Source organism: Blautia sp. St.27G3 (assembly GCF_059728505.1).
Genome location: NZ_BAAGFO010000003.1, coordinates 519043 through 576713, shown reverse-complemented (window position 1 = coordinate 576713; position 57671 = coordinate 519043). Strand labels below are relative to the sequence as shown.

Sequence of the window (57671 nt, the reverse complement as noted above, 5' to 3'; positions counted from 1 at the left end):
CCATACTGAACAGTCCTTCCTTTAGTAGTTTAAATAGCTGAATATTGATTAGTAGTAGTTTACGCCTGCTGTTTTGCTGTGTCAAGCAAAAACAGGGAAGTTATTTTTGATTTTCTGTAAAGGAGTCAGAGCCTTTCAAGTGATTTTTTTCAGAAGTGTTCCGCGTGTAACGGCATCGGCTCCATATCGTTTTCGAATCTGGTCAATTGCAATTTCCAGTCGCTTTTGCTTTTCTGCGTTGCATGTCTGTGTTGCGGAACTTTGCCTGTTTTTTGTATCCTTTTCCGGAAGGTTTGTTGCTGTGGACAAGCCAAAATCAAACAGCGAAAGCTGTACGGGAGCATCTTCCGGCAGCAGTTTGGAGGTGCGAAGGCCGAGGAGGCGGATTGGCGTTCCATCCCAGAGCTCATCGAAAAGACGGCAGGCATATTCGTACAGGATGCCGGAGGTTGCATCCGGAGAAAAGAGCTGTGTCTGTTTGGAATAAGACTGAAAGTTGTTATATTTAATTTCAATGGTTACTGTCCGGGCGAGCTGATGCGACTTACGAAGACGCGAGGAAACCTGTTCAGAAAGCGAGAGCAGGATTTTTTTTGCATCAGCCGCATTTTGAATATCTGAGGACAGGGTAGTGGAATTGCCGATGCCTTTCAGTTCATGATTGCCGGCATTCAGTGGTGTATTGTCGATACCGTTTGCATATTCCCACATGGTCTGCCCGTGACTTTTAAACTGAAGCTGTAAAAATGCAGGGTCCGTATGTGCAAGTTCGCCGATCGTACGGATTCCAAGCTCAAGAAGACGCTGTGCACTGCTGTTGCCGACCATAAACAGTTCGCTGACGGGGAGGGGCCACATTTTCTGCGGAATTTCCTCCGGAAACAGAGTATGGACTTTGTCTGGTTTTTCAAAATCACTGGCCATTTTGGCCAACAGTTTGTTCGGTGCGACACCGATATTTACAGTAAATCCGAGCTTGTTTTTAATATGATCGGCGATCTGGCGTGCAGCGGACTTTGGAGAGGAAAAACGCCGGCTGATAGGAGCATAATCCATATAACATTCGTCGATGGATACCTGTTCAAGATCAGAGGTGTAGGTATACAGCAATTCCATAAGTTCGTGGCTGCGCTGATTGTATAATCTGCGGTCCGGTGGAACGATTGTGAGCAGTGGATATTTGCGCAAGGCGGAAGCAACCGGCTCTCCGGTGCGAATGCCGTATTTTTTGGCCGGGATGGATTTCGCAAGGACGATGCCATGACGGGTTTTCTCATCTCCGCCGATAATTGCAGGGATTGTGCGCAGGTCAACAGCAGCAGGGTCTGCCTGCATACGGGAGAGGGCGGTCCAGCTCAGATAGGCGGAATTGACATCAATGTGGAAAATCATACGCATAACAGGACTCCTTTGTTTCCGGGGGAAATTGATTGCGAAGGGGTTATCCGGACGAAGCATGATAAAGTTTCGCAATTACTTATATTAGGAATGAATGATACTAGTTTAACATTTGAATGAGAACTTGTCATTATGGGAAATAAAGAGCATTTGGAATGGTCAGGGCTTTTGCGTAAAATGTTACAAAAGATGCTTGCAGTGACGATAGAAAGACGGTATGATGTGAGCAATCATGGTGATGAAATGTCGGACAGAAAGGAGATTTATGGAGAAAAATACATTTGAGCGAATTTATGAAATTGTTTGTAAAATACCGTATGGAAAGGTGGCGACCTATGGCCAGATTGCGGAGCTTGCAGGGAACAAAAGGCTTTCCCGGGTTGTAGGTTATGCCCTGCACGTGAATCCAGACCCAAAACGGATTCCCTGTCACCGGGTGGTGAACCGCTTAGGAGAGGTTTCACAGGCTTTTGCGTTTGGTGGAGGAAATCGCCAGGTGGAGCTTTTGCAGGGGGAAGGCGTTGCATTTCGGGGTGGCAGGGTGATTATGGAAACGTATCAGTGGGAAAAAAGACTTTTTTGAATCGCGGCGACCGCGTTTGACACCGTTTTGTGCCCGACGTTGACGGTAATATGTGCGTATTTTTCGTAGAGGGGCACACGGTGTTTATAGAGATCTGTCAAAGTCTGATCCGGTGAAAGGACGACACCGCGTCTGCTCAGATCACCCAACCGCTTCTCAAGGATGGAGCAGCTGACTTTCAGGTAGATGACGGTGCTGATTTCACGCAGATGTGCCATCGCTGTGGGGCAGTACACAACGCTGCCTCCGGTAGCAATGACACTTCGCCTGGCTTCGATTTGGCTGTTTACGCGATCCTCGATACGGGTGAATCCTTCGTTTCCGGCATCCTGCATAATTTCCCACAGCAGTTTGCCTTCCTCCTTTTGAATCAGAAGATCGGAATCAATAAAATCATATCCCAGTACCTTGGCCAGCACGATTCCGATCGTGCTTTTTCCGGCGCCGGGCATTCCAATAAGTGTGATATTATCATTTGACATAACAGAATTCCTAACCTAAAATTGCTCCCGCAGCGCCCAAAAGCCCTGCACTTGCGGCCCCCATAATCAGTCCGGCCAGAATGACTCCGAGCATAACTGCAATGATACTGGATTTGAAATCCATATCCAGCAGACTGGCAGCCAGTGTACCGGTCCAGGCGCCTGTTCCGGGAAGCGGGATACCGACAAAGAAGAGCAGGGCGACGAAAAGACCTTTTCCGGCTTTTTCCTGCAATTTTTTCCCTCCCTTTTCCCCTTTTTCAAGACAGAACGTGAAAAATTTTCCTATATAGGGTTTGTCCTTTCCCCAGACCAACACCTTGCGGGCAAAGAGATAGATGATCGGGACAGGAAGCATGTTTCCGACGATTGCTATAATATAGGAAGGAACAATTGGCAGTCCGAATGCAACGGCATAGGGAATTGCCCCGCGCAGCTCAATGAGCGGTACCATGGAAATCAGAAAAACGATTGCATAATTAAGCATAAATGCCTCCTTTTTAAGTGTACTGTTCCATAGTATACACGAAAATGTCGAATTCGAATAGCCCCTAAATCAGAGACTTTGCCGGTTTTGGAAAGAAAGAGTGTTAAGTGTTGCATTTTCCTTCTGTTTTTGATATTCTGGATTCATTATGAACAAAAGGAAAGGGGCAACAAACTATGATGAAACCGAAAATTCTCGTGGTGGGAAGCTTTGTGATGGATCAGATTGCCACTACGGAGATTTTTCCGCGTGAGGGGCAGACGGTACTTGGGAAAACATTTTCAAAAGCGCCCGGTGGAAAAGGGGCAAATCAGGCGGTACAGATGGCGCGTCTTGGCGCTGATGTTACGATGGTGGGAAAACTTGGTCATGACAGCAACGGCGAAGAAATGGTAAAAACCTGCAAAGAAGCCGGAATACATACAGAACATATCGTTTATGATGACAAACTGCCATCCGGGTGCAGTGTAATTATTCTGGAGGAAGCTCCAGGGAAGCAGACCGTAAACCGCATCATTGTACTTTCTGGTTCTAATATGAGTATTACGCCGGACGATGTCGCATTTTTGAAGGAAAAGATTGCAGAGTATGATCTGGTTGTATTGCAGCTAGAAATTCCGATGGAGATTAATGAGCTGGTTGCCCGGTATGCATATGAAAAGGGTGTTCCAGTTATGTTGAATTCTGCACCGAGCGCACCACTTTCTGATGAGTTACTGTCTCATTTGACATATATTTCTCCGAATGAACATGAAGCATACGATATGGTTGGCATTCGGATTTCACATGAAGATAAGGGCGTTAATATGGAGGAAGCAAAGGCAGCCACCGCAGCGCTGAAAGCCAAAGGAGTAAAAAATGTTCTGATTACACTTGGCGAAGCAGGAGCAATTTTAGATACGGAAAAAGACGGTGTATTTTACAGTCCATGTGCTGAGAATGTTATGGCTGTAGATCCGACAGCTGCGGGAGATTCCTTTGTGGGTGCTCTCTCGGTGGGGCTAAGTTGCGGCTGGGATTACGATGAGACGCTGAAGTTTGCGAACCATACCGCGGCGCTCACTGTATCTGGAATGGGTGCTATGCCGTCTCTTCCGACGCTTGAGCGTGTGGAAGCGTTTTTGATGGAACGTGTTGGCTGTGTGCCAGATACTTCAGCGCTGAAGGCTTGAAGAGTTTGATTACATTTCGGGCAGGTATTTCGTATGGAGGCAAAAGGGAAACAAGAGATTTTATTTTTTTTGACGCTGTGAAGAATGATCTGAGTGAATTTATTGATAGCATAGATTACGGACGACTCGAGGATGCCGCGTGAGTTGAGCATCGAGGTACAGAAAAACGGAAATTGTGTGCATGTTTCCGGAATCCGCAAGCTGGAACATATTGCAGGCTGACAAGGATGTAACGCCGCAGCAGTATGTGAAGTGGCATCCGGGCGGAGCGCTTGGAAAACTTCGGGATGATGAAAAATAAAAGGACTACAGAAAGAGAATATGTGCTTAGAATGAAGCGGAACATAAGGTTCTGCTTCATTTCATGTATTTTCGATCATTGCAGGCATTCTCGGATACTTGTAAAATCTTTCATAAATAAAAGGTGCGGAAAATTTACCTGTGAATGGTTCTTGCACAGGGAGTGATTTTCTGATAAATTAAAAAGCAGGTTTTTTGAAAGAGGGGCTGCAGCAAGATGACAATTAGTGAACGCATTTTTGATATTCTCAAGACAAAGGGTATTTCTCAGAAAACATTTTCAAAACAGACGGGAATTGCGGAAAGCACGATCAGTGATTGGAAACGGAAAAAGACGAATCCGGCAGCTGACAAGATTCTGGCAATCAGCAGGGCATTGGATGTCTCGGTATATGAATTGCTCGGAGAAACGATGTCAGACAAGACGTTTGGCGAAGAATGCATTGTGTTAGAAAGAAATTCTGAGGAATTTGCTTTTTTTACGCTGTACCGTTCCCTGCGGCCCGGAGATAAAGAACGAATGCTTGGATACGCAGAGGCGTTGCATAAACTGGGGCGTTGATTGTTTGCATATGATAAAAAAGAGTGTATGTCGCTTGACATACCTCTTTTTTTGTGATAGTATACGTATATACGAATTAAATATGCAAATACGTAAAGGAGGAGACGGGAAAAGCAGAGAAAAAACAAAAGATAAAATCGAAAGAGAACACATGAAAAGAAAAGTCGAAAAAACACCAGGTGCGTCGGCAGGGCACCTGGTGTTGATAAAAGTATACAAACTGATCTATGATATATCATTGCTGTCTGACAGATGGTTTGGAATGAATTCCAGCAGATCTTCGATTTTGCAGTCTAAAGTAGCGCAAATTCTTGCCAGGACTGCTGTATCGAGTCGAGTGACCTGATTATTACAGTATTGATTAATCTGCGTTCGTTGCATTTCTGCACGATGAGACAATTTGTTTTTGCTGATCCCGCGTTCTTCAATCAGCTCTGCCAATTTGATTTGAATAAATCCATAATTCTTTTCGTACATCCTATTACTACCCCTTCATACTTTTCATATAAACTGTCAAAATATGGAAAAATTTGACAATCATAGTGTATGAAATGTAGAATAGAAATATAAGTTCTGACAAATCTTGTCAGACTTCTTACACATGAGAAGGAAAACATTTACATCCGAAAAAATGTCAATAAAATAACATTAAGATACACAATGAGTTCCCGGGTATTTTAAACGAAGGGAAGAATCAGAATAAAGAGCCGTATGTTTGTTCATGCTGGGTGATCGCCTGGCGGATCAGATAAAGAATTTCTCCGTTGATGGAGCGGCCCTCAAATTCTGCAAGGCTTTTAAGCTTTTTATGAGTATCTGAATCAATCCGGAGACCTAAGTGTTTATCTTTTTCCATGACTATTCCTTTCAGCTTAAAATAAGTATATAATAAGTTATGTACCTCAGTACATTTTAAGTACAATTATGTAAATGTGTTTAAAATGAACTTGTTTTAAGTACGAAAAAAATCAAAGGAGGCAGCTGAGGATGTTTTGGCGGGATGTAAGAATTTTTTTTCAGGAGGACCTTGCAGAAGAAAGAGAATATACTCCACTATGGAAGTATATACTGGTTGCTACAGTAACCTCACTGATGAGCACTACTGTTCCGGATATGCTATGGAAGTGGCAGGAGAATCAGAAATATGTGACAGTTAAGTACAAAGAATTAGATTCAGAATTGCAGGAGCAGGAGGATTGTTTTCTTTGTGGATCACATAATCGGACTATGCTGAGTTACTATCGCCAGGTTGGCGGAATTGGGGTTATTTCTTTTAACGATTGGTATGTGACAGATTTTGACTTACAGTCCAGGAAGAAAAGCAATACAGATAGCGATGGTGGTTCTAATTCCAACGGTGTTTTGGGCGAAGAAAATGCATCAAGTGCCAGAACAATGTTTGGCTTTGTAAATAAGGGAGATATCAGAATTGAAAAGGAAAGTATGGCATCAGGACGACGAGCCTCCATTACTGTGCGATGGCCAGAGGGACTTTTGCCTGATCTTACACTGCTGAAAGAGAATCTTTGTCAGTCGTGTCTTGACAACGTACTAGAAAATCAGGTCATAAGAAAAAAGAAATACGACGATAAAATACCCGTACCGTTTTGCGTGGTGGATTTTGATACATTGGAACTGTACTCACTCCAGGATACACACACAACTTTTTCAACTGGAGATTATTGGATAGAAGTGCGCGAAGTAAGGGAGGGGCTGGAAATGAATGCATATTATTTGCCTATAATGGAAAAAAATGAGAAAGTTCTAGCAGATCAAGAATCTGTTGAGGAGGATACAGTTTCCGTGTCATAGCTTGTTCACAATATTTTATTTAATGAGGTTCTTGTTTTAATATTTGTAAATGTATAAATAAAATGCAAATATGTATTTAAGAGAACAGATAAATTTACCATATATATAAATAGAGTGTGCCACTTATGAGCAAAACAAATCGCACCAGGTGTAGATTGATCGTAACCTGGCGCTGGCATAGTGTTTGTTATTGAGTCTTCCGGGTGCTGACGTGGTATTCGTAGATCTACATTAGGTGTAGACAAGATGTTTGTTTCGTTCTTTGTTGAGTGGATATCAGGGGTCATTGTTGTTTGATATTTTACTTGGAACAAATTCCAGCAGCTCTTCGATTTTGCAGTCTAAAGTAGTGCAAATTCTTGCCAAGACTGCGGTATCCAGACGAGTGACCTGATTATTACAATACTGGTTAATTTGAGAACGTTGCATTTCCGCACGATGAGAGAGTTTGTTTTTGCTGATACCGCGTTGCTCGATTAATTCTGCCAATTTAATTTGGATGATGCCATAGTTTTGTTCGTACATTCTATTTCTACCTCTTTTTGTAAATTATCAAAGTATTTGGAATAAATTGACAATTATAGTGTATGGAAAGTAGAATAGAAAGATAAGTTCTGACTTCTTATGTTAGACTTCTTGCACATGTAGTGATATGTATATTTATGTGGAACAGACATACAAATGTAGCTTTAAATGATACGATAGAATCGCTTGGTTTTAAAACATGCGATAAAATGGGGATCAGAGGAGAGAACCGTGTTTTTTCTCATGTCGGGTGATTGCCTGACGAATCAGATACAGGATTTCACCATTAATAGAACGGCCCTCATATTCTGCAAGGCTTTTAAGTTTTTTATGAGTGTCAGAATCTATCCGTAGACCCAAGTGCTTATCTTTTTCCATAATCTTTCCTTTCAGTACAAAAATCAGTATAAAAATATGTAATATTTTTGCTTTAGTACATTTTAAGTACATGTAAAATGTTGTGTTAAAAATGAACTTGTTTTAAGTACGGAAAAATAAATTTGCACAGGAAAAGCCCCCTGTATTATGCTTGGGGTTGTTTTTGGTAGATATTTTTCTTGATAGTGTATACCTTTGCGCTTCTTCGCATACATTGTAAAAATGGTTTCTCGGGGGATTTTTCCTTGAAAGAATATATAGAAGAGCGGGTACTTGGAACAGCAAATTATATTATTGAGAGTAAAGCAACAGTAAGAGATGCGGCGAAGAAATTTGGAATTAGCAAGAGTACGGTACATAAAGATATCACAGAACGTCTGTCGCAGTTGAATCCTGCTCTTGCCAGCCAGGCGCGGGCCGTATTGGATGTAAATAAGTCGGAACGACATATCCGTGGAGGAATGGCAACAAAAGAAAAATATCTTCATATGTAACACTGACATAATAAAAGAGCTGTCGCTTTACGGTTTTTATCGTTCAAGCGACAGCTTTTCATCTTTCATGGCGTTTGGCGTTTGTGCACATGACAAAAGAGAATTCGGATATAATTGGTTGCATACGGTGTTACCTGAAGAAAAGACCGGGATTTTGTTATATTTATCTTAGAATTATTATATTTTCAAGGGAGAAAAGGTACTTTAAAATTAAGTTACGGCAGATCGTGTCAATAGACAGGAGAGATCAGAAATGAAATATTACAAAAGAAAGTTACTGCTTCTGCTGGCAGGATTATTTCTTATTCTTTGTGGGGTGATTGCAGCGGGATATCCGCTTGTTGCAGATTTGCTTTTTTCGCAGCAGGCAAAGGCAGAGATTCAAGATTACAGGCAGGCAGTGTCGCAGGAAGAAAGCGGGAAACTGCAGGACATGTATGCAGAGGCACAGCAGTACAATGAGGCCTTGTATAAAGGACAAGCAGTATCAGTAGCGGATTATGGAGACTTGCTGGCTGTAACGGATGCCATCGGCTATTTGGAAATACCGAAGCTGAATGTTTATCTTCCAATTTACCATGGGCTGGAGGAAGAAACACTGCAAAAGGGAATTGGTCATATTCCAGAGACGTCACTACCGGTAGGGGGAGCATCCACGCACTGTGTGTTATCCGGACACAGTGGTTTACCGGCTGCGAGGATTCTGACAGGGCTTGATGAGATGGAAAAGGGAGACCGATTTTATCTGCATGTACTGGATGAGACACTTGCTTATGAAGTGAATCAGGTTACGATCGTTCTGCCGGAGGAAACAGAGCAGATCCGGATTGCAGAGGGAAAGGACTATGTGACATTGCAGACCTGTACCCCATACGGCGTGAATACGCACCGTCTTTTGGTGCGGGGAGAACGGACGTCTTATAAGCCTCAAGCAGTAGGCGTGCGTGCGGTACAAGAAGAAAAAACAGAAGAAACCGGTATTCCAATTCAGATGGTATTATGGATTGTGACAGTAGCGGTTGCATTGCTCGTGCTGTTTGTGGGAGTTGTCATTTTCATCAAAGAGGTTATCACAAGGTGAAACATGGGGGGAATCAGGGCTCTGGTCACAGATAATCGTTTTTTTGTGTTTTGGAAAAAAATAACTATTATATAAGGAGAGAGGACCGTGAGAAGATCAGGATGGAAAGATGTGGCAGGCGGCATCTGGATGGCGTCGTTGCTGGCTTTGGGAGGGATATCGGTACAGGCACAGAACGAAGGCTCTGTTGTGCTTCAGATGCCGCAGGAAGCAGTTGGTGCGGAAGTGTCGCTGTATACGGTAGCAGACTATACGGATTCTGAGGGGTATGTATTTCAGGATACGTTTGCGGAGTGCGGGATCGTAATTACTGATTTGCGTGACAGCTCACAGATGCAGGGAGCGGCAGAGCGCCTGGCGACATACGTGGCTGAGCAGAACGTGGAGGGACAAAAAGGGCAGGTAAGTGAGCGTGCAGAGGTGCGTTTTGAAAAGCTTACGCCGGGACTTTATCTTAGTGCGCAGACGGATGGTTTTCAAAGTGTGGTATTACAGCCGGCGCTGATACCGGTGCCGTATCTGACAGAGGATGGGGGCGGTTCGGTCTATGATATCGTGATTTCACCGAAGTATTCTCTGCCGGGAGGTGCAGTGATTGCCACAAAGACGGATGAAAGCGGAACTGTGCTTGGACAGGCACATTTTGTACTGCAGAAAAAAACGTATCCGGCAGATGGGAATGTCCCGGATGATGCGGCGGCAGAATCTGATGAGGATGGTGTTTTTTATTGGAAAGATTTTGATGCAGATCTCGTGTCAAATGAAAGCGGACAGATTGTGTTAAGCGATCTGTCAATGGGGCTTTACCGCCTAGTGGAGACACAGGCACCATCCGGTTGTATTTTGAATACAACTCCGCATGAGTTTCTAATAGAAGAGCCGGGAACTGTGGTGGAGATAGAAGGAATATACCAGGAAGAATCAGGCGCAGTGGCAGCGGTACAGATTGTGAATCAGAGAACAACCCTGCGCGTTCATAAAGTAGATCGTGAGGGACAACCTGTTGCGGGAGCAAGACTGGTGGTGAAGGATGCAAACGGGCAGATTATTCTGGACGAAAATGGAAATGCAAAGTATTCTTTTGTGACTACCGATCAGCCGTATGAGCTGAAAGGCCTGGCAGCCGGTGAATATTATATCAGCGAGCTTGAAGCGCCGGACGGTTATGCAGTTGCGCAGGATGTAAAACTGACGCTCAGCGATGCAGCGGATACGGTCAATGAGGTTACGATGGTGGATGAACGCCAGGAAGAGACTTCAGGGCGCCTGATTGTGACCAAGGAATTGTACGATCTGAATGGAGATCGTCTGATGGTGGAAGATGCTCTGTTTTATGTAGCGTTGTTTGCAGATGCAGAAAGACAAAACCGAATTAGTGATGTAGAGCCGCTTCACTGTCAGCAAGGCAGCAGTACGTCTGCCATTTTTGAAAATCTTGAGATAGGAAGGACGTACTATGTGGGTGAGACGGATGCATTTGGAAACTTTATGGAAAGCGGCCTTTATGAAGACTGTCTGTTTGTTCCGGAATATCCGGACGGGCATGAGATCAGTCTGACACAAGGGCAGGAGGGAAGCATAGGCTTGCGGAATGTATTCCACGAGATTCCGCAGGGATATTATTACGAGGGTGAGCTGACTATCACGAAAAAGGTTCTGAAAGGCTCTGCGCCGTATGGTACTGATCAAGTCTTTTATGCGGCAGTCTATACAGACAAAAATTATACGGAGCAGTACGGGGACCTGATTACGCTGAATATGGATGGGGCAGAGACTTTGAGCGTAACGGTTCCGGTATCTCTCGGAGCTGATCCGGATGCGGAAATCGTTTACTATGTGGCCGAGACGGACAGAAACGGAAACGTGTATGACGGAGCTTCACGCCTGGAGTTTGCTGTGTCGCTGGATAAGACCAGTGTACGGATGTCCGCTGCAAATGCATCAGAAGAAGTAACCATTATCAATACATACCCGGAAGAGGTCAAAGAACGTGAATCGGAGAATCCTGTCGTGGATCAGAAAAATAATGGTTCTGCAGGTTCGTCTACTGTACGTACGGGGGATGATACGCCTGTTCTGGAATTTTTGTGTGTATTGGGAGGAGCCCTGGTCATGTTGCTGCTTCTGGTTATGTGGAAAATGGGCCGAAAAGCAAAAGAACAGTAATTGATTCTTGTGTTTTCTGTTTGACTGCAGTTTTGCAGGCAGCAGAAAACACAATTTTTTATTGTAATTTTGGTGTCACGGGAAGGTTACAAAAAATGTGACAAGAATTGAAAAAAATACCGAATTTCCGGAGGCGAGCTTGTAATATATAACGGAAACTTGTATAATATTGTAATAATATTCAAAAAAGAATCTGGAGAGAAGCACAGTGAGAACTATTTTGATTGCGGACGATGAGAGAATTGAAAGAAACGGAATAAAAACACTGCTGCGGCGTGAGGCCATGGAATTAAACCTGCTGGAAGCGTCAAATGGTAGAGAGGCACTTCAGATGGTACAGGAACATAAGCCGGATCTGTTGTTTTGTGATATCAAAATGCCGTTTATGACTGGCCTGGAAGTTGCGGAGCGAACAAAAGAGATTAGCCCGGACACAGCAATTATCATTATCAGCGGGTACAGTGACTTTGAATTTGCCAGAAGCGCAATGAAAAGCGGAGTAAAGGATTACGTACTCAAACCAATTGACCCGGCAGAGCTGCGCCGAGTTTTCCTCGAGGCAATGCAGTTGGCAGAGGAGCGGGAACATCGTACGGAGCTGCGCCGGAAAAATCAGGATTTTCTCGGTGAGTATTTTCTTCAGAAATTTATTTATACAGGACGGCCGGAGGTAATGGCTGAGGCGGCAGATGTGATTGATGTGAAATGGTGGCAGGGCGTCAGACAGATGCTTTTGATTGAGACAATAACAGATTTTTTTGAGACATGCGGCGATGACTTTCAAGGGAAGCTTTTAGAAGAGCTGAAGCTGCCGTTTCATTATCTGAATCTGGAGGCCAGCCGGACCATGCTGTTGTTTGACGGGCGTGTAAAGGCAGATTTTCGGGTTATGGCACAGCATATCCATGAGTATATGATGCGCCAGTTTCGGGTTGGATGCTATGTGGCTGTGAGCAGTCCGTTACAGCATGGTTTGAAGATGCCGGAAGCGTTTCAGGAAACAGAGTCTTTGATGGAGAATCGTTTTTATCGGCAGGATCTGTGGGTTTTTGTTCCGGCTATGGAGCTCAAAGATAAAGATAATTATGAGATTGTTGCTCAGTTGTTTGAGTGGATGGAGGAAGATATCCGGTTAAGAGATATCAAGCATCTGTGGGAACATTTTCAGAAGCTTTCGCAGCTATGGCAGAGTGTGGGGAGCTTTTCGCATATTTATGTAAAGTTTTCCTGCTCCAATGTGATTAAAGCATTGTACCGGGAGCTGCGTTTTTCAGCAGAAAAGTGTAATCAGACCATAGAGAAACTGTATATGTGTACCACGATACAGGAAATTTTGAAGATTCTTGAGGAAAATATTCATGACTATGAGCAAATCATGTTTGCAAACCAGAGCAGTGCGGGCAGCGATGTGGAGAAGGTGAAAAGCTATATCTACGAACATTATGCGGAGGAACTGAGTGTTGAGATTCTGAGTGAAGGGGTCTTCCTTTCACCAGGATATATGAGTTACATTTTTAAAAAGGAAACAGGAGAAGGACTGAGCCATTTTATTCGTGCCTATCGTCTGGAACGGGCCAGGGATCTTTTACAGAATACGAGTATGAAAGTGAACCAGATATGCCGGGAGGTCGGTTTTACGAACGCTTCTTATTTTGGAAAAAGTTTTCGGGAATATTATGGTTGTAGTCCGGAGCGGTTCCGAAAGGGCGTAAGTACAGATGAAGATCTTGGCTGAGCATGTGAAAAATCTCAGATATCAATACAAAGTATTTCTGGCAATGCTGGTTGTTTCAGCAGTTCCGTTGTTTTTGTGTGCGATTGTGTTTTATTCAGACTCTGAGCGATTTGTGTATACAAACATAGAGCTGTCAAAAGAGGCGCAGTTGCGCCAGATCAATCAGGAGCTGGACAGCCGGATTGAGCTGTACGAGCATGTCATTGATTATATGTTGTCCATTGAGGATCTGCAAAATGTTCTGGCGTTTGACGGGCGAAATCTGTATGAAGTGTACCGCGCCTGCCGCGATACGGTTGATCCGCTTTTGCAGACCAATATGTACTATCATCCGATGATACAAAGTATAACGATTTATCTGAAAAATTCAGATATAGAACACGGAGAGACAATCGCGCCTTTTTATCAGCTTGAAAAAGAGACGTGGTATCAGGAGTGCTTTGATGGGAAAGAGCCGGAAGAAACATGGCACGTATCTGTGGATGACTGTCTCGTTTATTATGTCCGGCCAGTGACTCGCTATATGGAAATGAAAGCAGTTCTGGTTACAAGTTTTGACTATGATACGTTTTTTGAACGTCTGGACGGGGTAGTAACTGTTCCGGGTGAAAGCGTCAGTCTTTTGGAGAATAGCGGAAGAATTTTGTATTCCAGCGACAAGAAACGGATCGGGGAAAAGTACGGACAGCCGGAAAAAGAAAGCCAGGATGCGGCGATTGTATCAGAGATAGAATATACGGGCTGGACACTGATCAGTAACCTCCCCAAGTATGCAATCAGCGACGCGCTTTTGGATACACTGAAATCCAGCAGCCTGATTCTGATCCTTTGCCTGGCTTATGCGGTGGTCATGTCAGCTCTGCTGGCAAAGTTGTTGGTGAAGCGGATCGGTCAGCTGACAAAGGCAGTCAGCCAGATCGGAGCCAATGAAGACAAGGGAAGAACGGTTCTGGAACAGTACAATGGCGCCATGGATGAGATCGGCGCTCTTGTGGAAAACATTCATCGAATGGTCCTTCGTCTTGATGAATTGAAGATTGCCGTATATAACGAGAAAATTGCAAGGCGGGATCTGGAGATGAAAGCGCTTCAGGCACAGATCAATCCGCATTTTCTGTATAATTCCCTGTCTATTATCAACTGGAAAGCGTTGGATGCAGGGGCGGATGAGGTTAGCAGCATTACGCTGCGTCTGGCGGAATTTTACAGAACCACACTGAACCGCGGTTCCAGCATTATTACAGTAGAAGGGGAACTCAGAAATATCCGTGCATATCTCGATATTCAGCTGATCATGCATGATTACTGTTTTAAGGTGGCGTGGGATCTGGATGAACAGATTATGAACTGGCAGATGCCCAAGCTGGTATTACAGCCGCTTGTGGAAAATGCGCTGGAACATGGCCTGGATTTGAAGGAGGAGGGAGACAAGCTTCTGTCTTTGTATGCCGGGAAAGAAGGGGATGCCATGGTACTTATTGTACGGGACAATGGTGTGGGCATGACACAGGAAAAGGCAGATGCACTTGTGCAGTACAACAGCAAGGGATATGGAATTAAAAATGTTGTAGAAAGAATTACACTTTTATATGGAAAGAATTATGTGTTCCGTGTTACAAGCCGTGAGGGAATAGGAACGGAGATTTACATAAAGATACCGGAAGAAAGGAGTGTGGGGCTATGCGCCATGACAGAAAAGTAAGTCTGGCAATGTGTCTTTTTCTGGTTGCAGGCTGTATTTTGCAGGGGATGCTGACGGAGCGGCAACAGGTTTTGGCAGCAGACACATGGGAAATGGCTGAGACAACTCCGTACGGCCGGTATCCGGAAACCGTGACGTATACACTGGGCAAACAGGTGAGCGCGTCTTCAGGTATGAAAGACGGAGATTCCTATGAAGATAATGTTTATACAAGGTATCTTCAGGAATTGCTGAATATAAAAACCGAATTGATTCTGAAAGGTGATGAGACGAATTACAGTGCGTTGGAGGCGCTTGCAGTATCGGGCGGAGAGCTTCCGGATGTAATGATGATCAACGATGCAGAGCTGCTTAGCACAATGGTAGCGTATGATATGGTGGAGGATTTGACGCCGTATTATGAAACCTGTTTCAGCAACAAAATACGGGAGATTTATGACAGTTATGGAGATGACCGTTTTGCAGCGGTGACTTTTGACGGCAAAATATACGGGATTCCCGAGACAGATATCTATTCCAGCGCGAACTTTATCTGGCTGCGCAAAGACTGGATGGATGAGCTTGGGCTGGAGGTGCCGGAAACAATCGACGACGTGGGCAGGATTGTCAAGGCTTTTGTAGAACAGGACCCGGGAAACAATGGCGAGGGGCAGACGGTTGGTCTTCTGTGTGACAGGCAGTTGATGGCTGATACGAGCAAATGTTACAATGTCGTTCCGCTGTTTGCAGCATTTGGCGCATATCCGGGCATCTGGATGGAAAAAGAGGACGGAACAATTGCGTATGGCAGTGTTTTGCCGGAGACGAAGGCTGCATTAGAGAAGCTGCGCGAATGGTATCAGAATGGTATTTTAGACCGGGAATTTCTGCTGCGCACCACAAATAACAATGCAAAACTGGTCAGCGAAGGAAAATGCGGTTCCTTTTTTGGATGGTGGTGGGCGCCGAACAATCCCCTGGAAGAGAGTGTGCGCAAGGACCCGGAGGCTGACTGGCAGCCGTATCTGCTGACTAACGATGAGGATGGAACGGTTCAAACGTATCTTCCATATGCGGCAGATAAATTTGTCGTTGTGCGCAAAGGATATGAACATCCGGAGATTGTTATGAAGATAATCAGCGCTCTGTATGATTATGCCAGGTATGAGGATTCGGATGCTGTGGCAATTCAGAATTATTTTGCAAATGGGATTGATCCGTCTGCGACGCCGCTTGTGATCAACTGTGATTACAGCGATGCCATTTTCCGGGTGACGGAGCAGCTCCAAAGTGTATTATGCGGAGAAAAGGATTCCTCGGAACTGAATACACTTGAAAAAGGCTATTATAATGCATGCAAGGGGTATCTTGACGGCGAAAAAAGTTCAACGAACTGGGCGGCTTATACGTCCCGTATTACAGCGGTGAGCCTGCTGATGGAGCATGAAATTGAGTATGTGAATGAGGGATATACGCAGGGATTTAAGGGAATTGTTTCAGATGAATGGAAAGAGTATGAGAATGAATACATGCTGAAAATTATTATAGGTGAATATTCTTCTTCTGCTTTTGAAGTAATGGTGGAACAGTGGTATGCACGCGGAGGGAAGCATGCGCAGCAGGAGGCGCAGAAAAAGTATGAGCGAATCCGGGATGGGCGGCAATAAATGGCGTGGCGATAGGATATACGTTTTTTGAAAAAGCAGAAACTCATAGGATCAATTGGATTGGAAGGAGATTGTCTGGAAAAAGGACAGTCTCCTTTTTTCTGTGATTTGTTATATATTTCTTGGAAAAGTCATATTTCGGGTAAAAATATTCCTGCCTATAATAAAAAGGACGACAGACTGTTGTGGGCCTGGTGCATGCGCATCAGAGCTTTGAACAGTGTAGATGAGGCCGATGAAAAGAGGAAAAAAGAAGAAAGCAGACGGGAAGGTGAGCGTATGAGAAACCGGAAATGGCAAAAGGTGATCGCATTTACGGCGAGTGCTGCAATGCTGATGAATACAGGCAGTATTTACCGTTTACCGGCCGGATTTCACGAATTTGCCAGTGCTGCGGAGGCAGATGGCATACTACTGGATGAAGAAATGCCGGAGATACAAACGGATGGGGAAAGAACCAATCCTGACGGAAACTTTTTAGAAAGCACAGACCTTTTGGATTTAGGTGGAGAAGGATTTCCTGAGATCACGATAGAGAGCAGTGAAATTGTGCCGGAGGCAGAGGCAGAGCGTGCGGCCGGAGGTGGCGGTGAGGTTACCTATCAAACGCAGCAGCGAACGGAAGAGGAACGAATGACGGTGGACATCCGCCTTACGCAGGAAAAAGATATGGTTCAGAACTGTATTTTTTCACCAGAGCAGAAAAATGTACAGTGGATGCATGTGTCGATCCGGGATATCAGCCAGAAGTCATCGGGCGAAGCGCAAGTAAAAATTTATCTCACAGATAAGAAAACAAAGCGTCCTCCAGAGTGTGTTACTGCGCTGCCGTTTGAAACATATGTGGAGCATTTGCCCAAGAAACAGGAACTTCCGTCGGTGAAGCTGAAAAAGGCACTAAATGGCACAGAAGATCTGGAAATCGTACGCGATCAGGAATACCAGAAAAATGAAAAGGGAGAATACATTCTTGACGAAAATAGCAAGAAGATCGTAGCAGAGGATTACCTTACATTTACACTTCCTGCAGCCGGCCAGGCAGAATTTTCAGTTGCCTTTGTGTATGGGATGTCCGGGGAAGAGACCTACAGTCTGGATGCAAAGGCAAAGGCTGTGCAGGAGATAGATGGAATTCCGCAGAATATTTTATACAGGGGTGATACAGACAAACAATCGGACCATGAAATGACTCTGGTCTGGGATTCCTATGTGCAGGAATTTTATGAAGCGGCAATGACCGCTGGCAGTGAATCCTGGATTGCAGGGGCCGAGGGGGAAGATCATTCCTGGGGCGTTCTGGAAAATGGGCCGATTACGATTATGGAGACAGATGGCGCGATTGTACGGCTGGAAGCAGGTGAAGCGGGAGAGGCATATCTGGCACACACTTATCAGGCAGATGATGCATACAAGATGGAAACGTTTCATGTAACTGTTTCCGGCGAAGCAGAATCGGAGCGAGAGACTTTTGCAGCGACAGAGACAGAAAACTTGGCTTTGCCAGAGCCAGAATCAGAGGCTACGACAGAGGAAAAAACGGAAACAACGACAGAGGAAGAAACGGAAACAACGACGGAGCCGGAAACAGAGACTTGGACAGAGGAAGAAACAGAAACAACGACGGAGTTGGAAACAGAGACTTCGACCGAAATAGAAACAGAAACAACGCTGGAGTCGGAAACAGAGACTTCGACCGAAATAGAAACAGAAACAACGACAGAGTCGGAAACGGAGACTTCAACTGAAACAGAGACCGAGTCAGAAAGCAGTTTGCTTGAGGAAACAGAAAGTGAGGCTGAGACAGAAACAGAGTCAGAAATAGAAACAGAGTCAGAAATAGAAACAGAGTCGGAGTCAGAAACGGAATCCGAAACAGAATCCGAAACAGCGGGAGAGCAGAGGGAAGAAAAACCAATAAGATCAAGCGTACGGATTACACTGACCAAGGAACTGGAAGAAACAGAAGCACTACAGGATGGACAGGAAGCAGATGATAGTCTTTGGCAGGAGGATGACGCTCCAGAGGACTATGAGGCAGAAATCCTTTTAGAGGATGAAGTACAGAACATTGCCGGAGCTTCACAATCAGAGGAGCCAGAAGAATCGGAGCCGTCTGCGGAGGAAGCGAAAGACACGGCAGTGTCCGGTCAGGCGTATCTCGTGCATGTTCGAGCAGAAGATATACAGCCGGATGCAGCGTATGACAGTGTTGTAAAACTTCGGTTAGTGGATATGGGAGTGAAGGTACCGGCAGCGGACGTGCAGACAGCGGTGTTCCGCTCAAAGGAAGAGGCAGAAGAAGCACAACCTTCGCAGAATGTCACGCTGGCCGATGCGGTGCAGACGCAGACTGGTACAGAACCTCTGGTTGTGTCCAGGGTACAGGAGACAGACAGCGATACAGAAGCGATTACGGATGATTATCTGCAATTCAATCTTCCGGCGGGGAGCAGCACAGATTTTTATGTTGGAGTTACGTATACAACGGGTGCGAATACATATGAAAAACAGGTCTTGATTGATGCGGAGGCGTTGCAGTATCTTCCGGTTTTATCCGAAGCGGCTGGAGATAAAGTTCAGCAAAAGGAATCGCAGACGGACTGGGAGAGTGAAGGCAAAAACCAGACAAAGGAGAATTTAGAGACTGTTACAGAGAATCAGGCTGAAGGTGAGCAGGAAGCCACAGCAGACATGATACCGGAGCATAAGGCAAGCATAATTTCCGAAAATGTACCTCAGTATGAGGCAGGTATTACTGCAGAAGCCACGTCTGGGTATGAAACAGGCACTCCTGCAGAAGCCGCTCCTGTATATGAAAATCCTGAAAACCCTCAGATGATGGCAGTCAATGTCCTTGCCGCACAGGCGCAGGAAACAATGACGTGGAGCGCTGCGAGAGCTCCGCAGGCGCAGGGAGGCAGCAGGTTTACTCCGCAGGAAACGAAGATCTTAAAACAGTTCCTGGAGGAACATCCGGGGTATGTGCTTTTGGATACGAAAGATTTTACCAAAAATAATACAGACTGGAACAGTAAAGCTGTTTTATATTGCAGTATTCATGAAAATCCGACATTGTGGCTGCAATCGTCCTCGGAGAATCCGGGAGTGGAGCAGGTTTATGCCTGGAATCTTGACGAGAAAGGAAACAAGGATTCGTGCAGTGCCAACTTCGGATATGCAGATAACTGGTCTGCAAACAATACGAATCACTTTTACAAGGCACAGTCAAAAACAGTTTCAGAACTGAAAGGCAAGCTGTTTACAGCTGCCGGGAGTTACTGGTCAGACAGTGGGGATGATAAAGGCAAAGAATACTATACGATCACGGAAGTACTGTTTGCGCAGTCACAGCTTTCCGGCAAGCGGGTCTATCTTGATACGACGGATATAGACGGAATAGATACACCGGTTGTGAAGATAACTGATCCGGACGGTGCAGTCAGATACCAGGAAATGATACTTTGCGCGGGAGAAACTAAGATTTATTCTTATAATTTTGACGCGTATGTGCTTCCTGATACTACGTTCCAGTTTGTGGACGCTTCAGAGGTCTCGAAAGAGGAACAGATGGCGATTCCGGCAGAACCGATATTGGATTTTTATACGTCAAAACCGTGCTATGACGGTGTGGAGTGGGTAGCGTACGTGCCGAAGATCCATGGGGCAAAGTTGTATGTACGCCATGACTTCAGCAAGGGTATACAAATCGTATATACCAAAAATGGAAGCGACACGGGCAGGATTTGGCCGATTGACGGTTCGCAGGATAATCCGTATATTTTTGAATTTGACTTATACAGTGAGGAATATGACGGGTTTTATATCTGTGAGCGCAATAGCACAAAAGAAGGAAACAAAACGATTCTGGTCAGCCGTGAGGATATTCAGGCTGCGGCCGCCATGTATGATACGGCAGAGCTGAATGCATGGGTAGGAGGTTGGATTGAAGAGCAGGTACGGCGCCACGTATCACTCACCAGGTACGGTTCAGACGGAGATTCCAGTTTGCATATACCGGTTGGCAGGTTTGAACGAGATCCCAATGTACTGTATATTACATCGACGTTTTACGATTATTACTCGGATGAGGAATTAAGTGGAAGAAATCGAAAAGACCTGAATGGCTTTGATCATGCGCCAGGGAGCAAAGATAAACTCCAGGCCAGAAACTTTAATGCAGCAATTTCTGATTACTTTGCAGGAACGGAGCTCGTGACCGGGAACGGCAGGCAGAGTCCACTTTATTTTGGCGAATTTACGCAGGCCGCGACTTCTGATTTGAATCGATTTATATGGGAGAATAACAACGGAGAACCAAATCGGGTAAATGGAAAAGCAGGTGCCCGACAGGGACTTGCCGATCAGTCGTTGGGTGCGGACGGCCAGCTTACCATCGGCGGGATTGCAGCTCCTTACTTTAACGAAAGCTTTCTGCGGGGTAATAATTTGCTCGGAACGAACATCGGATATGTTTTTCCGGAGGTTGCGTTTCCTTTTGTGAAAAACAGCAGCGGGTACTGGGAATTTAACAGTTATGATTCCTCGCAGACACTGCGCATGAAGCTTGACCCGAGCGGAAGTTATTTCCTGGACAGGGTCGGTGAAAAAAATGCAGTACATGGATATACGAGTACGTCAGTGACAGCGAACTCAAACTTCTTTCCGTTCAATGGAACGGCAGAATCCGGAAAAACGGAAAAGCTGAATTATGCGTTTGGCGCGCGTCTGGATATTCCGTTTTATATGACGTCTGACGGCCAGGTAGAAATGAACGGAAAGAAAGAGAATATCGTGTTCCAGTTTTCCGGTGATGATGATATCTGGATTTACATTGACGGACAGCTTGTACTTGATATTGGCGGCGATCACGGTGCAGTTGACGGAAAAATCGATTTTCATGAATGTAAGGCCACGACGACCACAAATGGCGGCTGGGACTGCCTTGGCGCAGACTATTCTTTCACGCCGCTAGACAGTTCCAAAGAGCATACGCTGACCATGTTTTATATGGAGCGGGGACTATGGGAATCAAACATGAAAATCACTTTCAATTTTCCGCAGTCAAATGAACTGGAGATTGAGAAAGAGGTTGTCATTCCGCGGGGAGTGAACGCCTGGTTCAGTTCCGCGGTACAGTCTTTGAATAACATAGAGTTTCCTGTTTCCGTAAAAAATCTTGTTGCAAGCGGGCCGGAGGTGGGAGTGGACAGCGTACAGCCTGCGGTCATGAGGGTGGCTGATTCGATTACGGGCAGTACAAGCGCCAGCCTGGCAAACGCAAAATGGTCGGCAGTATGCGCCGTAGGCTCAGGAGGCGGTCGAAGTGAAGTACTGCAATATTATTATCCGGGCCGGAAGAATTATTTGGATCCACAGAGCGTAACGGATGCAAGATCGATCTATATTGATGTGAATGTCAGCCTGACAGGCGTGGAAGAGCAGGTAAGCAAATACGGATATATACAGCTGGATACGTATGCGGAATCTTCCGCAACGGAACCATTTATCGCCCTGGTGGATGGAAACGGAAACCGGATTGGCGGATGGGCGTCCGGTTGTGCATATGACAGTGCAAGCCGTAGCATGGGAGACAGGACATGGAAAACGCTGAAGATTTCCATTGACAAACTGAGACAGGTCAGTGGCTCCTCTTTTGATTACGGAACTATCAGGAGGATTCAGTTCGCATACCATGACGCGGTGAAGATTTATCTGGATAATATTTACATCAAGGCTCCGGCACTATACGCAAAGAGTACTGGTTTTACAAAGGATGACAAGGTGATACCGGATTACGGTTCTGTCGCGTCGCGCAGTCCGATGGAGGCAAACGGAGCAGAGTATCTACGTGAGGGAGCAGACAGATCGTCACATATGACAGACGGTCATGTGTATCTGAAAAATGGAGACAAGGTGACATTCAGCGATCAGTTCAGACGAAAGAGTTATCTCTGTATTACAGAGGATGTGGATGCTTCCGTTTTTGACACTGCCTGGATTTTGTATGAGAATGGCCTGAAAGAAAAAAGCGGAACCGGTGTGTCTGTCGACGATGGAAGAACATCCTCCGGACCGTACGCATCAGCGCCGGAATTGCCGACAAGAAGGCCGGAACAGTCGATTTTATTTGGCAGCAGAGAAAATAGCCTGACAGACTACTTTGTTAAAACCGTAAAGTATATCAATACACTGAAGCTCGGAAATATCAGAATATGCAAGCTGTTGCAGGAGGGCCAGCAGGACGACGGCAGAGAATATACGTTTGAGATTGTCTTTTCCAATGTTGCAGGCATGAAACTGGAAGGGGATGTTCCGATTACAAAAAGGGTCCGTGTAAAAGCAGGCGCCGAATATGCGCTGTTACTGTCCGGAATTCCGGCGGGGACACAGTATACAATCCGCGAAATAAAAGAAGCGGAAGACAGTTTTACACTGATCGATGTGAAAACAGAAGGAAATGACCGGGCAATCGTGGACGCTGTGTCACAGGAGGTGACAGGAAGCATTGTGGCGGACGGCACGGAGGCAGATGCCTTTACATTTACGAATGATGTAAATGAATCAATAGAGATAGCCGGTACAAAATTTTGGAATGCTGTTCCAGAACAGGCGATTCCGTCAAATATTACACTTCGTCTGGAGCGAAAACTCGCGGGGACAGAAGACAGCACGTATGAACGTGCACGCGATATGCAGGATCGGGAGATCGCTGATCTGGTTGTGAGTAATGATACAGACTGGAAATTTCTGTTTCAGAATGTACCGAAATATAACGGAACAGGCAGCGGCCGGGAGGAGTACGTTTATCGCGTAGTGGAACTTATGGTAGATGGTACGGAAGTGGAGAATACCAGGTTCCTGTGGAGCGGCGGTTCAGCTGTGACAGAACAGGGACAGACAGAGCCAGTATACGATATCACGAATACGTACCGGCCACTTACGGATCTGAAAATACGAAAGACAGATTCCGCAGATCCTGATCGGGTACTGGGCGGAGTCGTATTTAAGCTGGAAAAAGCCTCTGAGGACGGAAAGATCTATACGCAAATCGGAACAGATCTGACAACCGGGGCGGATGGAATGGCAGTATTTTCCGGGCTCGAAGATGGTGTGTACCGTCTGACGGAAATAAAAACGGCAGCAGGCTACAGTCTTTTAAAAGCGCCGATTGCTATCGTACTTGACCGGACACCGGGAGGAACCTGTACGGTAGACGGAGTACCATTTGAGACAGATCAGGAAAATGTACTGACGATCACGGTGCAGAACCGCAGAAAATTTCAGATTCCGGCAACAGGAAGCTGGAGTCGCTACATTCTTATATTTGCAGGCCTGATTCTTTCAGGCACAGCCATTCTTATGTATCTGTTAAGACGGCGAAGAAAGGAGGGAACAGCCTCCTGACGCCAGGTTACAGATAGATCAGCTCAGATAAGGAAGAGCAAAAACAAGATATTTACACAGCGCCAGATGGTTGCTGTGTAAAAGAAAGAGAGGAATAAGTATGATAAAACTGAAAAAACTGCTGGCCGGAGTGATCGGTGCAGCTATGGTACTGTCATCGACGGGACTGACGTCTTTTGCAGCAGAACAGACGACACCGGCAACGATTGATACAACAAAAAAAGGTAGCCTGACCATTCACAAATATGAGTACAATGGCGAAGAAGTAATAAACGGAACAGGAGCTGCAAACGATGAGGTGCCAGAAGGCGCCAACCCTCTTGCCGGAGCAGGCTTTACGATCTACAAAGTGGCAGATGTCAGTGCATTTGAGACGTATTACGGGTCACAGAGCACAGAGCTTCCCAGTATCGGTACTTTCGTTGAAAATGGCGCAATCAAGTCAGAGTATGCTGCGACGGCACTTCCTGAGCAAGTAACAGGAGGGAATGGTATTGTTTCGTTTGAAAATCTCGAACTCGGATTTTATGTTGTGATCGAAACGACAAAACCGGCGGCTGTTACCTCTGTGATGGCTCCGTTTCTGGTGTCGATTCCGATGACGACGGTAGATGGCGCAGACTGGTTGTACGACGTGCACACGTTCCCGAAAAACGGCACGAAATACGGCGAAGTAAAGCTTGAAAAAACAGGTGTGAATAACGTGAAACTGGCAGGCGTTACCTTCGTACTTCAGAAACAGAATGCAGAAGGGCGTTGGGAAAATATCACGAAAAAAGGCGGCGCGGCAGGCGATAACACAGGAGATGCACTGAATCTGACGACTGCGGCAAACGGATTGCTTTCAGTGGACGGCCTGACACAGGGAACCTATCGCTTTATTGAGACGTCCCGCGGAAACAACGACGGCTATATTATGGATGGAGCAACTGCCTATGAATTTGAAATCACACAGGATGGTCAGGTATCTTATCTTGGAACGACCGCTGAGTCCATAACGATTCCGGTAAAAAATGAAAAGCCGGATCTGAAAAAAGAGGTGCAGGACAGAACAGAAGGAACGTGGAAACAGGATTCTGACTACAACGTTGGAGACAGTATTCCGTATCGTGTAACCGTGGATGTTCCGGCCAATATCGCAAAACTGAAAGAATTTACGGTGACCGATACTCCGACAAACTTAAAAGATAATACAGAAAGCATTGAAATCGTATCAGAGGGCACGGCAGTTTCTGAAACGGTTTATACAGTGAGTGAAAATGGAAATGGATTTGTGATCACATTCCATCCGGAGTCTATGGGAGCATATGCAGGCAAACAGCTTGCGATCACGTATCATGCAACACTGCTTGACACTGCAGTTACAACGACGGCAGGAAATCCGAACGAGGCAAAACTGGAGTATTCAAATGAGATTTTCCCGGACCAGGATGACGAGGACAATCCGAATACACCGGAGAATCCAGACGAAAAGCCAGGCAAAGATAAGATTGAAGATCACACCGTTGTATACACCTTCAAACTGAACATCAACAAAACAGGCGAGAACAATGTGCCTTTGGAAGGCGTTGTGTTTGATTTGTACCAGGAAGTAGAAGCAGGAACAGCAGATGCGGCAACTGCTGAGGAAGTAAAAAATGCCGGACTTGATGCGTCAAAAACATGGAAGAAACTGGATACACTTACGACAACGGAAGACGGAACGATTTCCAAAACCGGTCTTGCAAACGGAACGTATTATCTTGTGGAGACAAAGACAAACGAAGGGTATAATCTCCTCAATGCTCCGGTACAGGTGGAGCTGAAGGTGGCTTATACGACATCTATGACAGAGACTTGGGAATGGACGGTAAAAGATGGCGTAAAGACGCTTGTAAAGCATGAGATTCACGCAGAGCAGACCACCTTTACAGAAACGGATGATACAACAGGAAAAGACGGATATGAGACACAGACGGTTGTAAACCGGAAGGGCTTTATGCTTCCGACAACCGGTGGCATGGGTACCGTGATTTTTATGGTTGGCGGTATCGCACTTGCACTCGCAGGTCTGCTTCTGATTCTGGCTGCAAAAAAGAAAACTTCGAAATAAAAAAACGGAAGGAAGCCCTTTGAGGCATTTATACCAGGGGGGCTGCTGCAAGGCCGGGATGCTTTGCGACAGCCCCTTCCGTATAAATGCCTGAAACTGTTTTCAGAATATTTGGGAAACGAAAGGAGCCGGAGATGAGAAAGCTTATTCCTATTTTCAGTGGGATTTTGATTTTTTCGGGCGTGGGACTGGCAGCGTACCCGATGATCAGCAATATGCTGGCGCAGCGCAACGCTTCGGAAGCAATTGTGGATTACAGCGAGCAGGTCGAGGCCATGGAACAGGAGCAAATTGACGCTGCAAAAGAGGCGATGCGTCAGTACAATGAGCAGCTAGGGCATGCAGTCATACGTGAGACAGCCGGAGAAATACAGGAAAATGGAACGAGTTACGTTGATATGATTGATGCGGGAACAATCATCGGGTATCTGACCGTGCCGGTCATTGACGTGAATCTCCCGATTTATTACGGAACGAGCAATGAGGTTCTGGAAAAAGGGGTCGGATATATTGAAGAGACATCTTTTCCACTTGGCGGCGAGGGAACGCACAGCGTTTTGACAGGCCACCGGGGCCTTCCGAGTGCGGAACTTTTTACGCGGATGGGTGAGGTGAAGGAGCGGGATACCTTTTATCTGCATGTGCTGGATGAAGTACTTGCATATGAAGTGGATCAGATTCTTGTGGTGGACCCGGAGGATACGTCTGAGCTGGACATCGTAGAGGGGAAGGATTACGTAACACTGGTTACGTGTACCCCTTATTCGATCAATACGCACCGTCTGCTAGTGCGCGGCCACCGAATCGAATATACTGGAGAGGAAAACAGCAGAACCGTATCGCAGGTACAGCCTGCGGCGATGGCGCGCCGTTTGATTGATGTGTGGCCGTGGTTTTTGATTATGATGGCAGGCGTTGCCGGTGTGGAATTTCTTTTAATTTTGGTGCTGATCTGGAAAAAGCACCGTCGTAGAAAAAAGTGAGAAAGGGATAACGGAAGGTATGGGAAATAGAAAAACGGAAGAGGTTATGGAGCAGGTTCGTCGGGTGATTCTCGGAAAGGATGACTGCATCCGAAAAGTAATGATGGCGATTCTTGCCCAGGGACATATTTTGATCGAAGATATTCCGGGAGTTGGGAAAACATCAATGGCGCTTGCGTTTGCCAAGGCAATGAATTTACAACAAAATCGCGTGCAGTTTACTCCGGATGTACTTCCTTCAGATATCACCGGTTTTTCGATGTATGTAAAAGAGAAAGATCAGTTTGTATATCAGCAGGGAGCTGCTATGTGCAATCTGTTTCTTGGAGATGAGATCAATCGTACATCAGCCAAGACACAGTCTGCGCTTCTTGAGGTAATGGAGGAGGGAACTGTTACGGTAGACGGTGTGACAAGAGTAGTTCCGTCTCCGTTTATTGTAATTGCGACGGAAAACCCGATCGGTTCTGCCGGAACCCAGACTTTGCCGGAATCTCAGCTTGACCGGTTTATGATATGCATTGAAATGGGATATCCGTCTCCGGATGACGAGCTGGAAATTTTAATGACACAGTCGGAAACACGTCCGCTGGGACAGATTTCGCCGGTTATTGATGCGAAGGAATTGCAGCAGATGCAGAATGAGGCGGCTCAGATCTATATTCATCGATCTGTTTGCGAATACATCATACAGCTTGTGAATGCGACGAGGCGACATGAGATGCTTTCTCTTGGACTTAGCACGCGCGGCGCGCTGGCGGTTACAAGACTTGCAAAAGCGTCCGCCTATATGGAAGGCCGGGCGTTTGTATTGCCGCAGGATGTAAGGTCGGTTTTTCCGGATGCAGCCGCGCATCGTATGAGATGCAGTGCAAAAGCCAAACTGAACCACGGCAGTGTGCAGCAGATCATCGAAGAAATTCTGGAATCTGTCAAGGCGCCTCGCCCGGAGAAGCAATAAAAAGGAGAGAAAACATAACAAAATGAAGCGAAAAGTAGGGTATGGCCTGTTGGTTGCAGTGACTGCTGCATTGGCTGTGACACGCAAATCTCAGTTTTTATATTTTTTGCTCGCTTTTGAGTTTTTTTTTGCAGCAGCCATGGCACTCTGGGTGCATTCTGTTGTGAAAAAACTGAGTGTTTCGCTGTCACTGTCAGATTCTGTCATACAAAGAGGCAGTGAACTGCGGGTACAGCTGCAGGTGACAAATCCAACAAGATTTCCAGTGGGAGAACTGAAAGCCTGGCTGGTTTTGCGTGATATCCAAAATGAAAATCGGATGCCCATTCTGGTTAGAACCGGCGCAGCCGGCCGTGGCACAGATGCATGGCAGACGACACTTACACCGGAGCACTGCGGTGTACTGGAACTGTCTGTAACAGAAATCAGAATTTTTGATTATATCGGCCTGTGGTCAGCAAAGGGAACGCGGCTGCCTGGCAGCAGGCTTGTTTCTGTACTCCCGCGTATTTGCCCGGAAGCGCTTCCAGGGAAACGTTGTGTAACGGAAACGATGGCAAGCGCAGAAGAAAACGTGACGGGCTCAGAAAGGGACACACAGGAAGTCTGTGATACGCGTCTGTACCAAAGGGGAGACACACTGCGTATGGTGCACTGGAAGCTCAGTGCCAAGGAAAATGATCTGCTTGTAAAGGAGTTCAGCACAGCAGCCAAAACCGCGCAGATGATTGTCGCGGACAGTTCCTGCGAGCATCCGGAAGCAGTTACACTGGAAGCGCGCGATCTTTTTTATGAACGGATCGGAGCATTTGCGGCAGGTCTGCTCGAAAATAATCAGCCGTGCGAGATTTTGTGGTATTCCAGTGCAGAGCAGGCAGTGAATATGGAGCGCGTGGAGTCAGAGGAAAGTCTGTACCGTGCGCTGGAAGCGCTGCTGGGGGCAGTGCCACATCACGGTGCGGGTGAAATCAATGCCTGGCTGGAAGAATACGGGACTTTTCCGGAGGGAACGCCGTTCACCGTTGTGTTGGAAGGATCGGGAGAAGCAGAAGCTGAACACAGAAACCGGATGCAGATCGACATTGCGCAAGAAAGGTATATTCCGGACGAAAAACGCCCGAAAAGACGCAGGGAGTCTATTTTCATGTCGTTTTTTATGGTAGCATCCTTTAGTTTGCTTCTTCTGGGTATTTTTCTTTCTGCTTTCGAGGTGGAAGCTGTGCATACAGTTCTGATAACAGCAGTTCTGATTATGAGTACCTTTTTTACATGGTTCTTTCTGGAAGGACGTCTGGATGGATCTGTGCGTGTTTTAGTGTCTTTGTTTCTGCTTGTACTGTATGGGGCAGTCTGTTTTCTTTTTCAAAGCGAAATTGAGCGGGGATTTTACTGGGTGGCGGATACGGTAGTGCGCAGGATTAATTACGTGTATGACGGCAACCTGTCCATGTTTTACAGCGGGACAAAGCTAGATGGCACAGCATTTTTGCTTGCAGTTCTTTTTCCTGTGAACGGTATTTTAGCGGCCGGAATGGTAAGGCGGCCTTATTTTGCTTTGATTTTATCTGTTTTGTTTCCTGTTTTGGCTGTGTCGGTGGCGGCAGGAGGACAACCGGATTTTGTCTGGTTGTATTTTGTATGTATCGGAATGTTCGTTATTTTTGCAGCATCGCGCAGCCTTGTGCCGGGGTGGAGTGTGGCTGTTTTTGCAGGGATGCTTGCAATCGGTATTTCTTTGCCGTCTTGGGGTATGATGCAGGCAGCAGGTAAGATTCCGGAAAACGGATTTTCGAAAAGGGCAGCCAAGCTGGAGACAAAATTGCTTCAGTCTGTATGGCGCCTGCTTCCGCAAATATCCGGAGGAAGGCTTCAGATGTCTGTCGAAGGAATTGGAGGAGGCGTTGAAAACGGCGTACTTGGCGCAGTAGACGGTTATTTTTTCAGCGGAACAGAAGCTCTTCGTGTGACGAGCAGCCAGAAACCGAGGGAAACGGTCTATCTGAAGGGATATATAGGAGAACAGTATACGGGGAATCGTTTTGAAACCGGAAGCGCAGAACGTTTTCAGAATGCGTCCGTTTCATGGAATACAGAGGGGAATTCTTCTGTTTATGTGCAGAATCTGCCATTTTTGCGGATGATGTATTATGAGAATTTCGGAGAGACAGAGCCCGTGGAAAACAGCGCGGAAAAACAGAGCACATCGACAGATAATGGAAAGGAAGAGGGTTTGCAGACAACAGCAAACACAATTTCTGTCGAAAATCTGAACGCAAATACGGCATACACCTATGTGCCATATCTTTCTTTCCTGAATGACAACTATCAGATATACGGCGGCGATGGTTATACTGGCGGTCAGACTATTCAGGATGATGTATTTCCCTGTTATTGGAGAGAGAGTTATCGGGAAGCGATGGAGGCAAGGCGCGATGCGGGGAACGGAGACAGTGTTCTTGATCGTGTAGAAGCGCAGTACCGGGCCTATTGTGAACAGGGTGGTTTGGAGACCCCAGAGGAAGGGATCGACCGTCTGAAAGAAGCGTGTGAAAAAGCAGTAGAAGAGAATAAATGGGATCTAGAACAGTCTTTACAGCGTCCGGCCTGGGAAATTGCAGATGAAATTGCAGAAATCAGGCAGTACATTCTGAAAGTATTGATGACATCCTGTAATTTTGAGCTGGATGTGGATGCGCTTCCGGAGGGAGCAGATTTTGTGGAACATTTTTTGTATGAAACGGGCGAGGGGTATAGCATGCATTTTGCGGCAGCGGCAACAATCATGTTTCGTCTGTGCGGAGTACCTGCCAGGTATGTCGTTGGTTATGTGGCGCCCAAAGAGATTTTTACGGAAAATGAGGATGGATCTTGGTCGGCTGTCTTGCAGGATGACAATGCGCATGCGTGGACGGAAATTTACCAGCCGTTTCTTGGATGGATGCCTGTGGAGGTGACTCCGGGTATGGAGGCAGAGCTTTCGGAAGAATTTTATATGCAGGAAGAGGGTGTGCAGGAACCGACAGAGGGCTCGGAAGATGAAACAGAAAATGTACGAGCAGGGAAAGAAGCGTCGGCAGCAGGACAGATTGCAGAGTATATAGCAAAAAACTGGATCGGAATCGCGGCAGGAATACTGTCGGTTGCGCTAACGGCACTGGCAGGGTGGAGTATTTGCAGGCTGAGAAAGGCAAGGAAGCACAGGCTTGGCGTTGGGCTGGAGCCAAGGGAGCGTATTTTGGCCTTGTATCGCTCTTTATACAGACTTCTTGTGTATGCGGGAATGCCGGAGGAATATTCCATCATGGAAAACAAGATGCTACCGGAATATTTTGCGCAAATATATGAAGCTATGACAGAAAAAGAATTGGCAGCCTTTAAAATATTAATTTTGGAAGCCAGTTTCGGCGGACAGGAGCTGACACAGACTGATGCAGATCATATGCAGAACTTGTATCAGGCAAGTCAAAGAAAGCTGAGAAAGAAGTTGCCTGTCCGAAAAAGGATAAAATATTTCATGGAAGTATAAGTGGAAAACCCCCGGAAATACCGGGGTTTTTTCTGTAAAGCTGTCATAATACAGAAAAAAATAAAAAAAATTCCAAAAAGGTGTTGACAAAAGAGAAATAACATGATAGTTTATAGAAGCTGCTTCGATAAATCACTTCGAAACACAGCACAGGAAATAAAGAAGAAATATCAAAAAGAAGCACTTTGATAACTGAACAGTGAGACAACCTTGAAAAGATTCTAAGAGATTTTTTTCTAAGGAACTGACCTTTAAAAACAGTAAAAGGAAAGATAGCCAAGACGTTATCTGACCGGATTGAACAACACTTTATTAGAGAGTTTGATCCTGGCTCAGGATGAACGCTGGCGGCGTGCTTAACACATGCAAGTCGAACGAAGCATTTTAAATGAGACTTTCGGGTGGATTTTAAAATGACTGAGTGGCGGACGGGTGAGTAACGCGTGGGCAACCTGCCTTACACAGGGGGACAACAGTTAGAAATGACTGCTAATACCGCATAAGCGCACGGGAACGCATGTTTCTGTGTGAAAAACTCCGGTGGTGTAAGATGGGCCCGCGTTGGATTAGGTAGTTGGTGAGGTAACGGCTCACCAAGCCGACGATCCATAGCCGACCTGAGAGGGTGACCGGCCACATTGGGACTGAGACACGGCCCAAACTCCTACGGGAGGCAGCAGTGGGGAATATTGCACAATGGGCGCAAGCCTGATGCAGCGACGCCGCGTGAGCGAAGAAGTATTTCGGTATGTAAAGCTCTATCAGCAGGGAAGAAAATGACGGTACCTGACTAAGAAGCTCCGGCTAAATACGTGCCAGCAGCCGCGGTAATACGTATGGAGCAAGCGTTATCCGGAATTACTGGGTGTAAAGGGAGCGTAGACGGATGTGCAAGTCTGATGTGAAAGGCGGGGGCTCAACCCCTGGACTGCATTGGAAACTGTAAATCTTGAGTGCCGGAGAGGTAAGCGGAATTCCTAGTGTAGCGGTGAAATGCGTAGATATTAGGAGGAACACCAGTGGCGAAGGCGGCTTACTGGACGGTAACTGACGTTGAGGCTCGAAAGCGTGGGGAGCAAACAGGATTAGATACCCTGGTAGTCCACGCGGTAAACGATGAATACTAGGTGTTGGGGAGCAAAGCTCTTCGGTGCCGCAGCAAACGCAATAAGTATTCCACCTGGGGAGTACGTTCGCAAGAATGAAACTCAAAGGAATTGACGGGGACCCGCACAAGCGGTGGAGCATGTGGTTTAATTCGAAGCAACGCGAAGAACCTTACCAAGTCTTGACATCCCTCTGACAGACGAGTAACGTCGTCCTTCCTTCGGGACAGAGGAGACAGGTGGTGCATGGTTGTCGTCAGCTCGTGTCGTGAGATGTTGGGTTAAGTCCCGCAACGAGCGCAACCCTTATCTTCAGTAGCCAGCATTTAAGGTGGGCACTCTGGAGAGACTGCCAGGGATAACCTGGAGGAAGGTGGGGATGACGTCAAATCATCATGCCCCTTATGATTTGGGCTACACACGTGCTACAATGGCGTAAACAAAGGGAAGCAAGAGAGCGATCTGGAGCAAATCCCAAAAATAACGTCCCAGTTCGGACTGCAGTCTGCAACTCGACTGCACGAAGCTGGAATCGCTAGTAATCGCGAATCAGAATGTCGCGGTGAATACGTTCCCGGGTCTTGTACACACCGCCCGTCACACCATGGGAGTCGGTAACGCCCGAAGTCAGTGACCCAACCGCAAGGAGGGAGCTGCCGAAGGCGGGACTGGTAACTGGGGTGAAGTCGTAACAAGGTAGCCGTATCGGAAGGTGCGGCTGGATCACCTCCTTTCTAAGGAAGAATCGAGAAGTAAAGGTTGTATCACTGTTGAGTTATTAAGGGAGACAAGGAAGTTCGATTGTACTAGGCTCGAAAAGACCTCGCCAAGTTGCAACGAACAGCTTTCGCACTAAATTCGTGCGGCGCAAAACTTGCACTCAATAAGTGCTCAAAGCTTCTGGTGGCGATGCGCTTAGGGGAAACACCCGTACCCATCCCGAACACGATGGTTAAGACCTAAGCGGCCGATGGTACTGCACTGGAGACGGTGTGGGAGAGTAGGTGGCTGCCAGATTATAAAAAAGGGCTTATAGCTCAGCCGGTTAGAGCGCACGCCTGATAAGCGTGAGGTCGGTGGTTCGAGTCCACTTAAGCCCACTGGATTAAAGGTATAAAACCTTATAGTCCAAACAAGGAAAACAAAATAGAATTCCTTAAATGGGGGTGTAGCTCAGTTGGGAGAGCACCTGCCTTGCAAGCAGGGGGTCAAGAGTTCGAATCTCTCCATCTCCATTTGGTAATAAAAAGCATCTATACGGATAGTTTTTGTTACCAATAACGTACCTTGAAAACCGCATACAGAAAAAAATATCCGATGAATCTGATTGAACAAACATTTATAGATCATAAATGGATGGAACAAGAAAGAATTCATCACAAGACATCCGAGGATAAGTTCAGGGAAACCTGAGCTTAGAAACAAGCAAGTAAAGCAGCAGGAACCGAAAGGGGAAGGCTGCGGAGAGAAAACTCAGAAAAACAACCCAACCACACATATAACGCTATATATGTGAGAAAGTAGAAAGCGACGAAAACACCTCGAGAACTGTGTTTTCTCCGCGATTTACAGGTTAAGCGAATAAGAGCGCAGGGTGGATGCCTTGGCACTAAGAGCCGATGAAAGACGTGATAAGCTGCGAAAAGCTTCGGGGAGGAGCAAATATCCATAGATCCGGAGATATCTGAATGGGGAAACCCACTGGAGGAAAGCTCCAGTATCCATACGCCAATCCATAACGTATGGAGGGGAACCCGGTGAACTGAAACATCTAAGTAGCCGGAGGAAGAGAAAGAAACATCGATTCCGGGAGTAGCGGCGAGCGAAACCGGAAGAGCCCAAACCAGGGTGCGTGCACCCTGGGGTTCGGACCGCATAATTGATCTTCTGATTGTAGGGGAATGGTTTTGGGAAAGCCATCCAAAGAGGGTGAAAGACCCGTACCCGAAACGAAAGGAAGCATGGCGGGATCCAGAGTACCACGAGACACGTGGAACCTTGTGGGAACAAGCGGGGACCACCCCGTAAGGCTAAATACTACTTAGTGACCGATAGCGCATAGTACTGTGAAGGAAAGGTGAAAAGAACCCCGGGAGGGGAGTGAAAGAGAACCTGAAACCCTGTGTTTACAAGCTGTGGAACTACGTTAAGGTAGGACCGCGTACTTTTTGTAGAACGGTCCGGCGAGTTGCGATCACTGGCGAGGTTAATCACGGAAAGTGAGGAGCCGGAGGGAAACCAAGTCTTAATAGGGCGTAAAGTCAGTGGATGCAGACCCGAAACCGGGTGATCTACCCATGTCCAGGTTGAAGCTGCCGTAAGAGGTAGTGGAGGACCGAACGCACATCCGTTGAAAAGGGTGGCGATGAGGTGTGGGTAGGGGAGAAATTCCAATCGAACCCGGAGATAGCTGGTTCTCCTCGAAATAGCTTTAGGGCTAGCCTCGTATTAGTCTAGTGGAGGTAGAGCACTGAATTTCCTAGGGGGCGTCAAAGCTTACCGAAGAATATCAAACTCCGAATGCCATATAGATGATGTACGGGAGTCAGACTACACGAGATAAGTTGGGTAGTCAAAAGGGAAAGAGCCCAGACCTCCAGCTAAGGTCCCAAAGTGCGTGTTAAGTGGAAAAGGATGTGGGATTTCGAAGACAACCAGGATGTTGGCTCAGAAGCAGCCATACATTCAAAGAGTGCGTAATAGCTCACTGGTCGAGAGGTCCTGCGCCGAAAATGTCCGGGGCTAAAACACGACACCGAAGCTGAGGAATCCGCAAGGATTGGTAGAGGAGCATTGCATACACGAAGAAGCAGTACCGAAAGGAGCTGTGGAGCGTATGGAAGAGAGAATGCCGGAATGAGTAGCGAGAGGAAGGTGAGAATCCTTCCGGCCGAATATCCAAGGTTTCCAGAGTAAAGCTGATCTGCTCTGGGTAAGTCGGGACCTAAGGCGAGGCCGAAAGGCGTAGTCGATGGACAACAGGTTGAGATTCCTGTACTACGGTATAACAGAACTGTGGGGACGCATGTGGAGAGCATGGGCGCAGAATGGAAAGCTGCGTGCAAGCGAAGGAGCTGTGCGGGAGGAAAAACCCCCGCATAAGGCAAAGACGTGAGGCGGACCGAATAGAAGTAGGGAAGCATGTGAGCCATGTGCCAAGAAAAGCCGCTATTGCTTATATCGTACCCGTACCATAAACCGACACAGGTGGATGAGGAGAGAATCCTAAGGCCGACGGAAGAAGCATTGTTAAGGAACTCGGCAAAATGACCCCGTAACTTCGGGAGAAGGGGTGCCTGGGAGACCAGGCCGCAGAGAATTGGCCCAAGCAACTGTTTAGCAAAAACACAGGTCTATGCAAAACCGAAAGGTGAAGTATATGGGCTGACGCCTGCCCGGTGCTGGAAGGTTAAGAGGAGAGCTTAGCGCAAGCGAAGGTTTGAATTTAAGCCCCAGTAAACGGCGGCCGTAACTATAACGGTCCTAAGGTAGCGAAATTCCTTGTCGGGTAAGTTCCGACCCGCACGAAAGGCGTAATGATTTGGGCGCTGTCTCGACAATGCATCCGGTGAAATTGAAGTACCAGTGAAGATGCTGGTTACCTGCGCCAGGACGGAAAGACCCCATGGAGCTTTACTCCAGCTTGACACTGGGATCCGGTAATGCATGTACAGGATAGGTGGGAGGCGAAGAAGTGGGAACGCCAGTTTCCATGGAGCCGCTGTTGGGATACCACCCTTGCGTTATTGGGTTTCTAACCTGCAACCGTGAACCGGTTGGGGGACAATGTCTGGCGGGGAGTTTGACTGGGGCGGTCGCCTCCGAAAGGGTATCGGAGGCGCCCAAAGGTTCCCTCAGAATGGTTGGAAACCATTCGAAGAGTGCAAAGGCAGAAGGGAGCTTGACTGCGACACCGACGGGTGGAGCAGGTACGAAAGTAGGGCTTAGTGATCCGGTGGTATTAAGTGGGAATGCCATCGCTCAACGGATAAAAGCTACCCTGGGGATAACAGGCTTATCACTCCCAAGAGTTCACATCGACGGAGTGGTTTGGCACCTCGATGTCGGCTCATCGCATCCTGGGGCTGTAGTAGGTCCCAAGGGTTGGGCTGTTCGCCCATTAAAGCGGTACGCGAGCTGGGTTCAGAACGTCGTGAGACAGTTCGGTCCCTATCCGGCGCGGGCGTAGGATATTTGAGAGGAGCTGCCCTTAGTACGAGAGGACCGGGGTGGACTGACCTCTGGTGTACCGGTTGTTTTACCAAAGGCATGGCCGGGTAGCCAAGTCGGGAAGGGATAAACGCTGAAGGCATCTAAGCGTGAAGCCCCCCTCAAGATGAGATATCCCAAGACCCCTTGAAGAACACGAGGTAGATAGGGCAGAGGTGGAAGTGCAGTAATGCATGGAGCTGACTGCTACTAATAGGTCGCAAGCTTATCCAAGCGTGGAGAAAGGAAGAAGAAGACTTTCGAAGCGAAAACGGAAGGGTTAGAAAGAAAAGAGAAAAAAGGACTTGCAAAAAACGGAAAGATATAGTATCCTGTATGTGGTTTTGAAGGTATGTTAAGAACAGAATATACCTGAAGATATTCCTCGATAGCTCAATGGTAGAGCATTCGGCTGTTAACCGAAGGGTTGTTGGTTCGAGCCCAACTCGGGGAGTTTTGTAGTATCTAAGAAAAGATACAAAAACATGGCTCCTTGGTCAAGCGGTTAAGACATCGCCCTTTCACGGCGGTAACACGAGTTCGATTCTCGTAGGAGTCATTTAGTTATAATGCTGAAGCAGACGGCAGAAAATAGTTTGCCGATGTGGCTCAATTGGCAGAGCAGCTGATTTGTAATCAGCAGGTTATCGGTTCGAGTCCGATCATCGGCTTCTTGGACCTTTAGCTCAGTTGGTTAGAGCAACCGGCTCATAACCGGTCGGTCCTGGGTTCGAGTCCCCGAAGGTCCACTTTAAATTTAATAGTTTTGGCCCAGTGGCTCAGTTGGTTAGAGCGCCGCCCTGTCACGGCGGAGGTCGAGAGTTCGAGTCTCTTCTGGGTCGTTTTTTAGGGGCATAAAGCCCCGATTTCTATTTGAATATTTATTTAATATGTAAATTATTTGCCGCAGTGGCGGAACTGGCAGACGCCCGGGACTTAAAATCCCGTGGGTAGTGATACCCGTACCGGTTCGATCCCGGTCTGCGGCATAAAAAAAGGCTTAGACAATATAGTTGTTTAGGCCTTTTTTGCTTCTTAAAGTGGCCCTGGTTGCGTTTTTCTTTGACAAAATGAGGAAATTCATGTATAGTAGTAAAATAAAAACAGTATGATACCTAGAAAAAGCAACCAGAGAGGTGAGAAAAATTAAAAGAAAAGCTAAAAAACTTCTGTTTGTAGCCATAATGCTTTTGAGTATGCTTGTACTATCCGGGACGATACAGGTGTCAGCAGCAGGGACGAATGTGGTGAAATCAGCGCAGAAAGTATCTGGAGGCAAGTGGGTAGGAAAGAAATATAAGCTTTCAAATGGACGTTATGCGAAGAATAAGTGGTTGAAAATTGGGAGCAGTATTTACCGTTTTGACTCAAAAGGAAAACGCGTTACTGGTTGGATCAAATATCAGAACCAGAAATACTATGCAGCGTCTAACGGAAAGCTGTATGTAAAAAAGTGGTTGAAAAAGAGCGGCAAATATTATTATTTCAAGAGTACCGGCTGTATGGCGAAGAATGAGATGGTCTCTTATGGCGGTAAGTATTACTACGTGAATGGTTCTGGTGTGCGTGTGAAGTCCGCGTGGGTGACTTACAAAGGAAAACGGTATTACTTGGATAAAAATGGAGTGCGCCTGCAGAAAACATGGATCAAATACAAAGGCAAATACTACTATGTAGATAAGAATGGCGTAAAGGCTGTTAACAAATGGGTTGGAGACTATTACGTTGGCCCTAAAGGGGCGCGAAAGACAAACTGTATCGTGGACGGTTATCATATTGGGGCAGATGGCAAGCGAGGAGAAAAGGTATTTGACGGCAACTATATTTTCGTCGGTGACTCAAGAATGGAAGAGATGAAAAATGTAGTCGGTACAACGGATGTGACCTATATCGCAAAGATTGGCAGTGGCTTTGAATGGCTGCAAAGTGAAGCTGGTCCGCTTTTGGAGACGTATTTAAGCGCAAAGCCGGATGTTAAAGTGGTTTTAGCTTTTGGGGTTAATGATTTGGGGAATATTGATCGTTATATTGAATATTATCAGGAACTGATAAGAAAATACCCCCAGACAAAATTTCATTTCATTTCAGTCAACCCGGTAGATGAAGCAAAATGTCAGCAACACGGATACAAGGTGACGAACGCGCAGATTGTTGAATTTGACAAAAAATTGCGTTTGACGATTGGTGAGCCGCCTTATATCAATACGTATAAATTCGTAAAATCCAGAGGTGTCGATACCAGGGATGGGCTTCATTACGAGGCAAAAGTATATACGGATCTTTATAATTTTATCATGAGTAAAATCGGATAGACTTTCAGGGGGCTGTTGTAAAATAGCGGAACCATACAATATAGGTCATAGATGTAAACAGCATCGAAAAGATATATTGTAGGAACGCGGTATTTTACAACAGCTCCTTTAAGATTGGCGGCAAGTCTCAGTTTTTCAACTGAAAATTCTTTTTACAGGAGAAAGGGAAATGATTTCGGTAACAGGTGTAACCGAGAACATCCTGTTGAGAAGCTTGCGGCATGTTGTCCACCATCTGGGCTATTTTCTGGGAGGTAGGATTCGTACATAGGTAGCTATCTATGCCGCGAATCAGATAATCGGTGGATACGTGATACAGCTCGGCGAGTGTAACAAGAATTTCCAATGATGGAGTTCGAATTCCGTTTTCGTAGTTACAGTAGGTGGCACGCTGGATTTTGAGTAGTTGGCCAAGCATTTCCTGTGTGTATCCTGCAGCCTGGCGCTGTGTGCGCAGGCCGGAAATGAGTGTTTTAGTAATCTGATCTGTCATGATAGACCTCCCGTAAATAAAAGATAAAAAGTTGAATTTGAGAATGCTACCGCCTGGAAAGGCGGCGCATATTTTCTGATATATAAAAATAACGGATTAGCGAGAAAAAGATTACGGGATTTGACAAATTTTTTGTAAAAAAATATAAAAAATGCATTTGAAGCAGAAAAATATCGTTGATATCCCTGATTTTAAAGGTGTTATGATAAGGACCATTTCGAAACAGTACTGAGAAAAGAATTATGGTATGCTTTCTCGAAGGTGACATCTGCTCCGAACCATGATGGCGGCATGAAGTTGTCCGCGGAGGCTTTATCCGGGAATTCTACTTCGGCAAGCAACAGTCCGTCAAATTTGCCTTCGAAAATGTCCAGTTCGGCATTTCGTCCATTGGGAAGCGGAATCACGTATCTTTTTTTTGTAATGATATTTCCGTCCGCTTTGGTGAGAAGATGATAATAGCCTTCTTTTGTGAGCGGAAGATTGTATTCTTCCCGTTCCATCATTCCTTTTCCTTTCCAGGTAAGGATATAGTCGTCGTCCTGACGTCTGATACGTACAACTGGTTCCGTACAAAGATAAGCCTGTTCAATGAGATGACAGGTATATTGTTCCAGGTGTTCGGGGACAGTTTTGATTAAAAATTTTTTTTCTATTTCCATTCCTTTCATTGCAGCACATTCTCCTTTGCTGATAATTTATTGTTTCAAGTGTAACACAGTTTTTGAAAAGGGAAAAGGGGAACTGCGTATTGATTTTCAGGCGCTGCTCTGTTAAACTTTAAAATGAAAAAAGGTGCCGTAGAATGGCAATAATAGAAAAAATGATATGGAGGTGTGAGAAGATGAACAAAGTATTTGTTTTTTTTGCAGATGGGTTTGAAGAGATCGAAGGACTCATTGTTGTAGATATATTAAGAAGAGCAGATGTGACCGTGGAAATGATCTCTGTGACAGGAAAAAAGGAAGTGACAGGGAGTCATGGGATAACCGTGAAAGCAGATTTTTTGTTTGAGGAAACTGATTTTGCGCATGCATCCATGTATGTTTTGCCAGGAGGGATGCCGGGGACAAAATATCTGGGAGCACATGAAGGACTTGCAAGTCTTTTGAGTTCTGCCGGGACAGAAGGAAAAAAAGTGGCGGCAATCTGTGCAGCTCCGAGTGTTTTGGGAGATCTGGGACTTTTAAAAGGACATCGGGCGGTCTGCTATCCGGGATTTGAGGAGCGTCTTACGGGTGCCCAGGTGACGGATGAAGAAGTTGTTGTATCCGGCGATGTAATTACGAGCCGTGGGATGGGAACTGCGATTCCTTTTGCACTTGCCTTGGTCGGTGAGCTCAGAGATCAGAAAACCGCGGATGAGCTCGGGAACAGTATCATATGGAGAGGATAAGAAAAAAATACTGGCGTTTTTATATACAGTGTGTTATACTGTGTTAATGACTGCAAATGGGTAAAAATGGCGGTTCCAGAGAGATTTGTGAAACAGAATTAAGGAGGAATACGGTACAATGGGTGTACAGGTAGAAAAACTGGAAAAAAATATGGCGAAGCTTACGATCGAAGTTTCTGCTGAAGAATTTGAAGCAGCACTGGAGAAAGCTTATCAGAAAAATAAAGGTAAAATTACACTTCCGGGTTTCCGTAAAGGAAAAGCTCCGCGCAAGATGATTGAAAAAATGTATGGTGTGGGCGTTTTTTATGAAGACGCTGCAAATGAGCTTATTCCGGGCGCTTATTCAAAGGCAGCACAGGAATGTGGGGAGAATATTGTTTCTCAGCCGCAGATTGATGTGACTCAGATTGGGAAGGGACAGCCATTTATCTTTACAGCAGAAGTTGCTCTGAAGCCGGAGGTTACCTTGGGCGAGTATAAGGGACTGGAAGTAGAGAAGAGTGAAATCGCTGTTTCAGAAGAGGAAGTAGAGAAAGCAGTAGACAAGGAACGCGAGAATAATGCAAGAATGCTTGATATCGACGACCGTGCAGTAGAAAACGGCGATATGGTTAAGCTTGATTTTGAGGGCTTTGTTGACGGTGTTGCATTTGCAGGTGGCAAGGGTGAGGATTACCCGCTGACAATTGGTTCCGGAAGCTTTATTCCGGGATTTGAGGAGCAGCTTGTTGGTGCAAAGATCGGCGAAGATGTGGAAGTAAATGTAACCTTCCCGGAAGAGTATCATGTAGAAGATCTGAAAAGCAAGGCAGCTGTATTCAAATGCAAGGTAAATGAGATTAAAGTAAAGGAGCTTCCGGAGGCAGACGATGAGTTTGCAAAAGATGTTTCCGAATTTGATACGCTTGCAGAGTACAAAGACGACATTCGCGCAAAACTGCTTGAGCGGAAGGAAAAAGAAGCAAAGCGTGCAAAAGAAAATAAAGTAGTAGAACTGGCTGTTGCCAATGCGTCAATGGATATTCCGGATGCTATGGTAAATGAACAGGTAAGACGTATGGCAGAGGACTTCTCAAGAAGACTTCAGTCTCAGGGCCTTACGATGGAACAGTACATGCAGTTCACGGGTATGACAGCGGACAAGTTGCTGGAGCAGATGAGACCGGAAGCGTTGAAGAGAATCCAGAACAGTCTGGTACTGGAAGCGATTGCAAAGGCAGAAAATATTCAGGTGAGCGAAGAGCGTCTGGATGAAGAATATGCAAAGATGGCGCAGCAGTACAAGATGGAAGTAGAAAAGATCAAAGAGATCATGGATAGCTACGCAAAAGAACAGATGAAGAACGACCTGGCTATTCAGGCAGCTGTTGAGATGATCACAGAGGCCGCAAAGGAAGTAGAAGCAGCTAAGGCCGAGTAAGATATAATATCCGGATACACCATGGGCTGTATCCGGACTATTTTCAGACAGGGAGGAATTGGAGCATGAGCCTTGTACCTATGGTCATTGAACAGACCGGAAGAGGAGAACGTTCTTACGATATTTATTCCAGATTGCTGAACGACCGGATTATTTTCCTTGGAGAAGAAGTGAATGATGTAAGTGCGAATCTGGTTGTTGCACAGCTTCTGTTTCTGGAATCCGAGGATCCGAACAAAGATATTCAGCTTTATATTAACAGTCCGGGCGGCGTAATATCCGCAGGGATGGCGATTTATGATACAATGCACTATATTAAATGCGATGTTTCCACGATCTGTATGGGAATGGCAGCCAGTATGGGAGCATTTCTGCTGGCAGGAGGTACGAAAGGAAAGCGTTATGCTCTGCCGAACGCAGAGATTATGATTCATCAGCCTTCCGGCGGTACACAGGGTCAGGCTACGGATATTAAGATTATGGCGGACAAGATCCTTCAGACAAAGAAGAAATTAAATGAGATGCTTGCTGCCAATACAGGACAGCCGTATGAAGTGATCGCAGCTGATACAGAGCGTGATAACTGGATGTCGGCGGAGGAAGCGAAAACTTACGGACTGATTGATGAAATTATCGCGCCGCGATAAGGTGTATATTATGGGGCTGTTACGCAGGAAAATCGTAACAGTCCCGCTGTGGTTCATTAGATTATTTAAGGAGTGGGAAAATGCCTGGCAAAAACGGAGAAAAGATCAGATGTTCTTTCTGCAACAAGACAGAGGATCAGGTCCGCAAATTGATCGCGGGACCGAATGGGGTATACATTTGTGATGAATGCGTTGAAATCTGTTCAGAGATTATTGAGGAAGAACTGGATGCGGATGCTCTTGAGGAGGATACAGAGATTAATCTGCTCAAACCCATGGAGATCAAAGCATTTCTGGATGAATATGTGATTGGACAGGATGAGGCGAAAAAAGCGCTTGCAGTAGCCGTATACAATCACTATAAGAGAATCACCGGCAGTAAGTATCTGGATGTAGAGTTGCAGAAAAGTAATATTTTGATGCTGGGGCCAACAGGTTCCGGAAAGACGATGCTGGCACAGACGCTTGCGAGGCTTTTAAATGTACCGTTTGCAATTGCAGATGCAACTGCACTGACGGAGGCAGGATATGTTGGAGAGGATGTGGAGAACATTCTTCTCAAAATTATTCAGGCTGCAGATTATGATATTAAAAAAGCAGAGTATGGTATTATCTATATAGATGAGATCGATAAAATTACCAGAAAGTCTGAGAATGCATCCATTACAAGGGATGTATCGGGAGAGGGTGTTCAGCAGGCACTTCTGAAGATTCTGGAAGGAACCGTGGCATCGGTGCCGCCGCAGGGTGGGCGCAAACATCCACATCAGGAGCTGTTGCAGATTGATACGACCAATATTTTGTTTATCTGTGGCGGAGCATTTGAAGGAATTGATAAGATTATTGGAACACGTCTGGACAAGAAGGGAATCGGATTTAATTCAGAGCTTACTGAGAAGGATAAAAGAAATGTCGGAGAAATTTTGAAAAAGGCCCTTCCGCAGGATTTTATAAAATTTGGTATGATTCCGGAATTTGTGGGACGTGTGCCGATTGTGGTATCTCTTGATGAATTGGATAAGGATGCGCTGGTTCGAATTTTGACAGAGCCGAAAAATGCTATTGTGAAGCAGTATCAGGGACTGTTTGGTTTGGATGATGTTGCGCTTTCGTTTACACCGGAGGCAATTGAGGCGATTGCAGAAAAAACGATCAAGAGAAAGACGGGGGCCAGAGGTCTGCGCGCCATTATGGAGCGTGCGATGCAGGACTTGATGTATCGGATTCCGTCAGATGATACGATTGAGACATGTCTTGTGACAAAGGAAACCATTGACGGAAGCGGAGAGCCGGAGCTCACGTATCGGGAAATTCCGATTGGACGGAGAAAACGTAGAATCGGAATGATGGAGGAGACTGCATAAAAGACAGCCTCGTATCAGTGATGAGGAAATTATGAACGAAGTGAAAAGAAGAATGCCTGCAATACCATTGCGGGGGCTTACCGTGTTGCCTACAATGGTACTGCATTTTGATATCAGCAGAAAAAGCTCCATCCAAGCAGTTGAGGCGGCGATGGAGAAGGATCAGATTATTTTTTTAGTGACGCAGAGAAACCCGGATGACAATAATCCGGGTTTACGAGGTTTATACGAGCTTGGCGTGATCGCAAAAATTCGCAATGTGGCCAAGCTTCCGAAAGATATTGTCCGCGTGATGGTAGAAGGAATCCAGAAAGGGCGCTTGTTGGAGGGAGATGCTGCTAACGGCTATCTTGAAGTGCAGGTAGAGCCGGCAGAGGAGCAAAGTCCTCAGATAGAGGCGTCCATGGCAGAGGCGATGGTGCGCGCGCTGCGCGATTTGCTTGTGCGTTATGGTCAGTTAAATCAGAAATTTGGCAAGGATATGCAGAAGCAGCTTCTGGAGATCCAGGACCTGGAAAAGCTGACTATGGCAGTGAGCGTGCATCTGCCGATGTATTATGAGGATCGCCAGAAACTGTTGGAAAAAGAAGATATTATTGCACGTTACCATGATCTGAGTGCGCTGATTGTGAATGAGATGGAGATCCTTCAGATTCGCAATGAGATTCAGCAGAAGGTCAAGGAAAGAGTGGACAAGAATCAGCGTGAGTATGTGCTGCGGGAGCAGATCAAGATTATTCAGGAGGAACTGGGCGAGGATGGCCTGCTTTCTGATGTAAAGCATTACCAGGAGGCGGCGCAGGCGTTGTGTGCGTCCGCGGAAGTAAAAGAAAAAATCAGGAAAGAAGCGGAACGTTTAAAAAGTATCGGTAATAATTCCGCAGAAAATTCCGTGCTTCGTACCTATATCGAAACATTGTTGGAGCTGCCCTGGGATAAGACCTCAGAAGATAACCGCGATTTGAAGAATGCTGAGCGGATTCTGAATGAGGATCATTATGGCTTGGAAAAGGTAAAGGAGCGTATCCTGGAGTTTCTGGCGGTTCGCTGCCTGAATCATAAGGGAGACAGTCCGATTCTGTGTCTTGTAGGACCGCCGGGAACGGGCAAGACATCGATTGCGCGGTCAGTTGCAAGGGCGCTGGATAAAAAGTACGTGCGAATCAGTCTTGGCGGCGTGAGAGATGAGGCGGAAATTCGCGGACACAGACGTACTTATATTGGAGCGATGCCGGGACGTCTTGCGGCGGGAATGCGTCAGGCGGGGGTTAAAAATCCGTTGATGTTGCTTGATGAGATTGATAAAGTGAGCAGCGATTACAAGGGGGATACTTCGTCAGCGCTTCTTGAGGTATTGGATTCTGAGCAGAACTGCAAGTTCAGAGACCATTACGTGGAGGTTCCGATCGATCTCTCGGAGGTGCTGTTTATTGCTACTGCAAATGATCTTCAGACTATTCCGCGACCGCTTCTGGACCGCATGGAAATCATTGAAGTGAGCAGTTATACAGCCAATGAAAAGCTGCATATTGTGCGTGAGCATCTTGTAAAAAAGCAGATGGAACATCACGGACTTGCGGCGAAGCAGCTTACCATTACAAAGTCGGCGCTTGAGTCTGTGATCAGCGGTTATACAAAAGAGGCGGGCGTACGTCAGCTTGAACGCAAGATTGGAGAGATTTGTCGGAAGGCAGCTCGGGAAATTCTGGAGCATAATGTGAAGTGCGTACGTGTTTCAGAAAAAAATCTTGAAAAATATCTGGGCAGAAAACGGTTTACCATCAAGAAAAAGAATACAAAAAACGATGTGGGTATTGTACGCGGGCTTGCATGGACGAGTGTCGGAGGCGATACCTTGCAGATCGAAGTGAATACGATGCCGGGAAAGGGTGAATTTTTGCTGACTGGTCAACTTGGCGATGTGATGAAGGAGTCTGCGCGGACAGCGATCAGCTATGTGCGCTCACTGGGAAACGAATACAGGATTGATGCAGAATTTTTCAGCAAGAATGATATTCATATTCACATTCCGGCCGGTGCAGTTCCCAAAGACGGACCATCAGCAGGAATTACGATGGCGACGGCGATTCTTTCTGCAATTACAGGTATTCCGGTGCGTGCGGATGTTGCGATGACGGGTGAGATTACACTGCGGGGAAGAGTTTTGCCGATCGGAGGCCTGAAAGAGAAACTGCTTGCAGCAAAGCAGGCCGGAATCACAACAGTACTTGTTCCTTCTGAAAACAAGCCGGATATTGCCGAAATGCAGGAGGAGATTACAGGCGGATTAGAGCTTGTGTACGTGAGCGCGATGCCGGAGGTACTGAAAACAGCATTGGTATGCGATAAGAAGGAGAAATAGATGGTTATCAAGCAGGTAAGCCTGGAAACAGTCTGCGGCATAACAAGCAAACTGCCGGAGAATGAAAAGGCAGAGGTGGCTTTTGCAGGGAAATCAAATGTCGGAAAATCATCGCTGATCAATGGGCTGATGAACCGCAAAGCGCTGGCACGTACGAGTGCTCAGCCTGGAAAGACACAGACAATTAATTTTTATAATGTCAACGATGCACTGTATCTGGTCGATTTGCCGGGATATGGTTATGCCAGAGTCTCTCAGACAGAAAAAGAAAAATGGGGCAAATTGATTGAACGGTATCTGCATGAGTCCGGGCAGCTCCGCGCCGTTTTTCTCTTGGTAGATATCCGGCATGAGCCTGGCGCGAACGATCGAACGATGTATGAGTGGATTTGCAGCAATGGCTATGAACCGATTATTATCGCGACGAAGCTCGATAAAATTAAGCGCAGCCAGATACAAAAGCAGATGAAATTGATTCGGGAAGGACTCTCTGTACGTCCGGGGACTTTGATCATCCCTTTTTCCGCAGAAACGAAACAGGGGCGGGACGAAATCTGGGAAGTGATCGAAGGCCTTTGTGCAAATGAGCCGAACGACTTGCCTTTAGAAGAAGCATGAGGAAAATAAAAAAGCAGCCGGAATGACGGAACCAGCTGCTTTTTTTATGTTATTTTTATCTGATTTTATCTGATCTATGCTTATGCCAGGGTGTTGACTGCTTTTGTCAGACGTGAAACTTTTCTTGCTGCATTGTTCTTATGATAAATGCCCTTTTTCGCAGCTTTATCAATGATAGAAGTAGCAGACAATAAAGCAGCCTGTGCAGCAGCCTTATCATTTGCTGCAACAGCAGCTTCTACTTTCTTAACAGCGGTCTTAACAGCAGACTTTGCAGACTTATTACGCTCATTTCTGGTCTTTGCTACCAGGATTCTTTTCTTTGCAGATTTGATATTAGCCAATGTGTACACCTCCAAACATTTTGTATTTATGCTGTGTTTCATTAAAATCGGACACGGTCGTTTAATGTAAACATACTCATATATCTTATTCCAAACCATCTTTCATGTCAATACATATTTCTGAAAAACTTGTAAAAAATAGGTTACAGAAAGAACGAAGGAGAGCAGCTATGATGGGAAATTTTCAGATACGAACAGACCTGGCTCTGGAGGCCAGAGAAAGCTATGGAGAGGCAGACATCAAAATCCGTGGTGTGGATGTGGAAGAGAGAGCGGATGAGGAACGCGAAATTTATACGACGATTGTACGAATCGAGACGGAAAATGGAGCAAAGGCGATGGGAAAACCGGTCGGAACCTATATTACGATCGAGGCCCCCAATATGTCCACGCCGGACGAAGGTTATCATCGCGAGATTTCAGAAGAGCTGGCCAGTCATCTGCAACATGTGTTGAATCGGTATGCTTCCGAGGGCAGGTGTCGGGATTCGGTGTTAGTAGTTGGTCTTGGGAACCGGGAGATTACGCCAGATGCACTTGGGCCGGACGTGGTAAATAATCTTCACATCACGAGACACATGATACGTGAGTATGGCCAGGCTTCATTTGTGGCTGAGGGCTCCAGAGAGGTCAGCGCAATCGTTCCGGGTGTTATGGCGCAGACTGGAATGGAGACTCTGGAAATTATCCGGGGTGTGGTGCAGGAAACAAAACCTTCTGTGGTCATTGCCATTGACGCGCTGGCAGCACGCAGCACCAGACGGCTTAACAGAACCATTCAGATCAGCGATACAGGGATTAATCCAGGGTCTGGTGTTGGAAATCACCGAAATGCCATCAATGAGGAAACGCTCGGTGTTCCCGTAATTGCGATAGGCGTTCCGACCGTAGTAGATGCGGCGACCATTGTCAATGATACGATGGAAGAATTGGTGAACCAGATGGATAGCTCTGCTAGCATGCAAAAGCTTGGTGGTACTCTGGGGACGCTGAACCAGGCAGAAAAACATCAGATGATACGGGAACTGATTTCACCGCATTTGAATACGATGTTTGTAACACCGAAAGATATTGATGAATCGGTCAAATATCTGAGCTATACGATATCAGAGGGGCTCAATATTGCATTTGCAAAAGAAAAATAAGCAGTCATGAAGTAGTTTAACTAGGCAGAAGGTCATATTTTTTCACTTTTCTTCATATATATATGGTAACGTCTAAAGCTGGCGCGATAGAGCTGCCAGGTACAATCAGACGTTAGCATTATTTGCCAGGAACACAGATACCAGTGGAGCTGCCGCATAAAACAGATCTTATGCGGCAGCCCTGTTTTCAGGAGGCACAATATGAGGGGAACGGATGGATTACAGAAGGTTCTGTATTTATTAATCATTGTACTTGGAATTTATATTATATATAAGGGAGGCAGCGTTTTGCTATCCACTTCGATGATCCAGGACAGACTGGATTATGGCAATGTGCAGCGTTCGCTGGAAGATAGTGCAATACGCACCTGGGCGCCAGGATATGCGGCAGCAGTCGAGAATGGGGACGGAGAAAGTCTTGCTTCGCTTTGGATGGAGCAGGTAGTACCTGTGTATAGTCATCTGGCCAGGGGACAGGCTGAGGAAGAGAGCGAAACAACAGGGACTGGCAGCGACGAAGTACCAAACGAGGCAAACAGCCAGAAAGAAAAAACGGCGAAAGCGGGAGATCAGACAGGCCTGGAAACAAAGATGCAAACAGGACCAGAAACAAAAACACAGGCTGAAACAGGCACAGCTACAGATGCAAAAACCCAAAACCAGACAGATACGCAGGCAGAATCAGAGGATGTTTTACAGGCATCCGGCAATTCTGTAATTTCAGAGGCTTTGCGCACGCAGCTGCAGGATTTCGATTATCTGCTGAATCATTATTACACGGTAGATTCAGGTACAACAGCAGATGCTGATCTTTTGGATGTGGATATGCTTCTGGCAGAAGATTTGACAATTCAAAAAAAGGAGGGTGTTCCTCAGATTTTAATCTATCATACGCATTCTCAGGAAACGTTTATTGATTCCAGAGAGGGAGAAGAAGCAGATTCTATTATAGGGATGGGGAATGTGCTGGCACAGGAATTGCAAAATACATATGGGTACGAGGTAATTCACGATACGGGCGTTTATGATTTGGTGGATGGCGTGCTGGATCGAAGTGCGGCGTACGATTATGCCCGTGATGCTGTGGAACAGATTTTGCAGGAAAATCCGACCATTGAGGTTGTCATTGATTTACACCGGGACGGCGTGGAGGGACAGAAATTTGTAACGGAAATTGACGGCAAGCCGACTTCTATGATTATGTTTTTTAACGGAATTTCCAGGAACAGTCAAGATGAACCGCTTACTTATCTACAGAATCCTTATATTGCACAGAACCTGGCTTTTTCTTTACAGATGCAGCTTGCGGCGCGGGAACGTTATCCGGATTTTACGCGGAATATTTATCTGAAGGCAGAGCGCTTTAATCTGCATCTAAGGCCGCGCTCGCTGCTGATCGAGGCTGGAACACAGCTTAACACAGTCGAGGAAGAGAAAAATGCAATGATAGTACTGGCACAGCTGTTGGATCAGGTGCTTTGCGGTTAAAATGTTGGCTGCCCTATGGACAAGCAATAAAAGAATGTGTTAAACTGTATCGAATATAAAAGGCCGGAAAAGGAAAAAGACAGGCTGTATTTAGGGTATCGGCAGGGAGGAACACAGGTGGCAGCAGAGCAGAATAAAATCAGAAATTTTTGTATTATTGCACATATTGATCATGGTAAATCCACACTCGCAGACCGTATCATTGAGATGACGGGACTGCTGACCAGCAGGGAGATGCAGAATCAGGTCCTGGATAACATGGATCTGGAGCGTGAGCGCGGAATTACGATAAAGTCTCAGGCGGTTCGGACCGTGTACCGGGCGCAGGACGGGGAAGAATATATATTTAATTTAATTGACACACCGGGGCATGTGGATTTTAACTATGAAGTATCCAGGAGTCTTGCGGCATGTGACGGTGCGATTTTGGTGGTTGACGCTGCGCAGGGAATTGAGGCGCAGACGCTGGCGAATGTATATCTGGCGCTGGATCATGATCTGGATGTGATGCCGGTCATCAACAAGATTGACCTGCCAAGCGCGGAGCCAGAACGTGTAATCAATGAGATTGAAGATGTCATAGGGATTGAGGCTGAGGACGCACCTCTGATCTCAGCCAAAACAGGGCAGAATGTGGAACAGGTGCTGGAAGCGATTGTGAAAAAAATTCCGGCGCCAGGAGGAGATGCCAGCGCACCGCTCCAGGCACTTATTTTCGATTCTGTGTATGATTCCTATAAAGGAGTCATTATATTCGTACGGATTATGGAGGGTACGGTAAAAAAAGGTACTCCGATCCGCATGATGGCGACCGGAGCTGAAGCTGAGGTTGTGGAAGCAGGCTATTTTGGCGCGGGGCAGTTTATTCCATGTGAGGAACTGAGCGCCGGAATGGTTGGTTATCTGACGGCAAGCCTCAAAAACGTGAAAGATACTCGTGTCGGAGATACGGTAACGTGTTCGACCAGGCCGTGTGCAGCGCCGCTTCCGGGCTATAAAAAGGTCAATCCAATGGTATACTGCGGCATGTATCCGGCGGACGGGGCGAAATATCCGGATTTGCGGGATGCTCTGGAAAAATTGCAGTTGAATGACGCATCGCTGCATTTTGAGCCAGAGACGTCGATTGCGCTCGGCTTTGGATTCCGTTGTGGGTTCCTTGGCCTTTTGCATCTGGAAATTATCCAGGAACGGCTGGAACGCGAATACAATCTGGACCTTGTGACAACGGCGCCCAGTGTTATCTACAAGGTTTACAAGACAAACGGAGAAGTGATTGAACTGACCAATCCGTCCAATCTGCCGGACCCGTCTGAAATTGAATATATGGAGGAACCGGTGGTTGAGGCTGAGATCATGGTGACAACAGAATTTATTGGTTCCATTATGGAACTCTGTCAGGAGCGCCGAGGCATTTACGGAGGCATGGAGTACATTGAGGAGACGAGAGCTCTTCTAAAATATACGCTTCCGCTGAATGAAATCATCTATGATTTCTTCGATGCGCTCAAGTCACGCTCCAGAGGTTACGCATCTTTTGACTATGAACTGAAAGGATATCAGCGTTCCGAGCTTGTGAAGCTGGATATTCTGGTGAATCGCGAGGAGGTTGACGCGCTGTCGTTCATTGTGCACGGCGAGACCGCTTATGAGCGCGGACGCAGAATGTGTGAAAAATTGAAAGAGGAGATTCCGCGCCAGCTGTTTGAGATACCGATTCAGGCTGCGATCGGCAGCAAGATCATTGCCCGGGAGACAGTAAAAGCAATGCGCAAGGATGTCCTGGCGAAATGTTACGGCGGTGATATTACACGAAAGAAAAAGCTGCTGGAAAAACAGAAGGAAGGAAAGAAGCGGATGCGCCAGATCGGAAATGTCGAAATTCCGCAGAAGGCTTTCATGAGCGTGTTGAAGCTGGATGATAAATAAAAATGAAAGAAAAACGGGCATCAAATTATGAAAAGCTGTGTGAGGATTGGCGGCTGAAATTTCTGGAACTGGATCAGGAAAAGCTGTGCCGGAGGCTTCCAGAGCTGAAGCAGGAAGGAGAATATCTGACCTTGTTTCATTTCGGACAGAAGTACGGAGTGCACAGGCAGACCGGCCAGATCTTTGCGTTGTCTGACTGGCTTATGCGTGGAGGGGCTGACGACAAGGCATCCGAAGCGCTGGAAGAAGTATCGGTAAACGTCCGCCTGGACATCTACAATCTGTTCTGGTACAGCAAAGAAACAGCGTATTTTCAGAATCGCTGGGTACCGTTTCGCGAATTGAAAAACGCAGGCCCATTTGCACCGGCTTTTGAGAAAAATATCCTGAAACCACTTGCAGCGACCTTCGAAGGAAAGCCTGATAAACTGAGAGAAGCAGCACAGGCCCTGGGTGGAGAGATGCTGTCCCAGGCAGATGTAGGCTTTATACTTCCATGTTTTGTATGCATCCCAATGCAATTCCTGTTCTGGGACGGAGACGACGAGTTTCCTGCGCAGGCCAATATCCTGTTTGACTACAGTGCAACGGATTACATTCACGTAGAATCCACCGTCACACTGGCTACAGAAGGCCTTGTGAGACTCAAGAAGGCAGCAGGCCTCCCACTTCGCGGGACAACCTTCGAAATAGAAAATGGCTCATAATCAGACCAACCCATGTAATCCATCTCACATAAGTGTGTAAAAATGAGTTAAAAATAAAAAAGTAAGTTTATGAAAGACGATATAAAAACGATACGCGTCTAAGCGTACCTGTAAAAATTTTCCCGGAGAAACACCATGCAAAAAACAAAAGACCTTGAGATTTACATTCATATCCCATTCTGTATCAAAAAATGTTCCTACTGCGATTTCCTGTCCTTTCCGTCCAGCTCCAAACTACAGGAATCATATCTTAGTACCCTGAAAAAAGAAATAAAGGCTTTTCCATATCATGAAGAATACCGTGTAATCACGGTATTTTTTGGTGGAGGCACACCGTCTGTTCTCGATGCAAAATGGATTACCGAGATTATGGAGCTTGTGCGCAGTCAGTTTCATCTGGAGCCGGAAGCGGAGGTGTCTTTGGAATGTAATCCTGGTACTGTAGATGCAGAGAAACTGAGCAGCTATCGAAGAGCAGGCATCAACCGGCTCAGCATTGGCCTGCAATCTGCGGATGACAGAGAGCTTGGCCTTCTAGGAAGAATTCATACCTGGAAGGATTTTGAGAGAACGTATGAGCTTGCGAGAAGAGAAGGATTTGATAATATCAATATTGATCTGATGTCAGCGCTGCCGGGACAGACACCAGACAGCTGGGAGCAAACCATACGCTGTGTATTGGAGAAAAAACCGGAGCATATTTCCGCCTACAGTCTGATAATCGAAGAGGGCACCCCTTTTTATCATCGCTATGCAGAGGATGTAAAACGGCGGGATCGAGGAGAACAACCGGAATATCTTCCATCAGAGGAAGAAGAGCGGCGCATGTATGTCAGAACGGAAACACTGCTGGCAGAAGCAGGGATGCATCGTTATGAGATTTCCAATTATGCGCTTCCGGGGTACGAATGCCGTCACAATAAAGGTTATTGGCAGGGAACTGATTACGTCGGATTCGGACTTGGCGCGTCATCTTTGCTGCGCGGCGTTCGCTGTCAGAATACGGAAAAGATGGAAGCGTATCAAAACGATGGTTTTTTAAATAAGAAGCGGGAAATACTGAGTGTAGAAGAGCAGATGGAAGAGTTCATGTTTCTGGGATTGCGCATGATTCGCGGTGTCAGTATGGCAGATTTTGCCCGGCGTTTTGGAAAATCCATGGATGAGGTATACGGGGATGTCCTGAAGCGTCAGATGGAGCTTGGATTGCTGCAAAAAAAAGAGGGCCAGGTATACCTGACCCCGCGGGGAATTGACTTGAGTAATTGTGTTATGGCGGAATTTTTGCTTAGCGTGTAGTAGGTTTTTCTGTTTCTAGTTTAGCAATTTCTTCTGCGGCAAAAGTATGAATTAACCGGTAATTGTCTCCGGAATAATGTACGCCGTCGATGGTACCGGCTTCTTTCATGAGTAGATAGGAATAGCTGTCTATATAAGCGGAACCAAACGTATTTTTCAGATGATTGTTAAAATCTGTGATTTCTTCATTTGTAATATTTTTGCATATGTCAGGATCAATCGGATTTACTGACAGAAAGTAAAAGTGCGTGTCCTTATATTTATCGAGAAGAGATGTATACAAGGTGAGATAATTTTCCATATTGTCATAATCGTTCACACCAAAATTGAACACTACGGGAGCTTCCGGATAATCTTTGATGGCCTTTTTCAGCAGTGGAAGACCGTTTGCAGAGAGCCAGTCGTAACCTTCGCCGGAAGCGCCTATGTAAACATCGTCATTTTTAACGGCATCGCGCATTCCAATTGTTCTGGAATCGCCGACCCAGATCGTAAAAATACCGGAAGCAGAATGCTCTGTCTCGTCCGTCTGTGACTGGTTTGGCACACTGGTTTCTGATTCAGAAACCTTGTCTGATTCGTGGAGTGCAAGAATCACAGCTTCTGCATTTCTCTCGGCAAAGGTGCCTTCCGACGGAAAAAGCACGTCCATGTGCTGTGTGGTCAGATAGATGACCAGAAGTCCCAGCGCAATAAGTGCTAGAACCGAAAGTATGATTCCGATGATAGTCTCTTTCTTCATATAATATGTCCTTTCCAGAATCAAACAGAAGTTTGTTACTGCTATACTATATCACATTCAGGTAAAAAGTCAATTCATATCAAACGAGGGGATTCGACAGCCGCTGACAGGATGTTTCTTGAAAAAAATGAAAAAGGCTATTGACAAAAGACTATGACAGTATTATATTTACAACGTAAGGTGTTAGCACTCAAAACAAGAGAGTGCTAACAAGCAGAGAAGAAGGGAGGAGTTCAGATGCATCTCACAGATCGGAAATGGACGATTTTAAAAGCAATCATCAAAACGTATCTGGAGACCGGTGAGCCGGTTGGCTCAAGGACTATTTCAAAATATGCCGACCTGAATCTGAGTTCCGCTACCATACGAAATGAGATGTCGGACCTGGAGGAGATGGGATTGATTCTTCAGCCGCATACTTCAGCAGGACGTATTCCTTCCGATGCCGGCTACCGGTTGTATGTAGATCATATGATGGAAGAAAAAGACCGGGAAGTCACGGAAATGAAAGAGATGATGATTCAGAGGCAGGATAAAATGGAGTTGCTGCTCAAGCAGCTTGCCAGAGTCCTGGCGACGAATACAAATTATGCAGCGATGATTTCCGGACCGCAGTACCACCGGACAAAGCTCAAGTTTATTCAGCTGTCGATTGTCAGTGAATCGCAGATTCTTGCCGTTATTGTTGCGGAAGGAAATGTAGTGAAAAATAAGATGATTTCCATAGAGCATGGGCTGGATCAAAAGACCGTGCTGGAGATGAATATTTTATTGAACACAGCGCTGAACGGACTGACACTCGAGGAGATTAATTTAAGCACGATTGCAAGGCTGAAAGAACAGGCAGGCATTCACAGCGAGGTGGTCAATCAGGTGCTGGACGTCATTGCCGAGACGATTCAGTCGGAAAATGACGTGGAAATCTATACGAGCGGCGCGACGAACATTTTTAAATATCCGGAGCTGAGCAGCAGTGAGAAAGCGAGTGAGCTGATCAGCGCGTTTGAAGAAAAAAAGGACCTGGTCGATATGATCAGCGGTGATGTGGATCAGGAAACCGGAATCCAGGTTTACATCGGTCAGGAGACGCCCATTCAGTCCATGCAGGATTGCAGCGTTGTCACGGCTACGTATGAGATCGGTGAAGGAATGTATGGAAGGATCGGTGTGATTGGTCCGAAGCGTATGGATTATGATAAAGTGGTCAGTACATTAAGGACGCTGATGGTACAGCTTGATCAGATATTCAAGAAAGAGTAGAAAGGTGGAACAGCCAGTGGAAGAGAACAGACAGGAAGAAATTCTGGAGGAAGCTGCAGCGCAGGCAGACGCTGCGGAGGCGGAAGAAGTCATAGACGACACACAGGAGACGGAAGAGTCTGCTGCATCAGAGATGGAAGAGATGCAGGAAGATTCAGAAGAGCAGGACGATCAGAAGAAGCGCTCTTTGTTCGGCAAAAAGAAAAAAGATAAAAGAGATGTCCAGATTGAAGAGCTGACAGACCGGGTGCAGCGGCAGATGGCTGAGTTTGATAATTTCCGCAAACGTTCCGAAAAGGAAAAGGCTGCCATGTATGAAGTCGGAGCGAAAAGCGTGATTGAGAAGATCCTTCCCACAATTGACAATTTTGAACGCGGTTTTGCAGGCCTGACTGAAGAACAGAAAGAGGATGCGTTCGTACAGGGAATGGAAAAAGTATACCGGCAGATGCTTACTACATTGGAGAGTATCGGTGTGACGCCGATTGAAGCGCTCGGCAAAGAATTTGATCCGAATTTCCACAATGCAGTGATGCATGTGGAGGATGATGAGGCCGGAGAGAATATCATAGTGGAGGAATTCCAGAAGGGCTATCTTTACAGAGACAGTATCGTGCGGCACAGCATGGTAAAGGTGGCAAATTAAAGGCAAGAACATTTTAATTATAGATTTTAGAGCAGGTTAATCATTCAAGGAGGAAACAATTATGGGAAAAATTATTGGTATCGATTTGGGAACAACCAATAGCTGCGTAGCAGTTATGGAAGGCGGAAAGCCGGTAGTTATCACAAATACAGAAGGCTCCAGAACAACACCGTCCGTAGTGGCATTCACAAAAACAGGAGAGCGTCTTGTCGGCGAACCGGCAAAGCGTCAGGCAGTGACAAACGCTGACCGCACAATCTCTTCAATAAAGAGACACATGGGCAGTGACTACAGAGTAGAAATTGATGCAAAAAAATATTCACCGCAGGAAATTTCCGCGATGATTCTTCAGAAGCTTAAAGCGGATGCAGAAAACTATCTCGGTGAGAAAGTGACAGAGGCAGTAATCACAGTTCCGGCATACTTCAATGATGCACAGCGTCAGGCGACAAAGGATGCAGGAAAGATCGCAGGTCTTGACGTAAAGCGTATCATTAACGAGCCGACAGCGGCAGCGCTTGCATACGGACTGGACAACGAAAAAGAGCAGAAGATCATGGTATACGACCTTGGCGGCGGTACGTTCGACGTATCCATTATTGAGATCGGTGAGGGCGTAATCGAAGTACTTGCGACAAACGGTGACAACAGACTGGGCGGAGATGATTTCGACCAGAAGATTACAGACTATA

At 46.2% G+C, this 57671-nt stretch carries 43 protein-coding genes, 8 tRNA genes and 3 rRNA genes (2 of these 54 only partly in view); 42 read left to right on the top strand and 12 right to left on the bottom strand.

Annotated features, from left to right (window positions below):
- A protein-coding gene (locus AC6I2O_RS16805; protein ID WP_497743354.1) for a branched-chain amino acid aminotransferase crosses the window boundary here: on the bottom strand, window positions 1–4 show its beginning. 1022 nt of this gene lie to the left of the window's left edge; only the first 4 of its 1026 coding nucleotides appear in the window; the start codon lies at window positions 2–4; its stop codon lies off the left edge, out of view.
- Window positions 5–135: 131 nt separating this feature from the next.
- Window positions 136–1398 carry a Y-family DNA polymerase gene (locus AC6I2O_RS16800; protein WP_497743301.1) on the bottom strand — a complete coding sequence of 421 codons (1263 nt, stop codon included), beginning with the start codon at window positions 1396–1398 and terminating at the stop codon, window positions 136–138.
- A gap of 132 nt (window positions 1399–1530) precedes the next feature.
- Between AC6I2O_RS16800 and AC6I2O_RS16795 the strand changes: the two genes are divergently transcribed.
- Window positions 1531–1683 (top strand): hypothetical protein, encoded by a 153-nt coding sequence (locus AC6I2O_RS16795; protein WP_497743299.1) that lies wholly within the window; start codon window positions 1531–1533, stop codon window positions 1681–1683.
- Entirely contained in the window at window positions 1664–1981 is a 318-nt protein-coding gene (locus AC6I2O_RS16790; RefSeq protein WP_120392795.1) for an MGMT family protein, read from the top strand. Before AC6I2O_RS16795 ends, AC6I2O_RS16790 begins: the two co-directional genes overlap by 20 nt.
- Here the strand turns inward: AC6I2O_RS16790 and AC6I2O_RS16785 are convergent.
- Together AC6I2O_RS16785 and AC6I2O_RS16780 are read right to left on the bottom strand one after the other, a co-directional pair.
- The gene (locus AC6I2O_RS16785; RefSeq protein ID WP_120392794.1) at window positions 1957–2463 is read right to left on the bottom strand and encodes a shikimate kinase; all 507 of its coding nucleotides are present in this window, start codon (window positions 2461–2463) and stop codon (window positions 1957–1959) included. The genes AC6I2O_RS16790 and AC6I2O_RS16785 overlap by 25 nt on opposite strands.
- Before the next feature lie 10 nt (window positions 2464–2473).
- Window positions 2474–2950, bottom strand: coding sequence for a COG2426 family protein (locus AC6I2O_RS16780; RefSeq protein ID WP_120392793.1), 477 nt, complete (start codon window positions 2948–2950; stop codon window positions 2474–2476).
- Window positions 2951–3126: 176 nt separating this feature from the next.
- On the opposite strand from AC6I2O_RS16780, the gene AC6I2O_RS16775 reads away from it, so the two are divergent.
- Window positions 3127–4122, top strand: a complete 996-nt coding sequence (locus AC6I2O_RS16775; protein ID WP_120392792.1) for a ribokinase — start codon at window positions 3127–3129, stop codon at window positions 4120–4122.
- Window positions 4123–4639: 517 nt separating this feature from the next.
- On the top strand, window positions 4640–4984 hold the full coding sequence (locus tag AC6I2O_RS16770; RefSeq protein ID WP_120392791.1) for a helix-turn-helix domain-containing protein: 345 nt from the start codon (window positions 4640–4642) through the stop codon (window positions 4982–4984).
- Window positions 4985–5209: 225 nt separating this feature from the next.
- On the opposite strand, the gene AC6I2O_RS16765 is transcribed toward AC6I2O_RS16770, so the two are convergent.
- Together AC6I2O_RS16765 and AC6I2O_RS16760 are read right to left on the bottom strand one after the other, a co-directional pair.
- Window positions 5210–5461, bottom strand: a complete 252-nt coding sequence (locus tag AC6I2O_RS16765) for a helix-turn-helix domain-containing protein (RefSeq protein ID WP_120392790.1) — start codon at window positions 5459–5461, stop codon at window positions 5210–5212.
- A gap of 217 nt (window positions 5462–5678) precedes the next feature.
- A complete protein-coding gene (locus AC6I2O_RS16760; protein WP_120392789.1) occupies window positions 5679–5840 on the bottom strand; it encodes a type II toxin-antitoxin system antitoxin in 162 nt (53 codons plus the stop codon).
- A 131-nt stretch (window positions 5841–5971) separates the two neighbouring features.
- On the opposite strand from AC6I2O_RS16760, the gene AC6I2O_RS16755 reads away from it, so the two are divergent.
- Entirely contained in the window at window positions 5972–6796 is an 825-nt protein-coding gene (locus AC6I2O_RS16755; protein ID WP_497743298.1) for a hypothetical protein, read from the top strand.
- 276 nt (window positions 6797–7072) lie between these two features.
- On the opposite strand, the gene AC6I2O_RS16750 is transcribed toward AC6I2O_RS16755, so the two are convergent.
- Window positions 7073–7321 (bottom strand): helix-turn-helix domain-containing protein, encoded by a 249-nt coding sequence (locus AC6I2O_RS16750; RefSeq protein WP_120392787.1) that lies wholly within the window; start codon window positions 7319–7321, stop codon window positions 7073–7075.
- Between the two features lie 216 nt (window positions 7322–7537).
- Window positions 7538–7699 (bottom strand): type II toxin-antitoxin system antitoxin, encoded by a 162-nt coding sequence (locus tag AC6I2O_RS16745; protein WP_120392786.1) that lies wholly within the window; start codon window positions 7697–7699, stop codon window positions 7538–7540.
- A gap of 245 nt (window positions 7700–7944) precedes the next feature.
- Here AC6I2O_RS16745 and spoIIID point away from each other — a divergent pair, with 245 nt between their 5' ends.
- The 23 genes from spoIIID (at window position 7945) to AC6I2O_RS16630 (ending at window position 39116) form a co-directional block, all read left to right on the top strand.
- Window positions 7945–8193 carry a sporulation transcriptional regulator SpoIIID gene (gene spoIIID, locus AC6I2O_RS16740; RefSeq protein WP_120392785.1) on the top strand — a complete coding sequence of 83 codons (249 nt, stop codon included), beginning with the start codon at window positions 7945–7947 and terminating at the stop codon, window positions 8191–8193.
- Window positions 8194–8446: 253 nt separating this feature from the next.
- On the top strand, window positions 8447–9274 hold the full coding sequence (locus tag AC6I2O_RS16735; RefSeq protein WP_120392784.1) for a class C sortase: 828 nt from the start codon (window positions 8447–8449) through the stop codon (window positions 9272–9274).
- Window positions 9275–9361: 87 nt separating this feature from the next.
- On the top strand, window positions 9362–11440 hold the full coding sequence (locus AC6I2O_RS16730; protein WP_497743297.1) for an MSCRAMM family protein: 2079 nt from the start codon (window positions 9362–9364) through the stop codon (window positions 11438–11440).
- A 208-nt stretch (window positions 11441–11648) separates the two neighbouring features.
- Entirely contained in the window at window positions 11649–13175 is a 1527-nt protein-coding gene (locus AC6I2O_RS16725; protein WP_497743296.1) for a response regulator, read from the top strand.
- Window positions 13159–14877, top strand: a complete 1719-nt coding sequence (locus AC6I2O_RS16720) for a cache domain-containing sensor histidine kinase (protein WP_497743295.1) — start codon at window positions 13159–13161, stop codon at window positions 14875–14877. The genes AC6I2O_RS16725 and AC6I2O_RS16720 overlap by 17 nt, the downstream gene beginning before the upstream one ends.
- Window positions 14856–16523, top strand: a complete 1668-nt coding sequence (locus tag AC6I2O_RS16715; protein ID WP_497743294.1) for an extracellular solute-binding protein — start codon at window positions 14856–14858, stop codon at window positions 16521–16523. The genes AC6I2O_RS16720 and AC6I2O_RS16715 overlap by 22 nt, the downstream gene beginning before the upstream one ends.
- Before the next feature lie 27 nt (window positions 16524–16550).
- The gene (locus AC6I2O_RS16710) at window positions 16551–23927 is read left to right on the top strand and encodes a fibro-slime domain-containing protein (RefSeq protein ID WP_497743293.1); all 7377 of its coding nucleotides are present in this window, start codon (window positions 16551–16553) and stop codon (window positions 23925–23927) included.
- Window positions 23928–24027: 100 nt separating this feature from the next.
- Window positions 24028–26019 carry a SpaH/EbpB family LPXTG-anchored major pilin gene (locus tag AC6I2O_RS16705; protein WP_120392937.1) on the top strand — a complete coding sequence of 664 codons (1992 nt, stop codon included), beginning with the start codon at window positions 24028–24030 and terminating at the stop codon, window positions 26017–26019.
- A 134-nt stretch (window positions 26020–26153) separates the two neighbouring features.
- A complete protein-coding gene (locus AC6I2O_RS16700) occupies window positions 26154–27002 on the top strand; it encodes a class C sortase (RefSeq protein WP_497743292.1) in 849 nt (282 codons plus the stop codon).
- A gap of 19 nt (window positions 27003–27021) precedes the next feature.
- A complete protein-coding gene (locus AC6I2O_RS16695; RefSeq protein WP_120392777.1) occupies window positions 27022–27963 on the top strand; it encodes an AAA family ATPase in 942 nt (313 codons plus the stop codon).
- Window positions 27964–27985: 22 nt separating this feature from the next.
- Window positions 27986–31489, top strand: a complete 3504-nt coding sequence (locus tag AC6I2O_RS16690) for a transglutaminase domain-containing protein (RefSeq protein ID WP_497743291.1) — start codon at window positions 27986–27988, stop codon at window positions 31487–31489.
- A 309-nt stretch (window positions 31490–31798) separates the two neighbouring features.
- Window positions 31799–33329, top strand: a 16S ribosomal RNA gene (locus AC6I2O_RS16685).
- 165 nt (window positions 33330–33494) lie between these two features.
- Window positions 33495–33612 (top strand): 5S ribosomal RNA (gene rrf / locus AC6I2O_RS16680).
- Between the two features lie 9 nt (window positions 33613–33621).
- Window positions 33622–33695: transfer RNA gene (locus AC6I2O_RS16675), tRNA-Ile, on the top strand.
- 62 nt (window positions 33696–33757) lie between these two features.
- Window positions 33758–33830, top strand: a tRNA-Ala gene (locus tag AC6I2O_RS16670).
- A gap of 336 nt (window positions 33831–34166) precedes the next feature.
- Window positions 34167–37038 (top strand): 23S ribosomal RNA (locus AC6I2O_RS16665).
- The 16S, 23S and 5S rRNA genes sit together here with 8 tRNA genes alongside, the layout of an rRNA operon.
- 148 nt (window positions 37039–37186) lie before the next feature.
- Window positions 37187–37258, top strand: a tRNA-Asn gene (locus AC6I2O_RS16660).
- A 33-nt stretch (window positions 37259–37291) separates the two neighbouring features.
- Window positions 37292–37363: transfer RNA gene (locus tag AC6I2O_RS16655), tRNA-Glu, on the top strand.
- Window positions 37364–37402: 39 nt separating this feature from the next.
- A tRNA-Thr gene (locus tag AC6I2O_RS16650) sits at window positions 37403–37475 on the top strand.
- A 4-nt stretch (window positions 37476–37479) separates the two neighbouring features.
- A tRNA-Ile gene (locus tag AC6I2O_RS16645) sits at window positions 37480–37553 on the top strand.
- Between the two features lie 19 nt (window positions 37554–37572).
- Window positions 37573–37646, top strand: a tRNA-Asp gene (locus tag AC6I2O_RS16640).
- Window positions 37647–37707: 61 nt separating this feature from the next.
- Window positions 37708–37793, top strand: a tRNA-Leu gene (locus AC6I2O_RS16635).
- 147 nt (window positions 37794–37940) lie between these two features.
- The gene (locus AC6I2O_RS16630; protein WP_120392936.1) at window positions 37941–39116 is read left to right on the top strand and encodes a hypothetical protein; all 1176 of its coding nucleotides are present in this window, start codon (window positions 37941–37943) and stop codon (window positions 39114–39116) included.
- 127 nt (window positions 39117–39243) lie between these two features.
- Here the strand turns inward: AC6I2O_RS16630 and AC6I2O_RS16625 are convergent, their stop codons facing one another.
- Window positions 39244–39609: a helix-turn-helix domain-containing protein gene (locus tag AC6I2O_RS16625; protein WP_120392935.1), complete on the bottom strand. Its 366-nt coding sequence runs from the start codon at window positions 39607–39609 to the stop codon at window positions 39244–39246.
- 200 nt (window positions 39610–39809) lie between these two features.
- Window positions 39810–40271: a CYTH domain-containing protein gene (locus AC6I2O_RS16620; RefSeq protein ID WP_120392950.1), complete on the bottom strand. Its 462-nt coding sequence runs from the start codon at window positions 40269–40271 to the stop codon at window positions 39810–39812.
- A 182-nt stretch (window positions 40272–40453) separates the two neighbouring features.
- Here AC6I2O_RS16620 and AC6I2O_RS16615 point away from each other — a divergent pair, with 182 nt between their 5' ends.
- From AC6I2O_RS16615 to yihA, 6 genes are all read left to right on the top strand, one after another.
- Complete coding sequence (locus tag AC6I2O_RS16615; RefSeq protein WP_120392934.1) at window positions 40454–41005, top strand: DJ-1 family glyoxalase III; 552 nt, start codon at window positions 40454–40456, stop codon at window positions 41003–41005.
- A gap of 118 nt (window positions 41006–41123) precedes the next feature.
- Window positions 41124–42428, top strand: a complete 1305-nt coding sequence (gene tig / locus AC6I2O_RS16610; RefSeq protein ID WP_120392933.1) for a trigger factor — start codon at window positions 41124–41126, stop codon at window positions 42426–42428.
- A 65-nt stretch (window positions 42429–42493) separates the two neighbouring features.
- Complete coding sequence (gene clpP, locus AC6I2O_RS16605) at window positions 42494–43075, top strand: ATP-dependent Clp endopeptidase proteolytic subunit ClpP (RefSeq protein WP_120392932.1); 582 nt, start codon at window positions 42494–42496, stop codon at window positions 43073–43075.
- An 80-nt stretch (window positions 43076–43155) separates the two neighbouring features.
- Window positions 43156–44439 (top strand): ATP-dependent Clp protease ATP-binding subunit ClpX, encoded by a 1284-nt coding sequence (clpX, locus tag AC6I2O_RS16600; RefSeq protein WP_120392931.1) that lies wholly within the window; start codon window positions 43156–43158, stop codon window positions 44437–44439.
- 31 nt (window positions 44440–44470) lie between these two features.
- A complete protein-coding gene (gene lon, locus AC6I2O_RS16595; RefSeq protein ID WP_120392930.1) occupies window positions 44471–46801 on the top strand; it encodes an endopeptidase La in 2331 nt (776 codons plus the stop codon).
- Window positions 46802–47419 (top strand): ribosome biogenesis GTP-binding protein YihA/YsxC, encoded by a 618-nt coding sequence (gene yihA / locus AC6I2O_RS16590; protein WP_120392929.1) that lies wholly within the window; start codon window positions 46802–46804, stop codon window positions 47417–47419.
- 80 nt (window positions 47420–47499) lie between these two features.
- Here yihA and rpsT read toward each other — a convergent pair whose 3' ends face one another.
- On the bottom strand, window positions 47500–47763 hold the full coding sequence (gene rpsT, locus AC6I2O_RS16585) for a 30S ribosomal protein S20 (RefSeq protein ID WP_497743289.1): 264 nt from the start codon (window positions 47761–47763) through the stop codon (window positions 47500–47502).
- Between the two features lie 170 nt (window positions 47764–47933).
- On the opposite strand from rpsT, the gene gpr reads away from it, so the two are divergent.
- The 5 genes from gpr (at window position 47934) to hemW (ending at window position 54331) form a co-directional block, all read left to right on the top strand.
- Window positions 47934–48908: a GPR endopeptidase gene (gene gpr, locus AC6I2O_RS16580; RefSeq protein WP_120392927.1), complete on the top strand. Its 975-nt coding sequence runs from the start codon at window positions 47934–47936 to the stop codon at window positions 48906–48908.
- Between the two features lie 201 nt (window positions 48909–49109).
- A complete protein-coding gene (locus AC6I2O_RS16575) occupies window positions 49110–50396 on the top strand; it encodes a stage II sporulation protein P (RefSeq protein ID WP_120392926.1) in 1287 nt (428 codons plus the stop codon).
- A gap of 117 nt (window positions 50397–50513) precedes the next feature.
- Window positions 50514–52325 carry a translation elongation factor 4 gene (gene lepA, locus AC6I2O_RS16570; protein ID WP_120392949.1) on the top strand — a complete coding sequence of 604 codons (1812 nt, stop codon included), beginning with the start codon at window positions 50514–50516 and terminating at the stop codon, window positions 52323–52325.
- Between the two features lie 2 nt (window positions 52326–52327).
- Window positions 52328–53032, top strand: coding sequence for a DUF3786 domain-containing protein (locus AC6I2O_RS16565; RefSeq protein ID WP_120392925.1), 705 nt, complete (start codon window positions 52328–52330; stop codon window positions 53030–53032).
- A 135-nt stretch (window positions 53033–53167) separates the two neighbouring features.
- On the top strand, window positions 53168–54331 hold the full coding sequence (hemW, locus tag AC6I2O_RS16560) for a radical SAM family heme chaperone HemW (protein ID WP_120392924.1): 1164 nt from the start codon (window positions 53168–53170) through the stop codon (window positions 54329–54331).
- Here hemW and AC6I2O_RS16555 read toward each other — a convergent pair.
- Window positions 54321–55073: an SGNH/GDSL hydrolase family protein gene (locus AC6I2O_RS16555; protein WP_120392923.1), complete on the bottom strand. Its 753-nt coding sequence runs from the start codon at window positions 55071–55073 to the stop codon at window positions 54321–54323. The two genes, hemW and AC6I2O_RS16555, sit on opposite strands and share 11 nt — an antisense overlap.
- 237 nt (window positions 55074–55310) lie before the next feature.
- Between AC6I2O_RS16555 and hrcA the strand changes: the two genes are divergently transcribed.
- From hrcA to dnaK, 3 genes are all read left to right on the top strand, one after another.
- Window positions 55311–56333, top strand: coding sequence for a heat-inducible transcriptional repressor HrcA (gene hrcA / locus AC6I2O_RS16550; protein WP_120392922.1), 1023 nt, complete (start codon window positions 55311–55313; stop codon window positions 56331–56333).
- A 16-nt stretch (window positions 56334–56349) separates the two neighbouring features.
- Window positions 56350–56979, top strand: a complete 630-nt coding sequence (grpE, locus tag AC6I2O_RS16545; RefSeq protein WP_497743288.1) for a nucleotide exchange factor GrpE — start codon at window positions 56350–56352, stop codon at window positions 56977–56979.
- Window positions 56980–57040: 61 nt separating this feature from the next.
- On the top strand, window positions 57041–57671 hold the 5' end (the start) of the coding sequence (gene dnaK / locus AC6I2O_RS16540; RefSeq protein ID WP_120392920.1) for a molecular chaperone DnaK. The gene runs 1241 nt beyond the window's last position; 631 of the gene's 1872 nt are visible here — the first part of the coding sequence; it begins with the start codon at window positions 57041–57043; the stop codon falls past the right edge of the window.

Bases quoted from the DNA above. Each gene is read 5' to 3' on its own strand.
- AC6I2O_RS16800 (WP_497743301.1), bottom strand. From the start codon at position 1,398: ATGCGTATGATTTTCCACATTGATGTCAATTCCGCCTATCTGAGCTGG.
- AC6I2O_RS16715 (WP_497743294.1), top strand. From the start codon at position 14,856: ATGCGCCATGACAGAAAAGTAAGTCTGGCAATGTGTCTTTTTCTGGTT.
- clpP (WP_120392932.1), top strand. From the start codon at position 42,494: ATGAGCCTTGTACCTATGGTCATTGAACAGACCGGAAGAGGAGAACGT.
- AC6I2O_RS16700 (WP_497743292.1), top strand. From the start codon at position 26,154: ATGAGAAAGCTTATTCCTATTTTCAGTGGGATTTTGATTTTTTCGGGC.
- AC6I2O_RS16575 (WP_120392926.1), top strand. From the start codon at position 49,110: ATGAGGGGAACGGATGGATTACAGAAGGTTCTGTATTTATTAATCATT.
- AC6I2O_RS16690 (WP_497743291.1), top strand. From the start codon at position 27,986: ATGAAGCGAAAAGTAGGGTATGGCCTGTTGGTTGCAGTGACTGCTGCA.
- AC6I2O_RS16790 (WP_120392795.1), top strand. From the start codon at position 1,664: ATGGAGAAAAATACATTTGAGCGAATTTATGAAATTGTTTGTAAAATA.
- AC6I2O_RS16565 (WP_120392925.1), top strand. From the start codon at position 52,328: ATGAAAGAAAAACGGGCATCAAATTATGAAAAGCTGTGTGAGGATTGG.
- yihA (WP_120392929.1), top strand. From the start codon at position 46,802: ATGGTTATCAAGCAGGTAAGCCTGGAAACAGTCTGCGGCATAACAAGC.
- AC6I2O_RS16705 (WP_120392937.1), top strand. From the start codon at position 24,028: ATGATAAAACTGAAAAAACTGCTGGCCGGAGTGATCGGTGCAGCTATG.
- AC6I2O_RS16755 (WP_497743298.1), top strand. From the start codon at position 5,972: ATGTTTTGGCGGGATGTAAGAATTTTTTTTCAGGAGGACCTTGCAGAA.
- AC6I2O_RS16615 (WP_120392934.1), top strand. From the start codon at position 40,454: ATGAACAAAGTATTTGTTTTTTTTGCAGATGGGTTTGAAGAGATCGAA.
- AC6I2O_RS16555 (WP_120392923.1), bottom strand. From the start codon at position 55,073: ATGAAGAAAGAGACTATCATCGGAATCATACTTTCGGTTCTAGCACTT.
- AC6I2O_RS16695 (WP_120392777.1), top strand. From the start codon at position 27,022: ATGGGAAATAGAAAAACGGAAGAGGTTATGGAGCAGGTTCGTCGGGTG.
- AC6I2O_RS16625 (WP_120392935.1), bottom strand. From the start codon at position 39,609: ATGACAGATCAGATTACTAAAACACTCATTTCCGGCCTGCGCACACAG.
- AC6I2O_RS16720 (WP_497743295.1), top strand. From the start codon at position 13,159: ATGAAGATCTTGGCTGAGCATGTGAAAAATCTCAGATATCAATACAAA.
- AC6I2O_RS16785 (WP_120392794.1), bottom strand. From the start codon at position 2,463: ATGTCAAATGATAATATCACACTTATTGGAATGCCCGGCGCCGGAAAA.
- AC6I2O_RS16770 (WP_120392791.1), top strand. From the start codon at position 4,640: ATGACAATTAGTGAACGCATTTTTGATATTCTCAAGACAAAGGGTATT.
- hrcA (WP_120392922.1), top strand. From the start codon at position 55,311: ATGCATCTCACAGATCGGAAATGGACGATTTTAAAAGCAATCATCAAA.
- lon (WP_120392930.1), top strand. From the start codon at position 44,471: ATGAACGAAGTGAAAAGAAGAATGCCTGCAATACCATTGCGGGGGCTT.
- AC6I2O_RS16775 (WP_120392792.1), top strand. From the start codon at position 3,127: ATGATGAAACCGAAAATTCTCGTGGTGGGAAGCTTTGTGATGGATCAG.
- gpr (WP_120392927.1), top strand. From the start codon at position 47,934: ATGATGGGAAATTTTCAGATACGAACAGACCTGGCTCTGGAGGCCAGA.
- AC6I2O_RS16795 (WP_497743299.1), top strand. From the start codon at position 1,531: ATGGGAAATAAAGAGCATTTGGAATGGTCAGGGCTTTTGCGTAAAATG.
- hemW (WP_120392924.1), top strand. From the start codon at position 53,168: ATGCAAAAAACAAAAGACCTTGAGATTTACATTCATATCCCATTCTGT.
- tig (WP_120392933.1), top strand. From the start codon at position 41,124: ATGGGTGTACAGGTAGAAAAACTGGAAAAAAATATGGCGAAGCTTACG.
- AC6I2O_RS16780 (WP_120392793.1), bottom strand. From the start codon at position 2,950: ATGCTTAATTATGCAATCGTTTTTCTGATTTCCATGGTACCGCTCATT.
- AC6I2O_RS16735 (WP_120392784.1), top strand. From the start codon at position 8,447: ATGAAATATTACAAAAGAAAGTTACTGCTTCTGCTGGCAGGATTATTT.
- AC6I2O_RS16750 (WP_120392787.1), bottom strand. From the start codon at position 7,321: ATGTACGAACAAAACTATGGCATCATCCAAATTAAATTGGCAGAATTA.
- clpX (WP_120392931.1), top strand. From the start codon at position 43,156: ATGCCTGGCAAAAACGGAGAAAAGATCAGATGTTCTTTCTGCAACAAG.
- AC6I2O_RS16620 (WP_120392950.1), bottom strand. From the start codon at position 40,271: ATGGAAATAGAAAAAAAATTTTTAATCAAAACTGTCCCCGAACACCTG.
- AC6I2O_RS16745 (WP_120392786.1), bottom strand. From the start codon at position 7,699: ATGGAAAAAGATAAGCACTTGGGTCTACGGATAGATTCTGACACTCAT.
- AC6I2O_RS16760 (WP_120392789.1), bottom strand. From the start codon at position 5,840: ATGGAAAAAGATAAACACTTAGGTCTCCGGATTGATTCAGATACTCAT.
- AC6I2O_RS16765 (WP_120392790.1), bottom strand. From the start codon at position 5,461: ATGTACGAAAAGAATTATGGATTTATTCAAATCAAATTGGCAGAGCTG.